Origin of the sequence: Vibrio sp. ArtGut-C1 (assembly GCF_002105475.1) — a bacterium.
Taxonomy (GTDB): domain Bacteria; phylum Pseudomonadota; class Gammaproteobacteria; order Enterobacterales; family Vibrionaceae; genus Vibrio; species Vibrio diabolicus.
The window spans coordinates 288357-346027 of sequence record NZ_NCTH01000001.1 but is presented as its reverse complement, the minus strand read 5'-3'; the positions used below and the strand labels follow the sequence as shown (position 1 = coordinate 346027).

The window sequence follows — 57671 nt, the reverse complement described above, 5'->3', positions numbered from 1 at the left end:
CAAGCACCCAGTGCATTGATTCTATGCCCCAATGTTCTCTGACTGCCATCGCTGCTTGCCCTGCACTGATCTTTTTTGAACTGATGTAATAACGGTAATCTAGATCGACAGATTTGCCCTTCTCAACGCGAAAGTTTTCAACCATAACTATGCTCTTCAAGTCTTTCCAGCGAGAGAAGTCACTTTCAAGTTTCGTACTATCAAAAACATAGCATTGGCGAGATTCTATACTCCCATGTCCTTGCTCAAGAGAAAGGTCATCAGCTATATTAGCTCTCTGAGAAGAGAACGCCTTTTCTATTGCTTGGCGGAGTTTTCCTTGGTTGCTCTTTACGGCAAGCATGTAGTCGCCACCTTGCTCTATAATGGTTTTAGCAATTTTAGTTTGGCAAGCCATAGCATCAATGGTTACTAAGGTTCCCTTAATATCAAGCATCTTTATCAGTTCGGGGATCGCTGTAATCTCATTGCTTTTTGCTTCGGTTTTCAGCTGTCCCAACACGAGCTTGTTTGACGAAGCATAAGCACTGATCATATGAATGGTGCTCGCCCTGTCTTCACGATTGTATGAGCCTCGAAGTTTTTTGCCATCAATCGTAACCACTTGACCTTCGGTAAGGATGTGTATTGATGACATCTAGTTAATGAAGTATTCATGAAACTGCTCGGGGTCAATCGTTGAGATTATTCGAGCAATCGTGTCATCTACAGGAACACTATGTAAAAATAGGCCATTGCGCTTGAACCAATTATGATGACCGAGAATGTATTCACGGAAATCAAACCAGCCTTTCGCGCCAGCAATCACCGCACATAGCGAGCCAAAAAGGACTTCGAAGAGGCAATAAGTGACCTTAGGGCTTTGGCGTAGATCAGTAATCGTTTGAAAATGTTCTTTGAAGTGATCGATGTGCATGATGCTTTCCCTAAAAAGGGAGTATAAGATCACAGCTAAATAGGATCGTCAAATTAGTCGTCATTTTGCTTAAAAAACGTTCACGATCTCACCCTGCATACCTAATCCAGTAAGTTTGTTCAACGCTTTTATCATCGCGCAAGTTTCACCCAACTGGACATTGTAATTTCTTAAGCTCAATCGTCCTCCTAGCAACTGTTTAACTCGATACATCGCTGTTTCTGAGAGTGAACGTTTGTGGTATCCATACCGCTCTTTCCAATACTTATTTGAGCCGTATAATTTCTGGCAACCCACGGCGAGATTTCGAGGGTGACCACGCTCCCAGAAGGCGGCCCCTTCTCGTGGGGGAATTAGCGCAACAGCTCGCTTAATCTTAATAGCAGCGTGACACGCTCTTGTGTCGTAAGCGCCACCACCAGACACCTCAAGGATACTTCGGCATGTTTGTTTCAGTAAGTTCGGGAGTACTTCTCCATCTGTAGCCGTCGATAAATTTAGCTCGGCGGCAATGATCTCATGAGTGTTGGTATCGACGGCAATATGAAGCTTTCGCCAGACTCCACGCTTGCCATTCGTCTCGTGTTTTTTGACTTTCCATTCACCTTCGCCATAAATCTTAAGGCCAGTAGCATCAATGGCTAGGCGCTGTATTGCTCCTCTCGCTTTAGTCTTAAATGAAACCTCAACTTGCTTGGCTCTACTACTGATGCAGGTGTAATGCGGACAACTTAACGGTACATGAGCTAACCTAAATATCGAGTCGATAAATCCTTGAAGCGCTCTCAATGGCATGGAAAAAACTCGTTTGACCATAAGTACTGTCGTGATAGCTAAATCACTGAACCGACGCGCCCTCCCGTGCTTATTCTGTTTGCTTTGCGCCCACCCGCTTATTGCTTCTTCATCAATCCAAAAGGTCAGAGAACCACGGTTAATGAGTGATTGGTTGTATTGCTTCCAGTTGGTTGTTTTATAACGAGGCTTAGGCATAGGACTACTAGAGAGAGTGGAGATAGCTGATCAGATCGTAGGTTCTTGATTTAGTTCCATTGAATTACGCAACAAAGTCGTCACGATAGCACCAGTCCCATGCTTACCTAACACCGTATCGATTTCCCAATCACCGAAGCGTTCACGACTATCAACAAAGGAACGCCTGTCATCTATCGAGACAGCATTCTTAATGGCTTCTGCCTTGGTTCTTTTGCCTTTACGGTATCGCTTATGACCTTGTCTTAAATGCCTATAAAGCTTGCCACCCATTGCTTTGTCATTTGCAATGTGATGGTAAATCCATTCATGATTGAGTGGCATCCCTGAAGCCGTCAATACTTCTGAAACCTGCTCAGGACTCCAATCGTGTTCAATCAACAATCGGATGAACTCAACTCGCTCCGAGGGTATTATGTACTTTGGAGCCTGACGCCTTCTCTCAATGCAGGCTTGATGAGCGGTTTGAGGGCAGTAATTTGCTTTTTCGCTATTACGGCTAAGTTCTCTATAAACAGAGCTTCTATGGCAGTCGATGGCAAGAGCAATATTTTTTATTGATACCTCTCGTTCTAAAAGAACTGAAATCTGGTATCTTTTCCCTTCAGTCAATTGTTGATACTTCATGTTGGAACTGCTTGTTTCTTTGGTCAGAAGAGCATACCAATCTCAACAATTGGCTGTCTTCCTCAGTCCTACCCATGAAGTATCGCACTTATTATCTGAGTTCGGGTTTTAATTGTTTCATACTTCGGGCTTCTTCCATGCTAACTTTTGTCTCATATCGAATGAATTAACTGAACTTATCCTAAGAGCTATTGTCAAAGGTGGTGTATGGAGATCATGAAGTAGCCTGTTGATGAGTCTCCATTTCTTTCACTCCATTGATGAAGCGAACATCTTTCACAACATCCGCTAGGAGTGCAGAACCTCGTAGACGACGCCACTTCGTCTCTGCACTGCGCATTAACTTGCAGGCCATCATCAACGTCGTCTTTCTGTTTCCACAGTTCGTTGTCTTGTTCGTGCGTAAGCGTACTGTGGCGAACATCGATTCTATTGGGTTGGTTGTTCTGATATGAACCTCGTGCTCTGCTGGGTAATCGTAGAACGCCAGCATTTCAGCTTTATCTTTCACCAAGCAGTCGGTTACCTTTGGATACTTGGCTTCAAAGCGCTTCTGGAAGGTTGAGAAAGCGTGATAAGCATCATCTCTAGTTTCTACCATCCAGATATCTTGCAGTGCTTCCTTCATTCGTGGTTGTACGCTTTTGGGCACCTTGTTAAGCACATTCGCCGTCTTATGTACCCAGCAGCGTTGCTGAGTCGTTTCAGGCCAGCACTTCGCAACCGCTTTCCAGAAGCCAAGTGCGCCATCTCCGATGGCGAGCTTCGGTGCTAGCTGTAATCCGTGCGCTCGTAGCTGCTCAATGAGTTCCGTCCAACTTGCTTCTGACTCGCTATGACCATCCAGAACGCCAAGGACTTCTTTGCGTCCAGTGTCACCGACACCAATGATGACGAGTAAGCAGAGCTTATCGTCCATCCTAACGTGACATAAACACCGTCAGCCCACACGTAAACATAGCGACGCCTACCGAGGTCACGCTTACGCCACTGTTCGTACTCAGCATACCAGCGCTCTTTGAGGCGACAGATGCTGTTGGCTGATAGGCCTTGCGCATCCTTACCAAGCAGAGACTCCAGAACAGCCAGCATTTCGCCCGTAGATATCCCCTTGAGATAGAGTAACGGCAGCAGTGTTGCAACGCTCTTTGTTCGCTTGAGATACGGTGGTATCAAATTGCTATTAAATTTGACGCCATTCCCTGAGCGATCTCGTACCTTAGGAATTTGCACTTCGACACCACCGACACCTGTTTGCAAGGTTCGCTCAGGCAAGAAACCGTTGCGAACGACGGCTTGCTTTCCGTCAACCATTACACTCTGATATTGGGCTAGTCGCTGCTGAAGCTCAGCTTCAACAGCTTGTTCAATCAAATCTCTATCCCCCTTGACGTATCAGTTCTGTAAGCAGGTCTTGTGGTATATTCAGTGAAACAACAGTATTATTAGTCATGCGGTGTACCTTTCTGTTAATCGTTCTGGCGAGAACCACATCAACAGATTACACCGCAACTTCCTTTCTCTTCCATACACCAGAAATCAGCATATCTAGCAAGAGCGATGGATTTGATGCTTGTCTTAGCCAATTCCTTTTGGCTTTAACGAGTGGGATTAGTTAACTGGACGCCAAACTCCCCACTGGTCTTTTTGGTAAGTTGCTTGTGGATTGTCACCACCTTGGATCCACCACTGAGCTTTCCATTTTTGGTCAGCGTAAGATACTACTTCACCACCTAGGTAAGTCTTCGCTGCATCCCACGCATCACCACTTAGTTCTGGGTGTTCTGGGTGTTCTGGGTGTTCTGGGTGTTCTGGGTCTACCGTACCGTCGTGTGCAATAACTTCAAACGTAAATGTCTCTGCACGCTCGCTGTTTACTGCATTTGCAACAAACGACAGTGTTTCATTTTGTGTGATTGCCGTTGTATCAACGACGATAGAAGCCGTGCCATTGTTCTGAATGCTAACTGCTGAACCTTGAGTTTGCGTTAGGTTCGCTGCTTCGCTAGTTGCAATAACCACTTTGTCACCAGCATTTACAATCTTGTCACTCTTAACCAGTTCGTAGATGTCACCAGTCAGTGGCTCCACACCACCTTCATCACCATCAATAACTGAAATCATCCCAGATGCACGGCTATCTTTTGAGTTAAAAAAGTTACGTGATGGATCGTTCTGGAAGTACATGTAGTGTGACATCTCTTCATGCCAATCACCGATGAAGACTGAGCCCTTTTGGAACTCTGAGTGCCAACCGTTGATTTCAGAAGCCAGTAGACGTTCCCAATCGTTGATGTTTGATGCATTCACTTCGATATCAAAGCTACGTGCTACGTCACCGTATTTGTTGATGATGTCATATTTCACTGTATCGCCTATATCTGGGCCGACAAAATCAACTGGAATATAAAGATCGCCTTTCTCAAGGTCTGGTTGTGGTTGTGGCGGTGGCTCTGGTGGAGGTGTTTCTTCGCCTACAACAGAGATATCTGAACAGTTGTAGAAGCCTTCACCCGCCGAATCATCACGCTGCCAGCGAACAAAAAGAATCGCATCACCAGAACGATCAGAAGGAATTGTTACGTTCATGCGGTACTTTTTATCACCGCCTACTGGCACGTTACCCTCTGTTTGGATAAGATGTAGGTCATCCCACGCAAGTGGCTTGCTCAGATCTGCACCTGGTTTGGTTAGGTAAAATTCCCAAAATGAAGGGTTGTGAGGTGCGGTCGCGTTAAACACATATTCGAATGTTCCTGTCTTTAGCTCCGTACGTGTCCAACCTGTATGCGGTGCGCCCACGCCCTTTTTCTGAGGGTCATTTGCGTAACACAACGTACCATCTGGAATCGCAGCTTTTACTGCCGCCATATTGTTGAAATCCGTAATGTTCTTAGCGAATTCATTACGCTGAACAAATGGATAAGTACCAGAGATTTCCTTTGCTTGAGCACAAGCTGCGTTTGGTGGGTTACCAGACCAAATTCCGCCTTGATCAAAACATATAGTTTGTCGAGCCTTCGGAAACTCTGACCAACCGTGAGCATTTACTGCAGTTGGTAGGGCAGATAGCATCGCGATACCCACTGCTGCTTGAAGAATATTTTTATTTGTTTTCACTTTTTATACCTTTGTTTTAGCTTTTTCTACCAATATTATATATATGGTAAACCGATAATATGCTCAATTCTATTTTTAAAATTATTAACAAAAAATTACAGATTTAAACAGGCTTTGTTGCTTAATTCGATGAGAAGACATGGTAGCCCCATGTTGTTCAGTTCTTAAACAACATACTGAGTTTCAGGCATACCTAGCCCTGTAAGCTTGTTCAGCGCTTTGATCATAGCGTAAGTCTCACCAACTTGAGCGTTGTAGTCCCTCAGGCTTAATTTCCCACCTAACAACTGTTTTACCCGATACATTGCTGTCTCTGAGAGCGAGCGCTTATGATAACCATACCGCTTTTTCCATTTCTTGTTAGAGCCGTAGAGCTTCTGGCAACCCACTGCTAAGTTGCGAGGATGTCCTCGTTCCCAGAAGGCTGCCCCTTCTCGTGGTGGGATAAGCGCAACCGCTTGCTTAATCCGTATCGCGTCATGACAATTCCTTGTGTCATAAGCACCATCACCTGATATTTTAATGATTTTACGACGCGTCTGCTTGAGTAAGTTGGGAGCACTTCCGCATCGGTTACGTTAGATAAACTCAGCTCTGCTGCGGCTATTTCGTGAGTGTTTATATCTACTGCAATATGCAGTTTACACCAGACTCTGCGCTTCCCATCAGTACCATGCTTCTTGACCTTCCATTTACCCTCGCCATAAACCTTGAGGCCAGTGGCATCAATTGCCAGGTGTTGTATTGCTTCTCTGGTTTTGGTTTTAAATGAAACCTCAACTTCCATAGCTCGGCGGCTTATACAGGTGTAGTGCGGGCAAATAAGCGGGATGTTAGCCAGGTTAAATACAGAGTCTAGAAAACCTTGTAGCGCTCTCAATGGCATAGAGAAAATACGTTTCACCATCAGTGCGGTAGTAATGGCTAAGTCGCTGAATCGGCGAGGTCTACCACGCTTGCCTTGTTTGTTTTGCTTCCACTCAGTTATCGTTTCCTCATCAATCCAAAAGGTCAGAGAGCCACGGTTGATTAAGGCTTTTGTACTGCTTCCAGTTAGTTGTTTTGTAACGAGGTTTAGGCATGGGGCTACGATGATTGATGGATGTAGCCGATCAGATCGTAGCTTCTAGATTTAGTTCCATCGATTTAAGCAACAAAGCCACTGTGTGGAGGATGTTTTTGAGTGCCAGTAAACACCGATGCAATTTCAAGTAGGAATGGTATTCCGCGCTTTTTTGACGCCTTCAGCAATACTCAAACTGGTGATATTTGTAACATAAGGTAACTTGCTAGAAACTTCTCCTCCACCATCATATTGCTCTAAACTTTTGATTTTTTTAGAAAATTACTTACTGGAGCGTCCGTTCTCATTTTATTGTCAAAGAGATACAAAACTATTAATGGACGGTTTTGTTGCGGAAGAAATATACTACGCTTCCTGTTTTTACCTTAGGAATACTGTGTGTATAATGATTTAATTCAACTGTGTAACTCCTTAAAAACCTGTGTTACTAAAGGAGGGGCCAACCATGATTGAACCTCTAATTACCCTTCTATTTGGCATTTTATTTATCTTGGTAATTATTGCTACAAATGGCTATTTCGTTGCCCAAGAGTTTGCCTATATGGCGGTCGATAGAACCAGACTTGCCACTTTCGCCGCCTCTGGCGATGCTGCCGCTAAACGTGCTCTTTCCGTCACAAAGCGTACTAGTTTTATGCTGTCAGGTGCGCAGCTTGGTATTACGGTTACAGGTCTTGTACTGGGTTTTGTCGCTGAGCCTTTGGTCGGTCGCTCCCTCGGTGTGTTACTGCAAAACTTTGGCATGGAACTCGAAACGGGGATTGCCATCGGTACGGTGGCAACTTTAGTCATCGCCATGGTGGTGCAAATGATCCTGGGTGAGCTTTATCCGAAAAACCTCGCCATTGCCAACGCAGAGCCGATGTCTCGCATGCTATCTCGATCAACGCTGATTTATATGTCCGTGTTTGGTTGGATTATCAGTTTTTTCGATAAGTCTGCCAACCTACTATTGCGAGCAATGCGCATCGAGCCTGTGCATGATTTAGATGTCAGTGCCTCAGAAGAAGATCTACACCATATCATCGCCAACTCTCGCAACAGCGGCGATTTGCCGGTCGAGCTTTCGTTGATGATGGACCGCATCCTCGACTTCCCAGCGCACGATGTCGAACACGCAATGGTGCCTCGTTCAAAAGTGGGTTGGGTTGAGCCGGATACGACACTTACCGAGCTTTTATCGCTGATGGCACAAGCTCATACTCGCTACCCGGTTATCAATAACGATGATGCGCCAGTAGGTGTCGTACATCTTGCTGATGTACTGAATAAAATCGAAACTGGGCATGCTGATGCTATCGTTTCATCGGTCATGCGCCCTGCGACCGTCTTGCCGACTTTGATGAGGCTGCCTGATGCACTAGACCAGCTAGTGACATCAACCAACCAATTGGCTTGTGTTATCGATGAATACGGCGGTTTTGCTGGTGTGTTGACTATCGAAGATTTGGCGATGGAAATCGTTGGTGAAATCACTGACGAACACGATATGGACAATAGCAATGCCGTCGTCGCGGAAAGTGACAAAGTCTGGTTAATGACCGGCGATGTCCACCTTGACGAAGTGAAACGTGCGATTGGTTACGATCTATCAAGACGTGATGTAGAAACCATTGCCGGGATGTTGATTGCCGAAAAAGGCGCACTTCCTATTAATGGCGAAATGATTATTGTCGCTCTGCCAATCGATCCTTCCGAGCTTGCTTCAGGCGAACCACTATTGCGTCACTTAGAAGTAAGCGTTCTGCGTATCGAACGCCATGTTCCAACTGAAGTGCGTGTAAAATTGGTAGAGAAATCAATCTTGGAGAAGAAGAGATGAGCGACCCATTAATTGTTTTTGTCATTACTTTTGCGCTGATTGTATTAAGTGGTTTTTTCGTCATCATCGAGTTTGCGTTAATGGGTGCGCGCCGACATCGCCTTCAAGAAATCGCGCTAGAAAGCCGCTCTGCACGCGCAGCATTACGAGGCATGAACGACCTGACGCTAATGCTAGCCGGTGCGCAGCTCGGTATTACTTTCTGTACCTTTGCATTAGGCGCGGTCACTAAACCGGCTGTGGACCGATGGGTAGGTCCAGTCTTTACTGCAGTTGGCATGCCAGAGTGGCTAGCTGATGGCGCAGCCTTTGGCTTTGCTCTATTTTTCGTGACGTTCCTTCATTTAGTTGTTGGCGAAATGGCACCGAAGTCATGGTCGATTGCGCATCCTGAGAAATCAGCGCTGGCTATCGGTATTGTCGCGAGAACCTATGTTTGGCCACTGCGTCCATTACTTAATTGGATTAACAGTATCGCCAACCGTTTAGTGAAATCCTCAGGTGTTGAACCGGTGGAAAGTGCGGCAGTTGGCGGGCAAGACATTAATACTATTCGCCTGTTGGTAGAGCATTCTGGCAACGTTGGTACGCTGCAACCAAAAATCCAAAAGCAGCTTTCTGGTCTTATCGAACTGAGCTCGATTCAAATTGACTCTTTGGTTACTGAAGGTCAGGTGATGGCACATGTCGACAAAAATGCCACCGTTGCGGACATACGTGCAGCCGCGATAGCATCGGGACACTTGCGTATTCTTGTGTTTGGTAACAGTGGACTAAAGCCTTTAGTTGTCCATGTGCGTGATACGTTACTCGAGCCAGCACATAGACCTGCCCGTGAAGTGGCGCGTAATGCTTATGTACTCGACTCTAAAACACCGGTCTACGAAGCACTCGTCCGCATGCGCGAAGCCAGTGTCCAGTTAGCGGTCGTGAGTAAAGACGAAAAAATGATCGGAGTAGTCACACTTGCCGACATTTTAAAGCGCGTTCTGCCTACAACTTCCGCAAGCTGAACTATTGAGTTGATAAGGTTCTGTCGCAAATAGGTACATATCGTAGCCACATTTTGTAATCTTTCTAATAACGCCTTCTCGGCTGATTTGGTTAATCGTTTGAAGCCGAGTAGCTCGTTCATCTTAAAGATCAGTGCCACTCATGTGCTTTTAGCAATGAGTGGATATTTAGGTTTTCTGTTTGGGAAGTGAGTAGCGTAAATGTAATCAACATCTTGTTTCACGTCTCGCAATCTAAATTGCGACACAACAGGCTTGGCTCGGAAATAGCCAATCAAATAAATTTTAGTTTCGATCTTTCCCATGTTTGATAGCGCTTTCTCGATACTCTGATCTATCAAGTAAAACTCTTCACGATCATTCTGATTAAATTCGGGACGGGAGTAAAGTTCATGGACTTCTTATTCCGTTAATATTTTGATTCGACTTGGTTTAACTTTTCTCATTAATATTTATTTTGTGTTAATAAATATTTAACAGCTCGACATAGGAATAAAAGTGCCTGCATTAAATTTGAGTCTAACTAAACGCCATACCGTTCTAACTGTTTGATTTAATGCTTAACGTACGAAACCGTACCGTTGGGTTTCACAACCCGATAAGACCATCTCTGTCACGTCACAGCACCGAACCAGAGTTGATTCGGGTCAGTTACCACGAACTGACGATTTAACTGGTTGGGTATATGAACATGTTCTTGTTGTGTTTTTTTTGTACGTATGTTTCGGTAGTTGGCAACTGACTCGCTCGATAACGACTAAGTGGAATGCCTCTCGCTTTTACTATATCAGCAATGGTTCACCATTGTCCAGATCATAAGCTCGGCGAACTTCGGCACGAACAAGTACACGCTCTGACGATAGATATTTATCTCCAGTTGCCCAGTAAAGATAGCTACTGCGATGAACCCCCGAACACTTCACAAAGCCGTTTTACAGTATAACTCTTCTTGAGTTTCTCGATTACCGAGAACGGTTCAGGGAGTCTGACAGTAGCTTTTTTAGAATTTCCTTTTCTTTTTCAGGTCGCAGATTTCTCTTTGCTCTGGAGTCAATTGAGATGCTCTTGGTGCTTTACCAGCTCTTTCAGCTTTGAGTAGTCTTACTCAGCTTTCTAGTATGGCTTTTCCAATGCCCATTGCTTCGCAGGTTTCTTTGTAAGTACGCCCCTGGTCAAGCACTAACTGAGCGCATTCAAGCTTAAATTCTGGGTTAAAAGTGCGTCTTTCACACCTAGTCATAATGTCACCAGTTTTAGTATCGAGATCATCATACATCACATCTTAATAAGGTGGTCAAATTCACTATTTGACGTCACTCAGCGCTGTGCACGGATAAAGTAGATTACAGAGAGCTCGGATTAGGTATACTAATCAACTGATATCCTTCGAGTTTAGTTAAAAGCTTGCCTTGCATTTGATGGATTATATCTTCAATACCCGCATCGCCAACAGGGCAAGCTATGAGACGTGTCGTATGGTCTAGGTAATCAGAGGTTTCTTCCGTTTCGCCGACTGTTCGACATGGATCGTCGTAACTTCGCCATCCATGCGTTAGTACTAATACGGTATCTCCTTGTACATTTTTTATCATTGTCGGTACTCTTGAGGTTTCGCCCATAGCCTTACCTTGAGTTAATACCTCAACATGAGCATTGTTTATAGCTTCACCACAACCGCCGACAAAAAAAACGAGCGATACACACGCTGCAGATTTTCGAACCACATTCATGATTTATTCCTTCTAATTAAGTGAACTTTGATGAGCAGGAACAAGTTGCCTCTCTATGTCAGTTACTCCTACGCCTTGAGTATACAAATTGTTGAGTCGTTTTCGAATCAATGTTCGCTTACGTCCAAGCTTAATCACTTTCAATTTCGCTTCTATTAGTCCCTCTTTGATTCTTTCTAGTATCAGGTGGCGTTCAGCTTGTGCAATAACAGATAAGGTGGTGAACACTATATTTCCATTTCATCTTTATTACTGATCCCATCTAAGAACAAGCAATGATCGCTTACGCCCGGAATTTTGAAATCGTTACTTATCGCGCCAATGCAATCAAGAGGTAATCGTATTTCAATGTTTGCTCTGGAGAGAAATCAGCGATCACTGCAATCGTTTTATTTGCCCTCTGTAAGCCTGACATGCGAGCTTGAACATATTGGTAACCATGGCAAGCGGCATGAAGACGAAACGCAACCGAATCTAACTCATTATCAAACGTGCCCGCTGCAATCTCATGCAGTCTTGGTTTCCATAAGTGATGAGAAGATGGCTCAACCAAAGTAACGGTATGGTCAGATTTGTCTGCAAAACTGCTCGCTAAACGCGTGACCATTTCTAGACCCGCAGCACCACCACCGACAACAACAAAATTCGACATACTCCCCTCCCGGAAACCATCCATCGAAAGATAAAAATCAAAAACGCAGCAAATGCGCTTGGAATGGCGGGCATTATATTGAGTTACAAATAAATGATAATAAGCTGAAAAAGAAAATAACTATTACGGATTTGTAATAATAAAAACTAAACACCTGAACCTAATGCGAAAAACAAAAAAGCCACCACTTTTTAGTGATGGCTTTGCTTTATCTATGTTGCTTTGTCTTAATTAGCGAGGATCAAGACCTAGCTTTTGTAGTACCAGTTTGAAGTTCTCGCGGCGCTCTTTCACGTTGTGAACATCACCTGTCGAACACGTTAGATCCGGACAGCCACGGTTAACGATGCCTGAAACGTCATCGATAAATTGAGAACCTTGCAGACCACTGTCCACGTACTTCTTCAGTTCGTTGTGGTAGTTCCAATCAGCGTACTGACCGCCTTCATCGTTGTATGCCTGAACTGACGTTACCCAGTAGAACAGACCTGCGATCCACTTGATCTCTTTGTTCTCTTCCGAGCTACAAATCAGACCTGGGTTAGAACAGAAGTCTAGTTCAGCATAAAGTGGGTTCGCCGGTGGCGCTTCTACCGTTACGCCATCAATTGTCTTACCAATGGTTGATGGATCAACGTGCGAACGACCTAGGTAGTGGTTAAGCGTACCGAAGTTCTGACGACCTGTGGTTTGGATAACACCACGACCCCACCAGCCACAGCCTTCAACGCTTTCTTGGCTGCTGCCGTCCCAAATGAACTTACCTGCTTTCTGACCAACGTAAGTCTTACATTCGTCGCGTTCCCATACTTGCTTAGACGTATCTACGCTTTCTGGAACATCGTTACAGTGACCGTTGTTTGTCCAACGACCTGCTGCACCGTTCACCAATAGACCACGCTCTTCAAGTACTGCATCAGGTGCTGCAAAGACTGGGGCTGGGGCGCCATACCATTTCGCATGAGTCAGAGCACTAACTTCCATTTTGTCATCACGAGGACAAGAGTACGCGTGGTCCAAACCAGAAACTGAGTTTACGCCGTAATCTGCGTATTTCTGACCCAATTGACCACAGCTTGCTGTCATTGGGTAATCCGCAGGCGCGCCGTATTTCACTTCAGACCAGTTGTTTTCATCACACGCGTTGTAGCGGATAGTCTCTTGCATACTTTGCGCAAGGAACGCAGCAATCGCGACTTTCGCGTATTTGATGTTGGTTGCGTCATCAACTTCATCGTTCATTAGCCAGAACTTGTTGCCCGCGACACCAATGTTGTGCATTGCGTTCAAGCCATCTAGGAAGTCGTTCCACTTGTAAACCGTTGACGGAACCCACTGAGATTGTGGTGTTTCGTATAGGAAGGCTTCGTTATCCATCACGCTTTCAGCATTTGCTAACTCTTGGTTTAGCGCTTCAATGCGAGTCAATGAACCTTTCTCTAACTCTTCACCTACGTAGTACAGTGGCACTTTCGCCGTTTGGTAAAGCTCAATTTTGCTGGTTAGGGCTTGAGAGTCTTGATCAAACATCAATGCAAATACGTTGCTGTACGCCGCTTTACGGATTTGCTGATCGGTTTGCGTGTTGCCCATGAAGTAGTTTGCAGTTTGCTCTGCCGGCATGTTCGCTAGCATCGCAGGCGCATCAACGTAATCTGTTACCTGTTTTACGTACTCAAGTGCGTGGTGCCACTGCTCGCTGGTTAGTGCAGTTGTTGCATTCGATTTAGTAAACGCCACAAAGTCAGCTTTGTTCGAAGCATCTGCTTTGTAAAGCTCGAAACTATCAAGTAGATCTGCCGTGAAAACGGACGCTTCATCCCATACAGACTGACGACCAGAGTGGGTATCGTAAGCAAACTCACCAATGCTTAGTGACCAACCAAATGTCGCTTGTGGCGCAAGGGTTGTGAAGATCAAGTTGTAAGCATGTGACCAGCCTTTCACGTCATCGCTCAGTGCGTTGATCGCATCGATATCAATACCGCTACCCGTGATATCAATGGCATTCGTCAGTGCTTGTTTAACCGCAACGGCACCAAACGATGCACCTTTGTCTTGCGTAGCGAGATCCAGAACATCAGATCGAATCACAATAGATGCTGTACCCGCGTTCTCTGCTTGTTCGATAGCTGACACAAACGAACGAGTCAGTTGCTCTAGGTCTGTGAGCGCATCACTGCTGCTTGCTGCAATAGTTAGCGTGCTTGGCGCTTGAGTGGATGGACTCGCCACTACGAATGTATTTGGCCAACCTGCCACTTCTAGACGCACTGGATCCATTGGGTTACGCAATGATAGCGCTGGCGCTGTACCCGGCTCAGTACCATCACAGTTTAGATGCAATGACCATGAGCTATCGCTGCCAGGAACAGATTGCGTCCAGTACACAGCTGAGTAAGCAATGTTCTTATGAACCATAATGTCACCGCCTGTCGCGTGATCACCACGAGTCCAGTCTGGGTACACATTAAAGTCAGCACACAGTCCACCTGTTGGCGGAGGTGTCGGTGTTTCTACTTTTTCAACTGTGATGTTTACACGTGTTGTCGCCGTTAGGTTCTCAGCATCCGTCGCAATCGCTTCTAGCTTAACTGCACCAACTTCTGACGCCGTCCAGTTACAAGAGAACTGGTTTGTGGTTGCTGCGTTGAAATCACAGATTTGCTTGTTGTTTGCTTTCACGATAACGCGAGACAAATCGTCATCAGCATCCGTTGCACGAACAGATATCGATACCGCTTCACCTTTTTCAAACTTCGAACCGTTTGAAGGCGAAGAGAAGCTCACTTCTGGCTTAACAAAGCTTGGGGCTGCTTCAATAGCAACAGCGATACTGCGTTGTTCAACCATTTGGTTGTTCTGATCGAGAACCACCACTTTAAGTGTCGCATTGCCCACTTCATTTGGCGTCCAAGATTGAGAATACGTCGTTTGACCTGCAGCGATGTTACGTTGACCTAGCTTGCGGTCATTCGCCCAGAACTCTAGTTTAGAGATCAATTCACCATCAACGCGTGCTTTGATCGTCGTTGCCTGACCCACCATCAATGTTTGACCTTGTGTAGGCGCGACGAACGTCAGCTCATGCACTTCTGGCTCCACAGGTGGCTCAACTGGCTTCTCTTTTACTGAAATGCTGACCGCTTGTTGCTGTGTAAGACCTGAGGTGTCTTCCACTACGGCTTTGATCGTGTGAGCGCCTGCGCCAACAGAAGTCCAACTCGCTTGGAATGGGGCTTGTGTTACACGAGCTACTTGATTGTTGTCGACAAAGAAAGTCACGGCTTTAACGCTGGTATTAGTCGCCGTTACGTTTGCTAGCATGGCAACCGCTTGGCCTTCTTCAAACTCCGCACCGCTTACTGGTGACGTTAACTGAATCGAGATCTCTGGCTCACCCACGTCACCATTATCAGCAATCAAACGGATAGTTTTTTGTAGTAGAGCAAGATCCAATACGCCACTCACACCCAGTGTTAGCTCGATACTTTCACCAGTTGGAAGTTGTGACTTAACCCAACTACCATTATCAAAAGAAAGGGTAAGAGTGTTTTCGAATAGGCTCCCTTTTGCATTACTCGTAAATGCTATGCTTGGGTAGCTAACGCCTGTAGCAGCCCAAGAAGGCGCGGACATGGTTAGATTTGAATCAAACAAAACCTTGGCATCACGCAACTCTATTGATTGAGAACCATCGTTTGTCAGGGTTACTTTGTACGTGTTCCACCATTGGCTTTCAGAGCCGACGATGGTTGCGTCTGTGATCACTCCTGCTTGTGCAGCAGGCAATCCCATACCGATAGCCAGTGCTAAAACACTTGGCATGATCGTTAGCGTATTCTTTCTCATAATTAAGGACTTATACAAACAACAATAAAAGGAATAGGATCATAGAGGAACTTTTTTCTCGCCGCAGCGGAAAGATGTAACTAAATATAACTAAACTTACAAGTGTAAAAGTGCCTTAAGAAGATCCCCTCGGCATGTTCGGGGTACTTACCGTGGCAACGCTAAAGCGTTGATCAAAATTACAAATAGCTTACGCTGTAATTTTGGAATTGGCATTCACCCATGGGTAAATCCGTGGTTTTTTGTAATCACAGAATAAAGCATCGCTTTACGTCAATTTGACAACATTTAGCACGAAATCGATAAGCAAACATAAATCTGGTACTCTATTTCAATTCTGAAAGTTTGCGCGAGATAAAATAAATCAATTTATCCGTTTCTACAAATAGTGGAATTTGGATTTTTCACGCCTTTATGTATCATAAAATCAATAATTTACAGAATAAATACATTTAAAACACTTAGCTAAATTTTAGTAACAACGATAAGTGTAAATTTGCAACAAAACGCCAACATCTGGGTTGGAGCACTGTTTCAGATTGAATATTCACTGATAATGAGATGCATTGGATCGGTTTAAATCCAAGTCAGCCCAAAATAGAATATACCCGTTCAACTTAAAGATGCAGGCTTGAGAATCTGAAAATTATCATTAATTCGAGATATCAAAGAGCCTGCAATCTCTGGAAGAGTCACTGCAAAAAATTGTTTTATTGCCGCCTTGAAGTCCCGCTTTCTTTTGAAGTAAACGTTGTTCCTCGACTTCTCATTCATTACCTTCCATAGCCGCTCTATTGGGTTGAGGTTTGGGCTGTAAGGAGTAAGATAATGCAGTGCAATATTCAGGACAAACGCCGCATCTCTGACTAATTAACTGCGGTGATATCCCGCACCATCTAAGATGATATGAAGCTTATGAGCTAACGGATAACTCTCTCTTAACTTACAGAAAAAGCGAACAATAGTAGACCCGATATCTGACAGGTTCATTGCGCAAATAACGTTCAATCGGCTACTATTACCCGTTGTTTCAATCACTTTATCCTGACCAGTTCGTATCCATCCATGAGATATTTTTGTTGATAGTGTTGGATGAGCTGCGTCGATAAAGACTATTGATTCATCCTTACCACAGCTTGCCTTTAGAGCTTCATAAGCCTCTATGAATGCTATCTGTTTTGTTTCATCAAACTTGTGTGGAACGCCTTTCGGCTGCTTGTAGCTAAAACCATTGTGGTGAAGCTATTTGTTCATACCAGAGACCGTGTAATCAAGTCCAAATGTCTCTTTAACGTAGGAGACAATTTGATGCGTGTGAGAATAAGTTTTCTCAGTCAAATGCTCGATTAGGTGCATGGTTTGAGTTACAGAAAGCTTGCTTTGACTTCCGCCATTTTCAGGCTTAAGTTTTTCAGAAAGAACGTAGTCGCTAAGGTGACGTGCAACGGTGGATTCATGAATCCGAAGAACTTGTGAAATCATGGTCTGACTCCAGCCTTCAGAAGCCAGCAAAACAGCCTTAATACGGTCGCAAACTCGACTATCACGTTCAATATCGTGCATTTGTTCGAGTTGCCTTTTCTGTTGAGGAGTCAGTGTAATTTTCATGGTTCGTAGCATGTTCCTGATTCTAAAGAAAATCAAGCATCTTCAATGAACACGGGTATATCGAGTGTGTTATATACCTGTGTTCACAAGGAAAAATCGTACTTTAAGCAGAAGTGAAGCACAGATCGATACCACATAAAATAAGATATCGAAATGAGTTTTGTAAGACCACTTTAGCCGGATTGAAGACCCAGGAAAATCATTAATCTTAAGTATGACTTTCTTGATATACTGTTTCTGACCGTAGCAGTCGTAGTATCTGTAGCTGAAGGATGGAGTGACATAGTTGACTTTGGAAACAATAAGCTTGATTGGTTACAGCAATATAGAGACTTTGAGCATGGTATCCCAGTTGATGACACGCTTGCACGGATTATCAGTAGAACCAATGCAATTAAATTAAGCCTACATGAGAACTCTCTATGGCTTCTACTAAACGATTAGTTAAGTAGTGCAAGTTGCATCACCAACAAAAAAATGAAGTATTGCAAATTTATAAAGTACTGGCTGTGAAGGTTCTGGACAATTCCGCGTTACGAGTGTAAGCAACACCAATCAATTTCATTAATGATAGGTTAGCCGCAGACAAAAGCCATGATATGCAGTCTTACCTACACATCATGGCCTAATATCTTTAAAGAATAATTATGATGCACTTATGATGGCCGCTACCTTTTCAGGATGACTTAGTGGCAACCAATGTCCTGCGCCTTCAACGCGATGCAATTTAGCTTGGTCACAAGATTGTTCGATCAACCGCTGCTTATCCTCACCACAAGCCTGATCTTCACTGCCGTAAATAAGATCAACAGGTAATGTCGATTTTGCGAGTGTGGATCTTGTGTCTTGACGTGAACAAGCTAGTTCAGTCTGACAAGCATATTGCTCAACACTAAAGCGCTCAGCCATTTCTACAGCGAAGTCTACGCCACGCTCTCCAAGGTTTTGCTGATCACAAGGTGATATTTGCATCAAAGCTAATGCCTTAAAATCACTCTTTTGCTCGGCCAAGGATAGTAATTCTCGGCGACGCGCTTGTGACTCTTCAGGATCCGCTAATGCTGTCGATGCTACTAATATTAGGCGTTTTACTCGTTCAGGATATTGATTGAGTAATGCCAGTGCCGCGATCCCACCAAGTGAAAAGCCGACCAGAATAAACTCTTCTGGCAAATCTGCGACTAAGTTTGCTAGTTCGTCATCCCAGTTGCAATGCGCGCCGAGGGGTTTGGTGATCACCGGTTGAGTGGGGCTCAACTCAGCGATCACTTTATCCCATACTTGCTCATCACATAGTGTGCCTGGTAGCAGTACAATGGGTAATGCCATTAATAACCACCCGCAGAGACAGTCTCTCTCTCAATGTTGCCGATTTTGCCGACAAACTGCTGATAGGCATTTCTTAATGCGCCAGCATCATTGCCCGGAGTCACTAAATCAAAGCCTTGCTCTTTACGCTGTAGAGCATTTTCCAGACCAGAGCAAAAAATGCCGGTAAACAAGCCACGTTGTTTCGCTTGGCGCAATACATGTGCAATAGCGTCTTCCACTTTGTCACTGGTTGTACCTGGCTTTTCGCCAAGGCTATACGCCAGATCATTCGGGCCGATATAGATTCCGGTTAGCCCTGGAGTATCGAGGATCGCTTCAAGGTTATCCAACGCCTGCTGAGATTCAATCATCGCAAGAACCATGATTTCATTGTCAGCATGCTCAGTGTAGTCCTTGCCACCATAGGTGAGACCACGGGTTGGACCAAATGATCGAGTACCTAGAGGAGGGTAGCGACAAGCTGAGATGAGCTCACAGCAGATCTCAGGAGTATCGACACTCGGACAAATGATGCCGTAAGCGCCTGCATCCAATACCTTCATTACCATACTTGGTTCGCTGGATGGTAGCCTCACCAGCGGTACCGCTGGTGAGCCTGACACTGCTTGAAAAATATGAACCAAATCACTAAATCCAATCATGCCATGCTGCATGTCCACAGTGACGCTATCGACACCGGTGTGAGCAATAACTTCAGCACCATAGCTACTTGGGATCGAAATCCAGCTATTAACCATTATCTGTTTTGCGGCAAATTTTTCTAGTAGTCTATTTTTTCTCATGATTAGTCTGCCAGTAGTGTGCTTTCTTCAACAATGAGGCTACGCTTAACAATGTAGCCACTCGCATCCAGCGTGTAACCTAGCTCGTATGCGTCCGCTAGGATTTTATCGCTAAACTGAGGACGTTTTCTCGCATCGCCTGCTGTGATCATAATGAATTCAGCTTCTTGTTCAGAGTTGTTATTAAGCGTGCGCCAAGCGTTCGCTGGTACAGAGTACGTATCGTTAGCTTCAATGGCGATTGTCACATCTTGCTGTTCATTTAAACCAAGCTCTATCTGGCCGTGAGTCTGGATGATGACCATTTTCTCATCAATCTTGAATGGACCTACTTTATTGCCAGCAGGCACTTTTACCACTTCCATCGTGAAGTTGTGTGGATTAGTAATATTGGGTTGAGAATTACGATCTTGGGTAATACCAAAGCCAATCACAGGTGCAATTGAACAACCATGACCCGGTAGTACAGAATCGATTAACGCATTTGAGTAGAATTGGCGGTTTTCGCGGCTACTGATGCGCTGTGACATTCCTTCTAGATCCACTTGACGTAGGTTCGCAAATTCTTCTTCTGGGAAAGCGGACATTAATTCTGATTTGTCTTCTGGAAGTGTACCGCCTGCTTCAAGATCGATTAGAACATTTTTCTTCGTTAAGTACATACCAGATTCATTCGCAGCTTGCATGATGCCTGGGTGCCAAATAACACCACCCGTGTCATCTTCGCCAAGGCATGTGAACAACCAGCTGCCATCAGGCCCAGTATTGGTAAAGCCACGGAATAGCCACGTTGGTACTGAAAGAATATCGCCTTCTTTTGCCGTGTACTCGTACTCACCCTTTGCTCCCCAACGGAAGGTGTACTCACCATAAGTACACATGAATACCTCAGCACTAAAGTGGATGTGCAGGTTATTCGTTACACCATTTGGCATCGATGCCGCGCCAATATTAAAGCCATGTTTCTCTTTTAGGTTAATAACTTGGTTTTCACTTTGCGTTACGCCCGGACCAATGAGTGAGTAGTTACCTTTTGGAATGGAACCTGGTAGACGGCAATCAAGAAAGGCTTCGGTACAAGATACATATTCTTCACTTTTGATTAGGCGTTCTTGTGCTTCACGTTGAGTTACGTTCATAGGGATTTCCTTATTTCTGGGTATTATTGTAATGATTGAGCCATGCCAATCCGGCTTGGGTTGTGCTTGCTGGTCGATATTCACAGCCAATCTGACCTTGATAGCCGTTCTTATCGATTAAGCTGAATAGATAGTTATCATTTAGCTCACCACTATTGGGTTCATTGCGATGAGGGACTGAGGCCGTTTGAATGTGGCCGACATAATTCATGTATCTCTCATAGAGTTTGGTTACATCCCCATGCACGATTTGAGCGTGATAGATATCGAACTGTAATTTCACGTTGTTCCGATTGATTTGCTCAATTAACGCGACCGCTTTATGAAAATCGCACAGATAGTAGTGCGGGTTGTCACGGCGGTTTAGCGGCTCAATCAAAACATCAATCTGGTGCTCGGCAAACAGATCGGCAGCATAGCGAATGTTATCGATAAAGATTTCATCACTGAACGATAACTCGCTTCCCTCAGGAAGACTGCCTGCCATCACATGCACTTTACGGCCTTCTAGGCCAACCGCGTAATCAAGAGCCTTGGCAATACTTTGTTGAAAACGCTCTTGATATTCGGCAATGGCAGCAAAGCCTCGCTCGCCTTGTTCCCATTCGCCAGCGGGAGCATTAAACAGTGAAAACTCAAGTTGGTGCTTTTCAAGTATTTGTTGCAGCGTTTCTATCGGCAGTGAGTAGGGGAATAAGCACTCAACATAGTCAAAGCCTGATGCGCTCGCTTGCTCAAAGCGCTGCTCAAAGGGGAACTCTTGGAACAGCATTGACAAATTTGCAGAAAATGTGGCCATTATTTTTTCATCTCGCGGAGCTCTTGTTGCTCTTGTTCATTTAAGTAACGCACGTCATGCCCTTTGAGCATCAGCGCCAACTTGGCAGTTTCTTCAAGCTCTTCAGCGTTATCGACCGCATCATAGAGATCCGTACCACAGACAACAGGACCATGATTAGCAAGCAAAAAGGCTCTGTTATTGGCGGCTAGACGAGCCAAGTCTTGTGCAATACGGGGATCCCCCGGCTTGTAATAAGGCACAACAGGTAATTGACCGATACGCATGATGTAGTAGGGTGTGCAAGCCTTAAGTGCATTGGTGTAATCCAAGTCTTTCAAACAGGAAACTGCTGTTAATGCCGTACAGTGAAGGTGAACAATAGCACCGCAGTCAGGCTTCTCGCGATAAATCGCCAGGTGAAACTCTGCTTCTTTTGAAGGCTTATCACCACTTAAATGTTCACCGTCCATACTCACAACAGAGAGGCGATCCATATTGAGTCGGCCTAGAGATGAACCTGTTGGAGTGGTTAGGATATTGCCATTAGGCAACCGCAGTGAGATATTACCAGCCCCACCTGTCGCGTAGCCACGATCAAACAAAGACTGACACAAGTTCACAAATTCTTTTCTTAGCTCTGCCTCAGATTTAAACATGAAACATCTCCTGAGCTTGAGAAAAGAACTGCTCACTACCGAAGTTACCTGACTTAAGTGCTAAGGCAAAGTGACCATCGAGTGAAAATACCCAAGGTACGCCTGGGGCAATCTCTTTACCAATATTGAGCGCCGCTAAGTTGAGGTGTTGAGTAACCACTCCAGAGGTTTCGCCGCCCGCAACAATAAAGTTTCGAATACCACGATCAGAGAGTATTTCTGTTAGTTTGGCAAAGAAAGCTTCAACAGCGGCGCTGGCTTTTTCTGCGCCGTATTGCTGCTGGATCTGTTTCAGCTTTTCAACATTGGCGGTTGCATACACCATCGGAGCATAGTCAAGACCTTGCTGCTCCATTACCCATTCAGATACTTGTTGGGCATAACAGTCATCAGTGAGGCAACGCTCAGCTTCAATAGCATAGGTAGGTGCTTTGTCTTGGTATGCTGCAACTTGAAGGTTGGTCATTTGTGAACATGAACCAGACAGAACGACACTAGGTACTTTACTCGGTACTTTCATCTCTGAGTCTTGCTTCTTATGTTGAGAGGCAACGGCCGCGATATGATAAGCCAAACCCGAACCACCAGTAATAAGAGGCATATCGACTAAAGACTGTGCAATTAGAGATAATTGCTGTTCGTTGAATGCGTCCACTACAGCATATTTATGCCCTTCTTGCTGAGCGACGGCGTACGCTTTTAAGATGGCATCGCAACCTTGTTCTACCGTTTGGTAGTTGACGAGTGCTGTTGTCCCATTTGCTTGGGCATCCATCAAGCGTGCAAGGTTTGAGTCGCGCATTGGTGTTATTGGATGATCTCGCATACCAGATTCATTGAGCAACACTCCATTGACATACAAATTGCCATTGAATACGCAACGTCCATTCAAAGGTAATGATGGACAAACAACCGTAAATTTGGTTTTTAATGCTGCCATTAATGCATCTGTTACTGGGCCGATATTGCCCTTCTCGGTACTATCAAACGTAGAACAGTATTTAAAGTAAACATGTGTACAGTCGTTCTGCTGTAAATACGCTAAAGCATTAAGTGATTGCTCTATTGCCTCCGGAGGGGCACATGAGCGAGATTTCAAGCTGATTACAATCGCATCAGCATCGGTTTCGATTGGGCTTTGCGGTACGCCACTTAATTGCACTGTGTTTAGCCCGCCCTTTACTAAGAAACTGGCAATATCAGTGCCCCCAGTAAAGTCATCAGCAATAACCCCTATTCGCATTATTTACTCCATATCATCAGCATTATGTTCGGTACAGGCTCTACAATAACTGCATATAACATTTTTTAACACCCTGCAATTTTGTTAGTTTAAAACAAAAATACGGAAACCCTTAGCAAAAAGCGATAAATAACAATTAGATAATCGCACTTTAGGCAAATACTCCCTGTGTTAATATTTGTGACGACAATCAAGATAACGCGAGCTTGTGTTAATAATTGTCATGATAAACTTGTAAATTGTTAACAATTGATAAATTATGAAAGGCGTAAGCACATGCTCATAAGACATAAATAAAATAAAACTATCTGAAATAGATTGAAAAGGACCCTACCATGAGAAAGATTGCCACACTATCAGCTGCTTTAACCTGTATGGTTTCCCTACCTAGCTTGGCGGAAACTACGATTCGTATTGCACACGATAGCCAACCAGGCTCTCCACTGTTTGTTGCGTTTGAAGCGTTTGAACAAGATCTTGAAACCCGTTCAAATGGCGATATTCAGGTTGAGATTTATGGTGCAGGCCAACTTGGTGGGGTACGTGAAACCACTGAAATGGTTCAAGCAAATAACCTTCAAATGACAACGGCAGCATCAGTACTGCTTTCCCCTATCATTCCACAATTTAACGTGCTTGATACTTTCTATATGTTCGAGGATCGCGCCCATGCTCACCGCGTTCTAGATAGTGATGCTGGTCAAGCCCTGCTTAGCAGCATGGATGAAAAAGGGTTTAAAGGCCTTGGCTATCTAGAGCTTGGCTTTCGTAGCTTTACTAATAATGAAAAGCCATTGAAAAACCTTGAAGATTTCAAAAACCTAAAGATTCGCTCAGCGGCAAATCCAAGTCAGATACAAGCATGGAGATCGGCAGGGCTGTCTCCAATGCCTTTGGCATGGGGTGAGATCTACACCTCTCTTCAACAAGGGTTAATTGGAGGCCAAGAAAGTGCGATTGATTCTATCTATACTCAGCGCTTCTATGAAGTACAAAAATATCTATCTTTGACAGAGCACATGTACAGTAACCACGTTCTGTTTACGAATACAGAGTTTTGGGAGCAACTTTCCGATTCAGACAAAGCCTTGGTTGAACAATCGATCGAAACATTCATAGCGAATCAACGTACGCTAGCAGAGGAACAAAACCAAGCGACACTCGCAACACTAAAAGACGCGGGCGTCAACGTTAATTCTGTTCCAACTGAGGCTCGTGAGCAACTGAAACAAGCTCTCAATTCGGCTGTGATGGAAGAAATCAAAGCGAAGACAGGTGATGAACTGTACACATTCGTTATGCAGAAGACCGAATCTCTACGTTAGAAAATCATGGAGAGGGCACGACAGTGCCCTAATTAAGTTATGTTGAAAAAAACGTTTAACCTATTGGATAAATACTTTGAACCGAGCATTATTGTCACCTTTACTCTTGGTTTGTTTACTTTTATTTTCTTAGAGATTGTTTTACGTCCATTCAATATCTCAATTGCTTGGTCCGGTGAAGCGGCTCGCTTTTTATTTGTGTGGGTGATTTATCTTGGAATTAGTTATGCGATCCGTAACGGACGCCATATTCGTGTCTTAGCACTGGTCAAATTACTACCGGTTAAAACTCAACAGTTTTTGAATTTAGTTAGCAATTTGGTCTTTCTTAGCTATCAAGGCATCGTGCTCTATCATGCGATAAAAATTACCGAAAAGAGCTTTCGTCTGGGACAACTTGCACCCGCAATGGAAATACCACTCGCATTCCTTTACGTCTGCCTTGTGGTCAGTGCTGCTCTTTCAATTATTAGATTATCTATCACCATTAAACGCGATATATCGATCCTTTTCAATATTTCAGAAAACAACGCAGTAACGAAACAAGCCTAACTGGATAATAACTATGACTACGCCAATTCTATTTTTTTCTCTCACTTTGCTGGTCGCAATTGGGGTCCCTATTGGTATTGCACTTGGCTCTGCAAGTATTCTCGCCATTTTGAATCTCCCGTTTCTTAATATAGATTTCTATGTTCAAGGGCTAGTATCTGGGCTAGATTCATTCCCACTCATCGCTATTTTACTCTTTACACTGGCGGCAAGCATTATGAGCCATGGCGGTATTTCGAACCGCCTACTTGCACTTTGTCAGAGCTTTTTCGGCCATTACACTGGTGGTCTTGGTGTAGTAGCAGTCATGTCGTGTATATTTTTTGCTTCTGTGTCAGGTACGGGCTCGGCAACCGTTGCGGCTATTGGCCTCACTATGATCCCGATGATGGTTAAAAGTGGCTATGACAAAGCCTATGCAGGCGCTATGATTGCGACAGCTGGTGGTATTGGTGTCATTATTCCACCGAGTGTAGTCATGATTGTGTATGCCATTGTTTCTGGGCAATCAGTGTCTGCGATGTTCATGGCGGGTATTGTTCCGGGTATTGTTGTTGGTCTGTTTTTGCTTGGGTATAACCTGTATCAATCAAAGAAACATGGTTATGTGGGTACGCCACGAAAAGCGACATGGCCTGAGCGTTGGCAAGCATTCAGTGCGGCAAAGGAAGCAATGTTGCTGCCAATGATCATTTTAGGTGGGATCTACAGTGGTCTATTTACGCCTACTGAGTCAGCAGCGGTCGCAGTGGCTTACGGTATTGTACTTAGTATGTTCTATTACAAAGAGCTAACACTAAAGGGGTTAGCTAAGATGACTCTTGAGTCTGCTCTTCTTGTTTCAACTGTACTCGTGATTGTTGGGGCATCAGTGGCATTTGGGCGTATCTTAACCATTGAGCGTATCCCAAGTATGATCACTGAATTTATTTTGGGCATCACGGAAAACAAGATTCTCATTTTACTGTGTATCAACTTGCTTTTATTGTTAATCGGCACTTTCTTAGAAACTCTCGCCGCCATCGTTATTTTGACGCCTATCCTATTGCCAGTGACTGCATCTATCGGTATGGATCCGGTTCACTTCGGTATTGTTATGGTGGTCAACCTAGCCATTGGTTTTGTGACTCCACCATTGGGTGCAAACTTGTTTATGGCATCGCAAGTTGGCGATATTCGGTTTGAAGATCTCTCACGAGCCGTCATGGGTTGGATCGCTAGCATGATTGCAGCACTCATGTTAATTACTTTCGTGCCTGAAATCTCGCTATGGCTACCTAGCGTGATGGCAAAGTAAATTTATTTCGTGCCCTTGTTCTAAAATTATAAATAAAAACAAGGGCAAACCTAATATTCCTTAGACTATCCTGTGCTGTTAATATGACAGTGCTTACGAATATCGGAAACAACTATGATCCCAGCAGAGCGTCACAGAACTATACTATCTCTACTTTCAGCCCATGAGGTTATAAGCATTAATGAGCTAGCAGATCGGCTGCAAGTCTCACATATGACTATTCGTCGTGATATCGCCAAACTCGAAGAGCTGGAAAAAGTGACTTCAGTTTCTGGCGGTGTGCAACTCACTCAGATACTCGAGAGTGAGCCATCTCATGATATTAAGTCGGTTTTAAAATCGAATGAAAAATCACTCATAGGTTATATTGCAAGTCAATTGATTCCGAAGAAGAGCACAATATATCTTGATGCGGGTACAACTACACTCGAGATTGCTCATCACATTGCTCAGCGAGATGATTTGCTGGTGATCACTAACGATTTTGTGATTTCAGCTTACCTGTCACGCCATGGTGAATGTGAGTTATACCATACTGGTGGGCGTGTGGATAAAGCCAACCAATCCAGTATTGGAGGTAAAGTCGCGGAATTTTTAGCCTCGATGAATATTGATATTGCCTTTATTTCAACATCTTCATGGAATCTCAATGGAATTTCGACACCGAGTGAACCTAAGGTTGTTGTTAAAAAAGCGATAGCTAGCGCCGCACAAAAGAACATTCTTGTCAGTGACTCATCTAAATATGGGCGAGTTGCGACGTTTCATGCAATAGGCATCAAATGCTTTGACACAATTGTTACAGACACTGAGTTTCCAGTCCATGTTCAAAATGAGCTTGAAGATAAAGGTATTAAAGTTATAACTGCCCATCTTGATGAACCTATCTCTTCTCTAAATAACAAGGTAAAGATGCCCGATTGATAGGGTTGTGTTGTTCAAATTGACCTCGAGCTTCAATTTGGATATGAAGAACAATTTTGTTGGACCTTCTAAATCAGCTGTCCTTTTCCCTTTCAATTGTTACGCCGATTTTTTTAATCATTTTGCTAGGCTACACCTTTCGGCGTATCAATTGGATTGATGAAAATTTTATCGACATTGCCTCGAAACTTATTTTTCGAGTTGGTTTACCTGCGATGTTGTTTATTAGTATTGCTACTTCGGAACATGACTTTACTCAAGCTTTTGATTTTATATTTTTTTCCGTTGTTTTGACTGTGGCGTTTTTTATTGTTTGCACTCTATCGACCAAGTTGATCTTTAAACATTCGGCAGATCATGATGTATTGATACAGGGCTGCTTTAGAGCCAATACGTCTATTATCGGTGTTGCTTATGTCGACAATGCCTTTGGTAGTCAAGGGGTTGCACTTGCTGCACTATATATCGCTGTGATTACAGTGGTATATAATATTCAAGCGGTTATCTGTTTATCACCTCGTAAGCAGGGCTCTCAGTCTATAAATATAACAACCCTTGTAACGAGCTTAGGCAAAAATCCACTAATTATTTCAATTGTCTTGGGCTTACTTGTTGCACTCTTTCCTATTAGTTTACCGAACGTGATGGTCGATACAGGTAATTATTTAGCGAAAATGACCTTGCCTCTCGCGCTTGTCTGCACTGGAGGGAGCCTGAATTTAAAGATGTTACGCAATAATCAAGGCCCAACTTGGTTTGCTTCATCCTATAAATTGATAGTTGCTCCGCTGTTGTTCACCTTTTTTGCTTGTTACTTTGGTTTTCGGGGTGTTGAATTGGGGGTATTGTTCTTTATGAACGCAGTTCCAGTCGCGGCCGCAAGCTATGCAATGGTATTGGCGTCGGGCGGTAATACTACCTTATGCGCCAATATAATAGGCCTGACAACCTTGCTTTCTAGTCTCACTGTTTGTTTAGGGACGTTAGCTTTGTCGTTACTGGAAATAATTTAATATACATTCGAAATAAAAACATTGTTTGGGACAGGATTCCTTTGCAAAACTCTCTCAACAACGTTTAGAGGATCTCGCCACTAAGCAGGCATGGGAGTTCGATCCTGAGCGAGTCCTAGCTTTCTGCAACCACCCCATTGCTATTGCATGATGCACAGCCTAATGTTGCGCATCATGCAATAGTCGAACTTGAGAGAAGTTTTGATGTCAGTGTCATTACTCAAAACGTCGATGATTTACACGAAAGAGCTGGAAGCACCAACGTTATTCACTTACATGGTAGACTAAACGTTGCGCAAAGCAGCTTGGATGGAGCTGTAGCTTACCCTTGGCATGGGAAACCAATATTGATAGGTCAGCGATGCGAATTTAATTGCCAACTTTGGCCCAACGTTGTGTTGTTTGGTGAACCAGTATTGCATTTAGATGAAGCGCGAAAGCCCATTGCAGACGCTGACAAAGTACTCGCTATCGGCAGCTCCTTGACGGTTACGGTTCAGCCAGCTGCGGGATTACTTAATGAGCCAGTGTCCACGCAGAGAAAGTCCTTATCTCAAAAGAAGTAAAGACAAAACCATTTGGCTACCAATTTATTCGTGGCAATGCTACCGAGTTAGTGCCTTTTGTGTGCGCCAATTGGTTGCGTGAGAGCTAAACGATAGCCTGTGAATTATTCTCAAAATCAAAGCTCATTATCTTGATTGAAGGATTAGGAAAAGTATCACAAATTTCAAACGATTTGCTTTCAATACCTCCAGGCCCCAAATCATTTAGGGGCAAAAATGAGTTAGCCAGCGTAGTGGTTTCTTCCTAACAACCTTTTTAAAACTCTGTGCCTAGTTCAAAAAAGGCGAACCCATTGGCTCGCCTCTTCTGTTAATAGAGATTTGTTAGCTCGCTTTTGATCCGGCGTGCTGCTCTACCATAAACGTGATGACTTCTTCATTTAAGCAAGATTTGCTGATGTATTGGCGTTGTTTACCAAGATGAAGGATAAAACCTAGATCTGTTTGTTCGAGTTGGTCGATTTCACTCCAAGCGAGGCTGCGATCGATTTTACCGCTTTTATAGCGCACGCCATCTGCATTCACTTCAAACACCACTTTGTTGCCACGGCTTGAACTGATGGTTTGACGCCATAGCCACCAGGTTCTTTTGAAATAAACGCTACAGGCTTCAATCACACTCAATACGATAAAGAACCAACCGACATAACCGTTAGGTAGCAGTTCAAACTCCAATAAAACCACACCAAAAATTAGAAAGAGGATCCCTTTCAAATACGCTTGTGGGAACTTAACTGGCTGGCTAGTTTGATCATAACACTCAGCAAAGAAAGGTTTGTCGAGTATGTATTCTGTAGTGAATTCGAAATCTTTAGACATGTATGGTTACTTCAAGGCTTCTGTAAATGAGTAATCTTGGTTGCACTCTCGCAACGCCTGCATTGTAGCGCTTCTCGGGATTTATCTTTAGTCCTTTTGATTCTGTTTTGTAAATCAATGATACCGCCACGCAAAAAGACCTCGGTGCACTCGCCAAGATCAAACAAGGCGAACCATTTGGCTCGCCTAGTTAATTAATGACCTATATGACTTATAAGGTTTTCTACTTTAGAGGGTCGTTGTCTGGCAATGCACTGTGTATCCATACTGCCAGTCGGTGTTTGATGCTTGCGCCGTCTAGCTTGCTTTCCGGTAGTGGCGTGATCTGTTTGGCATCGACCAAGAATAGGTAAATCGCTTTTACTCTCAGAGGTTGCGGTGACTGTGGAAGGTCAAAACCTTGTAGCTTCGCCATCTTACCACCAATCTCTAGTGCCTTCTTAACCAGTTTGTCTTCATTGTGAAGCTTGGAGCTTTTTGACATTGATAAATCCTCTTCTTCGCTTCGGCTAAGAATACATTAAGTATCGCCAATAACGTGTTATAAAACTCTCATATTGATTACGTAGCGTCGATTTTTTGGAATCTACATCGACAAAGATATACCAATTGGTTCGCCTTTCTTTTTCTGTCACTTTCGATAATACTCTTGCGCAATATTACTCAGCTGGAAAATTTTATGCCTCAAGCAAACTCTGTGGTCGTACTCGACTTTGAAACCACAGGTCTCTCTCCTACTTTAGGTGATCGCGCAATAGAAATTGGTGCGGTAAAGTTAGTCGATGGCGAGGTTGTTGATAGTTTTCAGCAACTCATGAATCCCGGTTTCAGAGTGAGCTCTTTCATTGAGAACTATACCGGCATTACCAACAATATGTTACGTTCGGCACCAAGCTGCGAAGAGGTAATGGCGTCATTTAGTGAGTTCATTGCTGGCGAGAACCTTATCGCTCACAACGCGTCTTTCGATAAACGATTTTTAGATGCAGAGCTTGAACGAATCAACTGTGGTTATTCGGGTGAGTTTGCTTGCTCCTTGCTGGTAGCAAGACGGCTCATTCAAGATGCCCCATCACACAAGCTAGGTGAACTTGTTCGCTATAAAAATATCGACAACGACGGTGTTTTTCACCGCGCACTAGCCGATGCGCAAATGACAGCCAAGCTTTGGACAAAAGTTACTTAGAGTAATCACTTAAATTAGGAAAATGCGGATAACTTTAGATATGGGAAAGTCGCTTAGTGAAGTGTCTAGTTTTGCTGGTGCAGATCACCATTGCGGCTAGTATGAAGCGTCAAGATTTAACGCAGAAAGCGGCACGTAAATTTAAGTGCACTACAGACAGCAAGCATCAAATGCCAGTTGCTCCAAACTTGTTGGCTCAGAACTTTAACGCAGCGGCTCCGAATGAAAAATGGGCGGGAGACATCACCTATGTTGCGACAAGCGAAGGCTGGTTGTACTTGGCGGTAATTATTGACCTTTACTCAAGACAAGTAATCGGATGGTCTATGGATACCAGAATGACGGCTACGCTGGTCTGTGATGCGCTATCAATGGCTTTGTTCCGTCGCGGATTTCCTGAGCAGGTTATCGTTCATAGTGATCGAGGCAGTCAGTACTGCTCAAAAGATTATCGAGACCTCATAACTGTTTATAATCTAAAGCAAAGTATGAGTAGGAAAGGAAACTGCTGGGACAATGCTTGTGTTGAGAGCTTCTTCCATTCGATGAAAGTTGAAGCGATCCAATATGAACCGATTATGACGAGAGACCAGATGCGCCAAACGATCTTCGAGTACATAGAGGTTGATTATAATCGGACGAGAAGGCACAGTGCTCTTGGGTATCTAAGCCCTGTTAACTTTGAACAGCAAAATGTGGCTTAATGAAGTGTCCAGTCTGGCTGGAGCAGATCACTCTCTATGATTGTCAGTAGTTTTGAGATAACTAATTCCATTAACCTTAATTACAAAAACCTTTTGACCCTTGTTGTATTTGCCTTGGTTGTTTTTGTAAATGGTTACAAATGTAGTCCCTTTTTCGATAGCATCAACTATTGCTTGTCTGGTGTACGAAGCCCCTTCTCCAACACTTTCGCCTTTATCCTCATGTGCGTATAAATGCGTTATGTGAGTGTGCTCGGAGTTATATCTTACTGCAGAAATTAAGTAATCAGCCCATTTAGCCATATACAGTCCTTACTTTATGTGTGGATATGAAACTGTAACTGATTTAGCTGATAAAAAATATGAATAAAGACACATAATAGAATGCACGCTGTTTAGCCTAACGAATGACATGGATTCCCCCTCCCGAGGATCTGCCACACTCAAGTGGTCAACACTATTACTGGAGGCACCATGTCTAATCTGTCTTATTGAGGTATCGATCTCGCTAAAAATCACTTCAGTGTTCATGCTATTAACCAGCATGGTAAAGTCATTCTTCACAAGAATGTCACACGCTCTAAGTTGCTTAATACCATAGCAAAACTGCCTCCTATGCGTATAGGGTTAGAAGCTTGCGGTGGTGCTCATTATTGGGCAAGAACATTCAATCAACTCGGTCATGACTGTCGTATTATGGCAGCCAAATATGTTGCACCCTACCGGATGAAAGGGAAAAACGATCTGAATGATGCCGCTGCTATTTGCGAAGCTGTCCAGAGACCATCTACTCGATTTGTCCCCATAAAATCACCTGAACAACAAGCCGTCCTTGCAACTCACCGTATGCGAGAGCACTGGGTTCGAGAAAGAACGGCATTGATGAATCGGATACGCGCCATATTGGCTGAATTTGGGCTTGTCATGCCGACAGGGAGAGCTTCTCTGATGAAACAAGTTCCACTTATTCTAGAAGATGCTGAAAATCAACTTCCACATCAAGCGCGACAAATTATCAATGAAGCGTATTCGCACCTAAAAAACCTCAACCAACAAATTGAAGACACCGAAACTACGTTTATGTCTATGGCCAAACAACATGACAATACGAGAAGACTTCTGAAGGTTCGAGGTGTCGGGCCACAGACCGCAACCGCCATCATTGCTGCTATTGGTGATGGCAGTCAATTTGATAAGAGTCGAGATCTAGCAGCTTGGCTAGGTCTTGTCCCTAAACAGTTCTCTACGGGAGGGAAGAATCGGTTAGGAAGGATAACGAAGCATGGCGACAAGTATATTCGTACCTTACTCGTTCACGGTGCACGAGCTGTCATTACCACAATTGGTGATAAACAAGATAGGTTGAGTCAGTGGTGTCGCCAAATAAAGGAAAGACGAGGACTAAACCGAGCGATTGTGGCACTTGCAGCGAAGAATGCTCGCATCATCTGGTCTTTACTCCACAATCAAACCGAATATGAGAACTACGCTGCTTAACATCTAAAGCACTAAGCAGCGTTATTAAGAGTTAAACCCACCGGGTCATTGCAGACGCTAATGATGGAGATAGGTTAAGACCACTTGCGGAGAGCCTGTTAATGCGGCGGACACACTAGATGTCATCTAACGAATAAGGCACCGCAGTCGCGCAAAGTCATCAGGGTCACGATGTATGCGAATCATCGATAAGTAGACCGAATGTAGAGCGGCAGTCCAAAACCCATCACTTGAAGTTTAGCGGATGTTTGACAACCGGGGGAATCCATGTAGCCCTGTTAAGGTGTGAGCAACGCAATACCGATGCCGCCGCATAACACCTTAAACACAAAACGCAACGCATAGCAAAAATGCCAAGCGTTGCGAATCACTCTTAAACAGTTTGTTATAAGCGTAGTTCTAGTTAACTGCCAGCTCTGTAGCTAACTGGTCTGGATACGCTGTTACCAAAGTAGTCTTTGCACTCAAAGCTTCTAAGTTTTGCTTGATACTACCAATTGTTCGTGGAATAAATTGGCTTGAATCCCCCATAATCCCACGAACCATATCAACACCTAGATTTGATAAACCACCGCTTTCGATCTGGAATTGCGTATAAACATCAACATGATACCCACCTTCGTACTGCCATAAGCAAGTATAGAACTGCGTATTTTCACCATATGATGACATGGAGCTATCGGCAGCCTGTGCATAAACCAAAGCCCCATCACACGTTGGTATTTTCATTCCTCCCGCTAGGGCAGCCATTGCTGATTTTCCGAAAGGGTTTGTCAATTGAAAACGGGGAGCTTTTTTAGGCAGCGGATAAGGTGGTAAATCTTCCACAATTCTTACCGAATCTGTATTGGCTTGTAGAGCCTCTTTGATAGCCTGGCTCATCTGAGTTGGCGAGACGGAGTCATCAACTTGAACATTGTAAACTACATAACTCTTTTTAGTTTCTTTGGTTTTAGCCATAGACGTTGATTTGCAACCAGTTAGTGCTAGCGAAGCAAAAACCACAGCAGCAACGATTTTCTTATTCATTATTTATTCCTTGTAGCTATAAAATGACATTATCTCATAAATTGAACAATGAAATGCAACAAGTGCCACTACAATTGTGACGACCATCATAGCTTATAACGCCCTGTTAAGGTGTGAGCAACGCAATACCAAAGCCGCCGCATACCACCTTAAACACTAAAACCAACGCATAGTAAAAATGCCACGCGTTGCGAATCACTCTTAAACAGTTTGTTGAACGAAGCCGCTACGCGGCAGAGTAAAGTGAGCGCAAGCCATACTCTTGTAACACCATCACCCTGATGGTCATTCACAGGAGTTGCCCCATGAAACCAGCCGACTTAAAACGCTACAACGCCCTTTATGAACAACACCTTAACAATCTAAAGCTGCAAGGTAAACGACCCGCGACCATTGATGCCTATTCTCGTGCTGTTCGTCGGATCACCGCCCATTTTGATCGAGTTCCTGATACGTTAACCACTAATGACCTTAAACAGTTCTTCGCCTCTCTCATCCAAACCCACTCGTGGAGCACCATTAAACTCGATCGTAATGGCTTGCAATTTTTCTACCGATACACGCTGGGTAAACAATGGGAATGGCTCAATATTGTCAAACCGCCACAAGTCAAACGACTGCCTGACATACTCACACCGCAGCAAGTCAGTTCGCTCATCACTCACACGCGACAAGCGCGCTACCAAGTCTTCTTCTTAACACTTTATAGTATGGGGTTGCGCCTTGGTGAAGGGCTGAATCTTATGGTTCACGATATCGACAGCCAAACGATGCGCGTTCATATACGGGAAGGAAAAGGCGGGAAAGACCGAATGGTGCCGCTTCCAATGCGAACACTCAGTGCCCTTCGCGCACATTGGCTCACTCATAAGCACCCTCAATTACTTTTCCCTGGCCTTGGGCAAGGTTGCGATGCGCCCATGGATAGAGGCGGCATTCAAAAGACGATGAAGCTAGTGCTCAAAGAGTCTGGCATCCAAAAACAGGCGAGCCCTCACTCACTGAGACACTGCTTTGCTACACATTTACTTGAGCAAGGGCTCGACCTGCGCTCACTGCAAACGCTGCTGGGTCACGCAAGCCTTAATACCACCGCCCGTTACACCCGAATGACCCAGATCAAGCAACGTGATGCGGCAATTGCCATCAATCAATTGACCAATGCATTGGATTTAAAGTGGAGCATAAAATGAGCACTTTTATTGAACTGCTTCGCCAACACCATCATGCACTTAAACGTCACCATCATGCGCAGATGAATGGCGACATGCACCGTGCCATTGGAGCTATGCTGCGCTGTAAAACAGAGCAACAAGGTCGGTCACAATGGTTTTGTCACCACTGCCATCATGATGACCGATTGCCCCTTTCTTGTGGTCATCGTCATTGCCCTCAATGCCAACAACGCACCACCACTGATTGGCTTCAGCGTCAGCAACAAAAACGGTTACCTGTTCACTACTTCATGGTGACGTTCACGTTACCGTATCAATTAAGAGTGTTAGCGAGACATCAACCGAAAGCGATATATAACGGTATGTTTAAGGTGGCATCGGGGGTTTTAAAGGATTTTGCCAACAGGCAGCAGCAAGGTGAAATGGGGTTCACTGCCGTGCTTCATACTCACAGTCGACAACGAAATTTGCACCCACATCTGCACATTATTGTGGCGGCAGGCCAATACGATGCCTCAAGGCAAGAGTGGCATAAAGGTAACAAGCATTACCTTTTTAACGCGTTTGCTTTAGCCAAAGTATGGCGGGCAAGAATGCTAGAAACCATCAAGCAACATCCGAGGTTATGGCTGCCCAATGGCATACCCAAGCAATGGGTGGTCGATTGCAGACAAGTAGGATACGGCCAGTCTGCCCTAAGCTATTTGTCGCGCTATCTCTATCGCGGTGTACTGCCTGATGAAGATATCATCAAAGTCACCGATGATGCGGTTACCTTCCGTTATAAAGAGAGCAAGACCAACGCATGGCAAATGCGCACCTTACCCACCCTCAAGTTCTTGCTGCTCATTTTGCAGCACGTTCTGCCCAAAGGGTTACAACGAGTACGAGACTACGGTTTTCTACGTGGTCAGGCACACGCCTTACGGGTTCGCATTCAGTTGCTGCTGTTGAACTTACTCTATCTCATGCCGCCGTTAACAGCGCCAATAAGGACTAAAGCGATACGAGTATGCCCTTGCTGTCAGCATGAGATGGCGTGTGTCGGAGTGAGCCGACCCACGTAGCCGAAAGGCATGAATAATAAGGATAATGGCAAAAGTAAAATAAGAGGAGAAGTAACGACAGACACCATAAAAATAGCTAACTGGTTGATAAGATTGCTATCGCAACCTTATCTTGACCTCGCTCGCCTTGAGAAAAGCCTCAAAGCGGTGTGCCCTTCAAATCCAATCGTACAATTTACTTAATAAAGAGACTTCGGGCTTGTTCAACACTCGGGATTTAACGTTGGCTGCGCAACGCTTAATCCTTATTTGTTGCAACGCTTAATCCTTATTTGTTATGTCACTATCAAATATTACGATGGAATTGCCATAAAAATGGCATTGTGTCTCAAATCAACGGAACTGAATCAAGAATTTACCATCTGATCCGCTGTAAGGATTTATAGACTCATTATTTAGACTGGCTAACATACCGCTAGCTTGTCAGCATTATACCTGTATATGCCATTGCTCTAAGGACGATGGGGTTTCATTTAAAGCTAAAATCAGAGGGTCTGATACGACATCTATACATTGATGTCATTGGTCTCTAGGTTTATATAAGAGAGTGAATGTAAAATCAAAAAGCATGGCACTGACGGGAAGCATAGAGTTTGGTGTAAACTGCATATTGCAGTAGCCCGCGTAACATAGTAGCTGTAGAGCTGACTTTATCTAACACAATCAATGCCGAAGAGCTTCTAACCAGCTTAAACAGGTACGTCGAAAAATCATGTACGTTTCAGACGATAACATTTATTACTCTAGGAATTGCCATGATTCCTTACGGTTCAAACGAGCGTTTCCGCCCATCCCACCAAGTGAGGGAGCAGCCTTCTGCGAACAAGGATAACCTCGTAATTTCGCGTTAAATTGCAGAAGCTCTGCGACTCCAACAATAAGTAGAAAAGCGGTATGGATACCATAAGCCGTATCTATCAAAGCAAAAGTACATTGAGTGAAACAATTTCCAGGTGGGAAATTAAGCCTAAGAAATTAGAAAGCTCAGGCTGGCGAGTATTTCTCTATAATAAAAGCTAAGCTTGATGATGGTGAAGTTCCGATTGAGTGCCAAAAGTTCAATCTTCTAGACAGAAGAGTGTTAGATTAGGTTGCCTTAAGCCCTTTCCGTCACTTTAGGAAAGCTATATTGGTACCATAGTCGTATATTAGATGTTTTATAATTTGCGTATTGGCTAATGCTCTTGCTACATTGCAATCACGCGGATATCAATGTCGGATGGCATTACCTACATAGTTCTGACCATCTTTAGAACTAAACTAACTACTATCCAGACTGATTTTTGTAAAGAATAAATGGGTTCGTAACTTAGGTTTTACCCCTTTTTTAATACAAAACCTTATTCGTGACAAAAATGAACTAATTTGTAATACACTTGCGCAGAAAAAAAAGGAAAATAACTTACTTAACAAAAGGATAGGATAAATAAACATTTTTAGATTGATTTCTTACTAGGAATACCGGAAAAACCGTGAAAATCTGACGGCGAGCACCACTCATAAACGTGAGCGCATAGTACAACCAGTAACGTTTACGCAGAATGAGTTTCTTGTTTTGAGGCACTTTTGTTTTAAATTGAGGGAAAGCAAATGCCATCACCAAAATAAGCACAAAACCTAAACCACCTGCCATTAGATAGACCGTTTTAAAATCAAGTTTGAGCTGTTCGAGCGAAACCCAAATGGCGCCGTAGGTAAACAGAGAAGCCAAAGCTCCAACAGAAATAAATTTACCCAACATTTCCGGTGCTTCTTCTTTCGATAGCCATTGTAAAGACAAAGACTGCTTCAGCGTTTCGAAGTAATGAAAGCCGGTAGACATCAATAAGGTTGTAAAAAGTAGACCGTACAAAGTGGGAAAATAACCTGTTAATGCCGTACCAAGCGTAAGCATCGCCAAAGAGACGAGCATAAAGCGTTGTTCACGGATAAAAAGTAAAACGAATACCGCAGTGAAAGCTAGAAAGCCAGGTACTTCCCTAACACTTTGAAGTAAACCGATATCAGCGCCATCAAAGTTCGCTTTCTCGATAACAAAGTTGTTCAACAACGCCATCCAAGTAGAAAAAGCAATGGGCACGATAATGGAAATTAACAGGAGGAAATTTTGCGGCGTTCTCCAGCCTTGCGATGAGGTAGTCATGATGTTTCCTTTAAATATGAAGGCATCATCATAGCTTCAAATGTAACAAATTCGCAATATCATTATTATTTTCAACCCAAACCAAGCAGATATTGCATAGGGATATTGTTATGAAGATAAACATCGCACTCAATTCCTTGGCTAAGCGCGATGTTGAAATATCGAGAGAAATAGGTAAAAACGCCAGTGATGAGGCTCAGTAACTTAATCGATATTCTTTACTGTTAGACGATTCTTAAATTCAAACACATGTTCTGGACACACATCCAAACAGCGGCCACAACTTATGCAGTTTTGATCCATAACTCGACGATCTCCCTCTTTCAATGGTTGTCGAAGCACCTCAGGTTCTGGGCAGACGTAAAAGCAATCCATGCATTTGGTGCAATCTTCGCGGCGAACAGCAGTAACGCGCAACAGGCTTTTTCGGCCTATCACACCATAGGTAGCACCCAGTGGACATAAGTGCCCACACCACCCATGCTCAACTAAGAGTAAATCCAGTACGAACACCAGTGCGATCAACACCCAACCTGCGCCCATACCAAACACCAATCCGCGATGCAGTGCCGCCACTGGATCTAACCATGTCCAAAGAATCGCGCCAGACAGCGCGCTGCCCAACATCAAAACAGGGATCAGCCAATAGCGAATAGCAGGAGACCAACGATAGCTAGCTTTAATGTTGAACTTTCGGCGCAGCCACGCCGCTAAGTCCGTCACGATGTTCAACGGGCATACCCAAGCACAAAATGCGCGCGGTGCTAAAATCGCGTAGAACACCACGACAATCACTACGCCTAACAGCGCATTAAACTCCGGAACATGCCCTGTCGCCAAAGCTTGAAGCAAAATTAACGGGTCACTTAACGGCACTGCATCGAGCAACATACTTGATGACAGATTACCGGTTAGAATTCCCAACGTCGGCCCAGCCATAAACAGCGCAATGATGGTGAGCTGGCATAGTCTGCGTAAAATCAAAAACCGATGCGCGCGCCACCAGCCAAGCTTTTCAACCGCTTCTTTGCCAGCATTTTGAGCTAAGTTCTTTGCCATTACTTACCTCCTTTTAGCGATTCAAGCGCACCTTCCGGTACAGGCGTCTCACTAGGGAGGATATTTTCGAGTGGTTTGTCGATCTCTTTCCAACCAAAATTGTAGTGACTGCCCACTTTGCCTTTCGCCAAATCCGTCGGGACGACTTTAATAGCAGCGACATCCAACACGCACGCTTGTTCGCACTTGCCACATCCGGTACACACTTCGGAATTCACTGTAGGGATAAGTTTGGCGTGATAACCGGTTCGGTCGTTGTGAACCATCTCTAATGTGATGGCTTCATCAATCAGCGGACAAACGCGATAACAAACGTCGCATCGTAGCCCTTGCCAGTTAAGGCAAGTTTCATGGTCAATAAGAACCGCTGTCCCCATGCGAGCGTCATCAATATCGGTTAGCTTCGGATCCAGCGCCCCACTCGGACAAGCGACCACACAAGGGATGTCTTCACACATTTCGCAGGGAATATCGCGCGCAGTAAAGTAAGGTGAACCAGTGGCTACAGGAGAAAGTAATGTCGCGAGTTTCAATGTGTCGTAAGGGCATGCTTGAACACACAAGCCACATCGAATACAGGCTGATTCGAAATCGCCTTCTGGCAAAGCACCGGGTGGGCGAATAGGCACACCTTTCGTTTCTCGAGCTTGGCTTTGTAGCGATTGTAAGCCCAATACACACGCAGCTGCGCCAACACCAGCCGCAGTTCGAGCTGTATCACGCAAAAATCGACGCCGACTTTGCGATGTTTTAGACTGAGAGGATTTCATGCTATTTCCTCAACGAAACTCCTTTATCAAGTTAAGCATAAATAGCGCTAAACGTACCTCTTCCCCATACCTCATAAGAGGTAACTCCATCCTCAATTGATTCAAGTCAACTGATGTACAGTGCCGTCGTCACAGTTTGAATCATTCCATTTATTTCCTCCAACATGAAATTCACCACGATACTCTACCGTGCACGCCATTTTCAGTACAATAATTCAACACCTTTGCAATCTATTCGCTAAATTCAAAGATAAATGACTACTAAAATTTAGAAAAACATCGCTATAACAACCTAATTTAAAAGGTGTTTATCTCTCAAACTTCAAAAAATACTATCCAAAATAAGGAACTGTGGTTAGATTGAAAATTAATACTAAAAAGCGAAGGAGAGAAGCATGGAAATTATCGTACGTCCAACAACCGTTGAAGACGCAGCGGCACTCGTAGAAATCTATTCACAACCAAAAGCACAACGTGAAACCCTGCAACTCCCAAAACCTTCGCTCGCAATGTGGGTAGAACGATTGTCAAATATGCCCGCTGGCGTTTACAGCTACGTCGCTGAAATCGATGGTAAAGTAGTGGGTAACATTGGCTTTCATCACTCACAGCGTCCAAGAACGGCGCACACGGCCGCGTTTGGTATTGGCGTTCACGACCAGTTTCACGGCCTAGGCGTGGGAAGTAAGTTAATTGAAACCATCATCGAGTTGGCGGATAACTGGTTGAATGTAAGACGCATCCAGTTAGAAGTGAATGCCGACAACGAGACCGCCATTGGCCTGTACAAAAAGCATGGATTTCAAATTGAGGGCGAAGCGATTGATGGCTCCTTCCGAGATGGCGAGTTCATCAATACCTATTACATGGCACGTATCAGGCCAAGTAAAAACTAAATCAAAGCCTCCTAATTGGAGGCTTTTCTTTTTAAACTTCTACTCACTTTCGTAAGTGAGCCAGCGCTCTGCGAGTCAATGCTTCTGTGTAAGGATTGATCTTCCAGTGATCGGGGCTCCAACCTTTCACAAATCGTTGAAAGTCAGCCCACGCAACCGCAAACAAAGGACGCCATTCGCGCTCGACTTCATTGGGGTCGAGATTCGGCTGATAAACCATTAACGCCTGTTGCAACTGAGCAAAATACGTGTCCAAAACCCAAACTTCCATCTCTGCACAACGTTCTGGCTTGACGGCGCTGCTCATGAACAGTGCTACATCTTTCATCGCACAGCCCTGTCCGACGTATTGAAAGTCGACCGCAGCAACGCTTGATTCTTCTCGATCAAAACAGAAGTTCGCCAATTTGGCATCACCGTGTACAAGCGTATTGAACTTGGCTTGCGAAAGCGTTTGATCAATTAATTGAGCGGCATTTTTTAGCTCGGTGTCTTGCAGCACCTCAAGCTCATCGGGTCTGGTTGCCAAGTGCCAATACGTGCCGCTATGCCACAGCTTATCCGAGCGAACACCGATGTAGCGCGCATGAAAGTTCGCCAACCAAGCAAGGCAGGCTCGTAGATGTTCTAGCTTTGCATCGGTGATGACTTTTGGAAAGCCTGCCTCGGCGAGATCTTCCATCACGATGAGCCATTCATTCTCCGATTGGAACGTTTTTAGACCTTGTGGTACTCGGCAGCGAGTGCTCACCTCTCTGGAAAAATCCGTATACCAATTCACCTCCACCTGATAAGAGTGCAGCTTTCTTTGGTGAGATCGGTCAGTATTCCAGCCTCTTGGATGCTCTGAAGGTTTAGGGAGTTTTACATGCTTAATGATCAACGAGCAAGTTGAATAAGTAACTCGGACTAACTCACCATAGCCTCCCCATAGCGATTGTATGACTTCTACCGATTGATAATTCCCGAGCTTTAGCTCCTGGCCAATGCTTTGGTAACGTTGGTGGTTGTCGTTCATCATCATGCAAGCAGATGTGACCACGCTTGGTTTTTCTCCATATAATGAATGACATATGGACAGACTGGTTTGATTTGATAACCGAGTGCCTCAATTTCTGGCAATACCGCTTCCATCATCACTTTTCCGTACCCTTTACCTCGTAATGCTTCAGGAACTACGGTTGATGTGATGTGCATGACATTATTCTCAAGCTGATAAACCACCTTGGCTTTATAACCTTGTTCTAAATCAACCCAAAATGTGTTGTTTTCAACTTCATGAGTTACTTTATGCATATCTTGCTCTCTAATTTTTGTTACGGATTGATTGAATCAAACTATATCACTGAATAGAATCAACACCATGCGGAAGTGCTCTGTCACTTCACGCCCTTACCTTCTCAAATCAGGTACGACAATAATAATGAGAAATATGAGCCCTATTGCCAGAGACGGCAAACTACCTCTGCAAAGCAAGAAGGCCCCCGAACGTCAGGCAAGTACACTAAATAGCACCGATGCAATGGCAATGGTCGAACATGGCAGTGAAGTAAGTTTAAACGTCACGACACCTGTTGGTACCAAGTTTATTACAACCAGCACATTTGTCGGCTGTCACTCAAATAATACCGCATTGATAGAGGTTCCGAACATCTCCGATGAGGACTTGAAATTTTATTTTCAAGAAGGCTTTTGGATCAATGTAAAAGCGTACTCTCATCGAGGGGAAGGTGCTGTCATTCCATTTCGGGCGCAATTGCAGCACCGACTCGGCGACCCGTATCCAATTTTGGTGCTAAGTCTACCCAACACCATGCAGGTCTTTCAGCTTCGTAAAGAAGTACGTTACGAAGTGAATTTGAGGGCGCGCGTTTGTTTAGAAGCCTATCGAACTGAGTGCGAGATAAGAGATTTATCTCGCAGTGGGTGCCGCTTTGTGACATCACCAATGAGCCGACCACTTCAGGTTGGTGATCGCGTTTCATTGGACCTAACCATGCCCGGTGAAAGCCACATGCTCGCGCCATTGAGAGGTCGTATTTGTAACTTACAAAAATCGACACACCATGCTCGCTATGGAATGGAGTTTGATGAGGTTGGTAAAACCAACGCTAAAAACCTCCTGAGTCACCTAAAATTTGATGGGACTAAACTCACACTAAAAAGGTAGCTTTGATAACGAGCACCAAGTAGCGGCCAGTTTTGATACCCGGAAAACAAGAAACCCCTTACTTTGCAGTAAGGGGTTTTGTTTACTAAGAATAAGGCAGAATCTTAGATAACAGTTTCGACTTAGAAGTCGTAACGTAGACCTAGCGCTAGCTCATCTTTTTCATCAGCGCCTTCGTTATCCATTAGATCGAAGTTGTATGATGCGTAGCCACGGAAGTTAGGCTTGAAGTAGTAAGTAACATCAACAGCTAGGTTTTCTACAGTATCAGCATCTTCTAGCTCACCTTTGTTGAACGTAGAAGTAAATACAGTTTGACCCATAGTGTATGATGCAGCTAGTTCGTAGCCTTTGTAATCCGCAGACTCACCTGCAACATCCACGTCTGCGCCTGTGTAGTTACCAGCGAAGTAGAAATCACCTACAGAGTATGCAGCAGCAAGCATGAACTCATCACTATCGTTTTGGTCTGCATAACCAGCACCTAGTTCAATACCAGTATTAGCAAATGCGTAGATACCAGATAGAGAGAAGCCATCTTCCTCGTTGTCTGTAAAACCTTTTGCATCTGTTGTGCGATCAGCAAAGCGGTAGCTAGCACGTACAGCTAGTTGCTCGAATTGGCCTTTGTAAGAAAGCATGTTGTCTGTACGGTCAGATACAGGCAGCTTAAGTGCTGCAGTGTTACCGTGGTAAGCCATAATATCGGTAAAGTCAGTAAGAACGAATAATGCACCGTCGTTTTTACCGTAAGTTAATTCACCGTATTTACCGCCTAGGCCTGCGTAAGCGTAACGAGTTTCAAGATCACTGTTGTTATCTACGGCACCTTCTTCTTTTGTTTCGAACTCACCTTCCCAAAAACCAACACCGTATAGATTTTCATTGATTTCCTGTTTGCCTAGGAAGTTAAGACGGATGCGAGTACGGTCTTTTGCCTTACCATCCATCATAGAAAGACGCGCTTCAGCGCGGCCGCCCATCTCAAGAGAAGTGCCATCTTGGTTGTATAGTTCTGAAGCGACAACTTGAGATCCTGATGCCATTAGCGCCACTGCTACAGCTAAAGTTTTTAATTTCATTGTTATTTTCCATATCATTGTTTTATATGTGTTTTCTCACCAGAAAAACAGGACTTTTCTGTACCAACGAGAAAACTGGCGGCATAGTAGCAGCTGTTATTTTTCACGCAACGCGTTGAATAAACAGCACTTATAGAAGAAAACACCAAGTAAAATGACGATATGAATACCTCTCAACCATCAAGTTATCGGTTGAGGTAAAAAAATCGTTCGCGTCAAAAAAATTTTGACGCAAAAAATGTAAAAATAATCTCACTATATGTGATTTTGCTCGCAAAATATTTTCACTAAATGACTGTTTTAGATAGACTTCCTGATTTTAAATCAGTTTCTCACAAACAAAAAAATCCCCAAGCAATAGCTCAGGGATTTATACATTTTGTTAGTCGAATAGCGAATTAAAGCTTAAAGAAGCTCAATTGCTCTTTCTGCTTCTCTGCAAGTAATGAAAGTTCCGTACTCGCGCTTGCGCTTTGACTAATACCCGCCACATTCTGGTTAACCAGTTCAGACATGTTAACCACGTTGCGGTTGATGTCTTGAGTGACTTGAGACTGCTCTTCGGCTGCGGTTGCCACTTGCGTGTTTGAATCGTTAATGTTGGCTACCGACTCGGTAATACCAACCAATGCCTCATTCGCTTGTTGCGTCAGTTCGTTGTTACGACTGAGCATATCAAGGCTGACTTGCATGCTGTCATTCGCAAGCCCAGACTGCGCTTGAAGTTCTTCAATAATCGTTTGGATCTCTTGAGTCGAGTCTTGCGTGCGTGCCGCGAGCATACGTACTTCATCCGCAACAACCGCAAAACCACGACCAGACTCACCAGCACGCGCTGCTTCAATCGCAGCGTTCAATGCGAGTAAGTTGGTCTGCTCAGAGACACCGCGAATCACTTCAATAACGTCGTTGATCTGAACCGACTGCTCTTTTAAACGCAGTACGACTTGCGCTGCATCGTTCAATGCCTGAGACATCTGTGCGCTTGCTTCTGCGCTCTCTTGGAAGATAGCCAGACCTGATTGCGCAAGGCCATCAGCTTCGCGAGCTGTCGAATCCGCAGACGTTGCGTTGTCGCTCACGTTGTTTGCCGTGCTGGCAAGTTCATTAACAGCCGATGCAACTTGTTCGATCTCAGCGAGCTCTAGCTGAGCATTCGCTTCTGCTTGCGTCATTACTGCGGCAAGCTCAGTCGATGCCGAGGCAACCTCTTCACTGATGCGAGTAAGCTGGTCGACCGTGTTATAAAGCTGTTCTGCTGTTTGGTTAACATCTTTGCTCAGCTTCGCAATTTCGTTATCACCGTCTACATCTGCGCGAACTGACAAGTTGCCCATTGCTAACTGACGCATCACTTCTTGAAGTTTTTGAATAGGCGTAACAATCATGCCTGATAAGATCCACGCCCCCACCAATGAGAACGCAAATACCGCAAGAACTGTCAGCATAGCGTTGTTTTGTACACGCTCATTCTGTTGATGGCTTCTTATGGTTGACTGCTCTGCTTGATCATTCACATGCTTCGACAGAGTATTGATTTGTTGAACCATTTCTCGGCCAACATTACGGTACTCTTTAATGAATGCACGGTACTCACTGTCCGATTTCAAGCCTTGATCGTACTGGTTAAAGAAAGCCACTGAGCGCTCTGAATATCGAACATAGGCTTCGATCGCTTGGCGAACTTTAATCGCATCTTCACGAAACAGATTGCGAGCTTCAATCGCACTTAAATCAGCTTCAACCTGCTTTAAGCCTTCTTTCAATTCATTAAGAAAATTTTCACGACGGGAAGCGTCGTAGATAGCGTAAACCGCTGTAATACGAAGTGGATAAATTTCATCGTCAATACGCGCCAAAGTGTCTTTATGGAAAACCAAAGACTCTTGGTTGGAAGCAATAACATCTTGCTCAGCTTGAAGATTGTTTTTAGTAATCCACAAAGCAATAAACAAAACAATCGCGGTAAATAATACCGGAACCAAAATTTGCGTTCGTACTGACAAATTTTTCAGTGATAACTGCATGACTGGACCTCAGTTGTATGCGTGATGCCTATATCCAAACGAACTCAAGCAACTCTTAATACTGAAGCTGCATTTCGGTTATTTGAATATCTATGCTTCCTTGCGACGGGAAAGTTCCCAGACGAATAAACAAGTGGCGAATATTAGAGGTCGATCACACTTTTGTCTAGTACAAAAAGTCCCCATTTTCAATCTGTTATTGACAATATCCCGACAGTAGTGTCGGGATATTGTCGTTATGATAAATTGTGATCACTTATGATGAGATACATTCACATTTAGGACGGTTTTAGGCTATTTTCTCAACGAATTGAGCTTAGCTTGAGCAAGGCCAAAAATCGTATCTATTGGATAAGAACCTTCATCGGTTGGCTCACCGGCGACTTTCCCCGTGAACAGCTCGATGGCTTCAGTGACATGATCAATCGCCCAAATATTAAACTCACCTTTTTCTACTGCTTTCACGATGTCGGAACGGAGCATCAAGTTATGAACATTAGATTGCGGGATAATGACCCCCTGCCCTTCATGACGACCTTTAATCACACACACATCGTAAAAGCCTTCAATTTTTTCGTTCACACCACCAATCGGCTGAGCTTCACCAAACTGATTCATTGAGCCTGTAATCGCAATGTCTTGTCGGTTTGGTTGCTTTGAAAAAGCAGACACCACAGCACATAGCTCTGCCATGCTGGCACTATCACCGTCGACACCACCATAAGATTGCTCAAACGTAATCGTTGTGGTTAATGGTACTCGCGCCGTTTTACCAAACACGGAAGACAAGTAGGCCGATAGAATCATCACGCCTTTAGAGTGAATACTGCCGCCCAAATCCACACTGCGTTCGATATCGATAACATCCCCATCGCCGTAACACGTCGTCGCGGTGATGCGATTCGGCGCGCCAAACATGTAGTCGCTAGTGCTTAATACCGAGAGGGCATTCACTTGACCGATAGCCTTCCCTTCAGTGCGAATCAAGGTTGTACCGTTAACAAACGTTTCCATCACATTGTCACGTAATCGGCTCACTCGCATTTCTTGGTTCTTGAGCGCCTCTTCCACATGACCGATACGGATCATGTTGGAGTTGGCTTGACGAGCAACGTAGTTTGACTCACGTAATAAATTCGCAATATTGGCAGAGTGGAGTGATAGCTTGGTTTGATCACCAGACAAGCGTGAACTGTATTCGATAATCCGTCCCATGGACTTTCTATCACAGTGCAGCATATTGTTGTCGTTCACGACGCTAGAAATAAAGCGCGCATAGTGCAGTTCCGACTCTGGCGTTCGCTTCATCTCATCTTCAAAATCCGCTGTCACTCGGAACAACTCACTGAACTCTGGATCGTAATGCTGCAGTAATTGATAAGTTCGGTAGTCACCAAACAAAATGATTTTAATGTCGAGCGGGATAGGCTCGGGATCGAGTGATACCGCCCCTGTCAATGTCACTTCTTTTTCTAGGGAGGTAAAGCTCAATTGACGAGCACGCAGTGCGCGCTTCAAACCATCCCAAACGTAAGGCTGTTCAAGCACTTTCTGTGCATCCATTAACAGAACGCCGCCATTCGCCTTATGCAAACTCCCCGCACGAATCAGCGAAAAGTCGGTAAACACGGTTCCCTTGAAAGTGGCTGTCTCAATCGAACCGAAGAGCGAATGGTAATTGGGGTTTTCTTCAACAACGATAGGAAAGTCACTGCTGTTGCGACTTACCAAGACGTTCACTTTATAACGACGTGGCAATTTTTTATCCAACGACGCCGTTGCAATTTCGCCTTGCTCACCACTTTGGTCAAGGAAGATATCTGCGTTTTCAACAATATCTTTTTGCAGCTCAGTTAAGTACGTTTTGATTTCAGAATATTCTGCGTAATCCACTTTGAGCTTTTTAATGAAGTGAGTAATCACATCGAGCGTCACTTCATCATTAAGCTTTTTGATTTTGTCGCTGTAAGTTTCTTCCCACTCTGTGAGTTCACGGACCATCGAACGTAATCGTACTTCGAGTTCATCAATAGCATCACTGAACTGCTCTTGCTCTTTCTTACTTAGTGCATCAAAAGACTCTTCCGTATGAAGCTCGTCACCATTCATGGCGACAAACTGGTAATCGCCTTGTGTGGTAAGCGTCAAGCTAATGCCTTTCTCTTTTGCCTCTCGGCTAATGCGGTCCAGCTCGTTTTGTTGCTTCGCCGCCAATTGGTTTTTTAATCGCTCAGCTCGGCTAAAGTACATTTCATTGTCGAACGCTAGGGGTAAAGCATTCAGTAGTTTGCCCATTAAGGCTTCAATATCAACACGTAACTTATTCCCGATACCACAAGGCAGCTTCAACACCTTGGGTGTGCGGGTATCTTCAAAGTTCGCAACGTAACACCAATCAAACAAGGCTGCTGCATCGTGCTGGTGACGATTCAGATAGCGCAGGATCATGGTGCGTTTACCTAGCCCATTCTGACCAATGGCGTAGATGTTATACCCTTTCTCTTTGATGGACATCGCAAACTCGACCGCTTTTTGCGCGCGCTCTTGGCCCACAATCTCATCAATTGGAGGTAACTCCTTGGTCGACTTACATGGCATATTCTCTAGATCTGCTACAGAATATAGCTGCTTAGCTTCCAATCTTAGTATTGCCATATCCACTTCCTTTTTTCTTATTTTCGTCATTTGAGTGTAGAGATTATTTGCTTAATTTTAAGTGATTTACCTTCCACCCTAGTTTGATTGGACATTTTATGAGCACAAAAGTGATATCAATACGCACTTGCAATTGATAATCAATTTCATTTAATATCAAAACAAATCAACTCTTGTGGAGATGGACATGAATATTGAGCAATGCTGGATGCGCTACTTGAAAGCAGAGCAATTGATGGAACAAGGCCACTGGCCCGAGGCACATCGTTTATACGACGATGTACTCAGCAATCTACCCAACCACATTCATTCGGCGCTCGAAAATGCTCACACCAAACCTTGTCAATTTGTCTGTCTCATCACCGGGCTGAGAGATGCGTGCGTTGCACAATCGGAGATTCTCAACAAACTCGGATTACAGCGCGATGCTTTTTCAACACTCAATCAAACGTACGCACTATTCCAATTCTTGCAATTAGAGAATCATGAACTTATTGAGCGTGTGGGTCATTTACTTGGTCAACAAAGTGAAGACTTGTTAGCTCATATGGCGGCATTTTGCTCTGCTCAACGCAATGCTCAATGGATGATTGAGCTAGACCATGTGACGCGCGCACATGAGCAGTTTTTGCATTTGCAAGCGATGAGTTCGGCAAAGTCTTCGCCTTCTCACCTTTATAATTAATCTAAAGCCCAAGCATTGAGGTCTGCCAGACTTAGCGCAGCCCATTGCTTGTGTTTCATTTGCTTTATCAACCACAAGGATCTGTGATGTCTTCTAAAACCATTCTTTCGGTGAATAACCTATCGGTCAGCTTTACGACAAACGATGGGATCGTCGATGCAGTAAAGAAGGTTAGCTTCGATTTAAAAGCAGGCGAGACGCTTTCCATCGTTGGCGAGTCTGGGTCTGGCAAGTCAGTATCAACCAATGCACTGATGAAACTATTGCCAGACAACGCTATTTTGCATACGAACTCATCCATCATGTTTGAGGGTAGCTCCATCTTGGATAAAACGGAGCGTGAAATGCAAAGCATTCGCGGTGATCGTATCGGTATGATTTTTCAAGAGCCGATGACCTCACTGAACCCATACATGCGGGTGGGGATCCAAGTTGCTGAGGCCATCATGTGCCACCGTCCAGTGGATAGACGGAAAGCCAAAGCGAGAGTGTTAGAGCTGTTTGAACTGGTTCACATGCCAGAGCCAGAGAAAGCGTACAGCAAATATCCGCACGAGTTTTCTGGCGGTCAGTTGCAACGCATCATGATTGCAATGGCACTGATTAACGAGCCCGATATTTTGATCGCCGACGAACCAACAACGGCGTTGGATGTCACGGTTCAAGCAGAAGTGTTGCACCTGATTAAAGAAATTCAGGCTCAGATGGGCATGGCAATCCTATTTATTACTCATGATTTAGGCGTCGTGAAACACTTTGCCGACCGTGTCATTGTGATGTGTAAAGGGGAAGTCGTCGAAGAAAGCGAAACGCAAACACTCTTCGAAGACCCAAAGCACGAATACACACGTATGCTGATCAACTCTATTCCAAAAGGCAGTAAGGACCCTATTAGCGAGAGTGCTACACAACTGTTAAAAGCTGACGATATACGAGTCAAATTCTTGATAAAGTCGCATTTTATTGCCAGTAAAAATGAGTACTTCGAAGCCGTAAAAGGCATTTCTCTTGAGCTCAAACAAGGAGAAACACTCGGGATTGTTGGGGAATCCGGTTCAGGCAAGTCTACCCTCGGCCGCGCACTGATAGGCCTCCTGCCATCCACAGGTAAAATCGAATACAAAGGCCAAGATATGGCTTTGCTGACAAACAAAGAACGTTTTGAGCTGAAAAAAGACGTTCAGATGGTGTTCCAAGACCCTTATGGTTCGCTTTCTCCTCGTATGACTATCGGCGAGATCATCACTGAAGGATTAACTGTCCACCAGCCAATGTTGAGTAAAAAAGAACGTATGCAGAAAGCACGCGACGTGCTTCGAGAGGTTCGCTTAGATCCCGCGTCCATCAACCGTTATCCGCACGAGTTTTCGGGAGGCCAGCGTCAGCGTATTGCTATCGCGCGAGCACTGATCCTTGAACCTTCGTTTATTTTGCTTGATGAGCCGACCTCTGCATTGGACCGCTCGGTTCAACTGACTGTGATTGATCTCCTGAAAGATTTGCAGAAAAAGCATAACATTGGCTACTTGTTTATTAGCCACGATCTATCAGTCGTCAAAGCCCTTTCTGATCGTGTTCTTGTCATGCAAAAAGGCGAGGTCATGGAACAAGGTACGGCCGAAAATATTTTCCAAAACCCTAAAAATGACTACACGAAAAAACTGATAGATGCCTCATTTGATCTTGAAAACAGTGAAAATCAGCACAATGCGGCTTAGGTTCATCACAGTTTCATATTCATAAACTAGGATTAAGAAAAGGTGATAAATTCATCTTGTCTTAAGAATGGCGTAGCTGCCTTTCGGTTTGGCCGCCGAGACTGGTTGGTTCAAGAGTCAGACTTAGTCAACCTGGCTCACATACAAGCAAACAGTATGAATTGAGTTCCCCCAACCATGAAAAATGCCGCGACAGTGTCGCGGCATTTTTTATTCTCAGAAGCTTCGAGCAACTAAGGCATTAAATCGACTCAATACCCATATTATGTAACGTAAATGCATACACGTCTGTGGTGAGGTCAATTTGCTTACTCAGCGGCATCCCTGCACCATGACCAGCATTGACATCAATGCGTATCAATACTGGATTAGCACCTTGCTGCTTGTCTTGCAGCTCCGCAATAAACTTGTACGAATGTGCTGGAACCACACGATCGTCGTGATCGGCGGTTGTCACCAATGTCGCAGGATACTGCACGCCTTCTTTTACATTGTGAACAGGAGAGTAGCCAAGCAAGTATTGGAACATCGCTTCGCTTTGTTCAGACGTGCCATAGTCATACTTCCAGCCTTCTCCAGACGTAAACGTGTGGTAACGCAGCATATCAAGCACACCCACGGCTGGCAGCGCCACCTTAAATAACTCAGGGCGTTGCGTCATACACGCACCAACCAACAAGCCGCCATTTGAACCACCACGAATCGCTAGACGCTCGGAGCTAGTGTAGTCGTTTTCAATCAGGTATTCCGCCGCCGCAATAAAGTCATCAAATACGTTTTGCTTTTGCTGCTGAGTGCCTGCGTTGTGCCAAGCTTTACCGTATTCACCGCCGCCTCGCATGTTGGCTACAGCGTAAATACCACCCAATTCCAGCCAGTTGGCCACATTGCCAGAAAACATCGGAGTGAGGCTGATGTTAAAACCGCCGTAACCATACAGCATGGTTGGCGCACTGCCATCAAGCGCGATGCCCTTCTTGTATGAGATGATCATCGGAACTTGCGTGCCATCTTTTGAGGTGTAGAACACCTGTTTTGATTCATACTCACTGCGATCGAATGGCGCTTTTGATTCTTGAAACAGCGTCGATTCACCAGACTCAACATCAAATGAGAAGATCGTCGGTGGCGTCACGTAGTTAGTAAAGGTGTAATACAGCGTGGTTTCTTCTTTTTTACCCGCTAGACCATAAGCCGTACCCTCTCCCGGCAGTTCAACATCTCGAATCCATTCACCTTGGTAGTTAAACTGCCGCACTTTAGAAAGTACATCCACCATATAAGTCGCAAACAGATAACCGCCACCTTTGCTGATTTCTAACGGCTGTTCTTGTTCAGCAATCACATCCATCCATTGCGCTGTTCGGGTGTTGTAGCTGACAACTTTGCCATTCGGCGCATCTAGGTTGGTGTAAAGCAGCAAGGTTTCGTCTTGACTATCAATCAAGTAGGTGTCGCCTTGCGTTGTATCACGAAGCGTCACAATCGCTTGGGACTCAGACTGTAAATCGATATAAAACAGACGATTACCCGATGTGGATTCTGCGCCAGAAATAATGAGGAAGCGATCGTCCGTCGTCGTGGTACCAGACACATAACGGTGAACCTGCGTATCCAACTCACCGAAAATCACTTTATCTTCAGACTGAGGTGTACCAAGTTCATGATAATAAAGCTTGTGATGTTCAGTTCGCGCAGATAACTCACTGCCTTGCGGCTTATCATAGCTTGAGTAATAGAAGCCTTTGCTGCCCCGCCAAGAAATCGACGTAAACTTCGCATCCACAATCTCAGGCTCTAACTGTTCTTTGGTTTCGGCATCAATAACAAAGATCTTGCGCCAGTCACTGCCCCCTTCCGAGATGGAATACGCGACCAAACGATAGTCTTTAGAGAAGCTAACTTCGCCAAGAGAGATCGTGCCCTCTTCGGAGAAAGTATTTGGATCAAGGAAAACCTCGGCTTCTCCCTCCCCTTTATGGCGATACAGCACGCTTTGGTTTTGCAAACCGTCGTTTTTGTAGAAGTAGGTGTAGTCACCACGTACAAATGGCTGGGAATATTTTTCGTAGTTTTGACTGTTCGCCACTAAGTCACGGATTTGTTGGCGGTACGGGATCTGACCAAGGAAATCGAACGTGACCGAATTTTGACCCGAAACCCATTGTGCGGTTTCTTCACTGCGATCATCTTCTAACCAGCGATGAGGGTCGGCAATGTCGTGACCAAAGTAAGTGTCCACGACAGAATCTTTACGTGTTTTTGGGTAATGCATAACGTCCGTGTTACTCCGTTGTTTTTATTAAGTTGTTTATCTTCAATCGTTTTATTGCGGTGATTACCTTAGAGCACCCAATATTGATTTCAACGACATTGTTTTAAATCTATGAAGAACCTAGAAATAATGAGATATCGTTAAGTAACGATCACGAATGTGCTCAATAAGCAGCTTCACTTTATTCGGTGGTTGACGAGTAAACGGGTACACCGCGTAGATACCCAGCTTTTTACCCACTAGTTCAGGAAAAATATCGACCAGTTGACCATTGCGAATATCGTGATACACCAAGCAGCGCGGGACGTAAGCAATACCATGGCCGCCCAGAGCGGCTTTACGTAATGCGGTCGCGTTATCAGTAGAAAAGCAGCCAGATACTTTGACGATGTAATTTCCGTCTTCGCCTTTAAACTCCCAATCCGTTGCACCTGTGGTTTGGTAAGCGTATTGCAGACAATTGTGCGTGGTGAGATCAATCGGCTCGATCGGCTTCCCATTTTTAGCGATATATGAAGGGGACGCGCACACCACCCATTGAGAATCGAGAATATGTCGAGCAATTAAGCTGGAGTCCGCTAGGTAACCGGTTCGAATGACCAAATCATAGCCATCAGCCACTAAATCGACAAAACGATTATCCAATGACATGTCCACGGTCAGGCCCGGATGAAGGTTACAAAATTCCGCAACGGCATCAGCAAGTATCAAATCTCCAGAGATACAAGGCACGGACATTTTTATGTGACCGCTCACATTCTCTCCAAAGCCTGCAACAGCGTCCATAGCCTCCTGAGTGGCCTGCTTCACATTTTTAGCACTGTGGAGTAACACCTTACCTGCTTCGGTTAAGGTCAATTTACGCGTTGTTCGATATAGTAGCTGCGCCCCTATCTCTTCCTCCAACCTTGCCATTCTTTTGCTAACTACCGAATTTGTAAGGTTATTTGCTTCTGCAACCTTACTAAAACTGCCCAGTTCGATTACTTGAGAAAATAGGATTAAGTCGTCTGCTCTCATACGATTATGTCACTTTTGGAATTAATTATTTTCATTATTTCCCTATATCAACAAAAAATAAAGGAGTAAATTCACGCCAAATTAACAAAACCATTACAACAAAAAGTCACCTCTACAGCGGATTGACACCGTTCGAGAAGTCAGCGTACGAAGGATGTACAAATGAGTGAAACCCTACTTGCCCTAGTGGCATTTTCGCCAATTGTTGTTGCCGCCATCTTATTGGTTGGTCTCAACTGGCCTGCTAAAAAAGCCATGCCTGTTGCGTTCGGTTTAACCGTCGCTATTGCCCTAATGTTTTGGGATATGTCAGCCAATCGCGTACTGGCTTCTGTATTCCAAGGGCTAGGCATTACTGTTTCTGTTCTATGGATCGTGTTTGGTGCCATCTTCTTGCTCAACACTTTAAAACACACTGGAGCGATCACCACTATCCGTAATGGATTTACCGATATTTCAGCTGACCGCCGTGTGCAAGCCATCATCATTGCTTGGTGTTTTGGCTCATTCATTGAAGGCGCATCAGGGTTCGGTACCCCGGCAGCAATTGCTGCACCACTACTGGTTGCAATCGGCTTCCCCGCGCTTGCCGCTGTCCTAATGGGTATGATGATCCAGTCAACGCCAGTTTCATTCGGTGCGGTGGGTACGCCAATCATCGTGGGTGTAAACAAAGGTTTAGACACCCATAACATCAGTGAGTCTTTGGCTGCACAAGGCGCAACATGGGAAATGTACCTGCAAGATATCACCGCGCACGTTGCTGTGATTCACGCTGTTGTAGGTACTATGATCCCTGTATTAATGGCGATGATGTTAACACGTTTCTTCGGCAAGAACAGAAGCTGGAGTGAAGGTCTGGATATTCTACCATTTGCTTTATTCGCAGGCGTCTCTTTCACTGTGCCATACGCGTTAACTGGTGTGTTCTTGGGTGCAGAATTCCCTTCACTAATCGGTGGTTTGGTTGGTCTTTCTATTGTTGTTACCGCAGCCAAAAAAGGCTTCTTAGTACCAAAGACTAAGTGGGATTTCGAAAGCGAAGACAAATGGCCTGCGGAATGGCTGGGCTCGCTAAAAGTCGATCTAAACGACAATCCAGGCAAGCCAATGAGCATCGTAAAAGCTTGGGTACCATATGTAATGCTGGCGGTAATTCTCGTCGCAAGCCGCGTAAGTCCGGAACTGAAAGGCTTTGTACAAAGCGTAAGTTTGTCGTTCAGCAATATTCTTGGTGAGACTGGTGTGAGCGCCGCTATTCAGCCGTTGTACCTGCCAGGTGGCATCCTCGTGTTTGTCGCACTGCTTGCCGCAATGTTACAAAGTGGCAGCGCAAAGCCATTGCGTGAAGCGTTTGGCGAGTCAAGCAAAACACTGATTGGTGCGGGCTTTGTCTTGGTATTTACCATCCCGATGGTTCGTATCTTCATCAACTCTGGTATTAACGGCGCTGACCTAGCAAGTATGCCGGTCACAACAGCGAACTTTGCCTCTGACCTTGTCGGTTCTGCGTTCCCAGCTCTGAGTGCCACCGTTGGTGCGCTGGGTGCGTTCATCGCTAGCTCAAATACGGTTTCAAACATGATGTTCAGCCAGTTCCAATTCGAAGTGGCACAAACACTGTCTATTTCGAGTGTGATTGTTGTGTCGCTTCAAGCCGTTGGCGCAGCCGCAGGTAACATGATTGCGATTCACAACGTTGTTGCCGCATCAGCCACCGTAGGCTTACTTGGCCGTGAAGGCGCAACATTACGTAAGACTATTATCCCTACGTTCTACTACATTGTAATGACGGGCATTATTGGTTTGGTGTTGATTTACGGCCTCCAAATGACGGATGTCTTGATGAAGTAACGCGAAACGCAGGGTTTGTAGCCCTGCCTAATTTGGCACAGCTGTCAGCACTACTACCCCGACATGTTGATTTAGCTTGCTACATCAATCCCCCCGGCAGCTGTGTCATCCTTTCCAATTTGTATAACTGATTGAGTGATTTAACAAAATTTTTCAATCAATTATGTAAATGAGTTACCAACATCAGCAGTTCAAAAGTAAGTGAACCATAGGTAACTATACTCATTTTGATGCCTTCACTGCTTTGCGATGAAGGCTCAACGAAAGAGCAAATTGCTCCACAACTTTGCTTAGAATAACCGCTAGGACACCATTATGATTATCTCAGCTTCTACTGACTACCGCGCTGCCGCGAAAGCCAAACTTCCCCCGTTTCTATTCCATTATATTGATGGCGGCTCTTACGACGAACGCACGCTGAAGCGTAATACTGACGATTTAGGTGATGTCGCCCTTCGCCAACGCGTCCTACGCGATATGACAGATTTGAGCCTAGAAACCGAGATCTTCGGTGAGAAACTGGCAATGCCAATCGCGCTAGCTCCTGTTGGTCTAACTGGTATGTACGCGCGCCGAGGCGAAGTGCAAGCAGCAAAAGCGGCCGAGAAGAAAGGCATCCCGTTTACTATGTCGACCGTTTCGGTTTGTCCTATTGAAGAAGTCGCACCTGCAATTGAACGTCCAATGTGGTTCCAGCTTTACGTGCTTAAAGACCGTGGCTTTATGAAGAACGTGCTTGAGCGTGCAAAAGCAGCGGGCGTCACAACGCTGGTGTTTACCGTTGATATGCCAGTTCCTGGCGCGCGTTACCGT

42 protein-coding genes and 10 pseudogenes (2 of these 52 cut by a window edge) are annotated in these 57671 nt (G+C 44.5%); 21 read left to right on the top strand and 31 right to left on the bottom strand.

What is annotated here, in order from left to right; translation table 11 throughout:
• The 6 genes and pseudogenes from B7360_RS01545 to B7360_RS01520 form a co-directional block, all read right to left on the bottom strand.
• Positions 1-916: pseudogene (locus B7360_RS01545) on the bottom strand (ISAs1 family transposase); it reaches 206 nt to the left of the window's first position.
• A 69-nt stretch (positions 917-985) separates the two neighbouring features.
• Positions 986-1909, bottom strand: a complete 924-nt coding sequence (locus B7360_RS01540) for an IS5 family transposase (protein ID WP_085342593.1) — start codon at positions 1907-1909, stop codon at positions 986-988.
• Between the two features lie 60 nt (positions 1910-1969).
• Positions 1970-2536: pseudogene (locus tag B7360_RS01535) on the bottom strand (IS30 family transposase); the annotation flags it as partial.
• 214 nt (positions 2537-2750) lie between these two features.
• A pseudogene (locus B7360_RS01530) lies at positions 2751-3989 on the bottom strand (IS256 family transposase).
• 158 nt (positions 3990-4147) lie between these two features.
• Positions 4148-5611, bottom strand: coding sequence for a lytic polysaccharide monooxygenase (locus B7360_RS01525; protein WP_371343559.1), 1464 nt, complete (start codon positions 5609-5611; stop codon positions 4148-4150).
• 209 nt (positions 5612-5820) lie between these two features.
• Positions 5821-6738: pseudogene (locus B7360_RS01520) on the bottom strand (IS5 family transposase).
• 447 nt (positions 6739-7185) lie between these two features.
• On the opposite strand from B7360_RS01520, the gene B7360_RS01515 reads away from it, so the two are divergent.
• Both B7360_RS01515 and B7360_RS01510 read left to right on the top strand, forming a co-directional pair.
• On the top strand, positions 7186-8562 hold the full coding sequence (locus B7360_RS01515; protein ID WP_085342590.1) for a hemolysin family protein: 1377 nt from the start codon (positions 7186-7188) through the stop codon (positions 8560-8562).
• Positions 8559-9575, top strand: coding sequence for a CNNM domain-containing protein (locus tag B7360_RS01510; protein WP_085342589.1), 1017 nt, complete (start codon positions 8559-8561; stop codon positions 9573-9575). Before B7360_RS01515 ends, B7360_RS01510 begins: the two co-directional genes overlap by 4 nt.
• 1105 nt (positions 9576-10680) lie before the next feature.
• Here the strand turns inward: B7360_RS01510 and B7360_RS24900 are convergent.
• The 5 genes and pseudogenes from B7360_RS24900 to B7360_RS01480 all read right to left on the bottom strand — a co-directional run bounded on the left by B7360_RS24900 (position 10681) and on the right by B7360_RS01480 (position 17417).
• Complete coding sequence (locus B7360_RS24900; protein WP_114149226.1) at positions 10681-10815, bottom strand: transposase; 135 nt, start codon at positions 10813-10815, stop codon at positions 10681-10683.
• A 103-nt stretch (positions 10816-10918) separates the two neighbouring features.
• Positions 10919-11305: a hypothetical protein gene (locus tag B7360_RS01500; protein WP_085342588.1), complete on the bottom strand. Its 387-nt coding sequence runs from the start codon at positions 11303-11305 to the stop codon at positions 10919-10921.
• A 239-nt stretch (positions 11306-11544) separates the two neighbouring features.
• Positions 11545-11957: pseudogene (locus tag B7360_RS01490) on the bottom strand (FAD-dependent oxidoreductase); the annotation flags it as partial.
• 231 nt (positions 11958-12188) lie between these two features.
• On the bottom strand, positions 12189-15809 hold the full coding sequence (locus B7360_RS01485; RefSeq protein WP_085342587.1) for an Ig-like domain-containing protein: 3621 nt from the start codon (positions 15807-15809) through the stop codon (positions 12189-12191).
• Positions 15810-16421: 612 nt separating this feature from the next.
• Positions 16422-17417: pseudogene (locus tag B7360_RS01480) on the bottom strand (IS630 family transposase).
• A gap of 198 nt (positions 17418-17615) precedes the next feature.
• On the opposite strand from B7360_RS01480, the gene B7360_RS01475 reads away from it, so the two are divergent.
• Positions 17616-17861, top strand: coding sequence for a transposase family protein (locus B7360_RS01475; protein WP_085342610.1), 246 nt, complete (start codon positions 17616-17618; stop codon positions 17859-17861).
• 201 nt (positions 17862-18062) lie between these two features.
• Here B7360_RS01475 and B7360_RS01470 read toward each other — a convergent pair whose 3' ends face one another.
• From B7360_RS01470 to otnK, 6 genes are read right to left on the bottom strand one after another with little or no spacing between them, the layout of a single operon-like run.
• Complete coding sequence (locus B7360_RS01470; protein WP_085342586.1) at positions 18063-18746, bottom strand: alpha/beta fold hydrolase; 684 nt, start codon at positions 18744-18746, stop codon at positions 18063-18065.
• Positions 18746-19531 carry an HpcH/HpaI aldolase/citrate lyase family protein gene (locus B7360_RS01465; RefSeq protein WP_085342585.1) on the bottom strand — a complete coding sequence of 262 codons (786 nt, stop codon included), beginning with the start codon at positions 19529-19531 and terminating at the stop codon, positions 18746-18748. The genes B7360_RS01470 and B7360_RS01465 overlap by 1 nt, the downstream gene beginning before the upstream one ends.
• 2 nt (positions 19532-19533) lie before the next feature.
• Positions 19534-20670, bottom strand: coding sequence for a hypothetical protein (locus B7360_RS01460; protein WP_085342584.1), 1137 nt, complete (start codon positions 20668-20670; stop codon positions 19534-19536).
• Between the two features lie 10 nt (positions 20671-20680).
• The gene (otnI, locus tag B7360_RS01455) at positions 20681-21469 is read right to left on the bottom strand and encodes a 2-oxo-tetronate isomerase (protein WP_085342583.1); all 789 of its coding nucleotides are present in this window, start codon (positions 21467-21469) and stop codon (positions 20681-20683) included.
• Complete coding sequence (locus tag B7360_RS01450) at positions 21469-22107, bottom strand: aldolase (RefSeq protein WP_085342582.1); 639 nt, start codon at positions 22105-22107, stop codon at positions 21469-21471. Before B7360_RS01450 ends, otnI begins: the two co-directional genes overlap by 1 nt.
• Entirely contained in the window at positions 22100-23350 is a 1251-nt protein-coding gene (otnK, locus tag B7360_RS01445; RefSeq protein ID WP_085342581.1) for a 3-oxo-tetronate kinase, read from the bottom strand. Before otnK ends, B7360_RS01450 begins: the two co-directional genes overlap by 8 nt.
• Before the next feature lie 335 nt (positions 23351-23685).
• On the opposite strand from otnK, the gene B7360_RS01440 reads away from it, so the two are divergent.
• From B7360_RS01440 to B7360_RS01415, 6 genes are all read left to right on the top strand, one after another.
• On the top strand, positions 23686-24675 hold the full coding sequence (locus tag B7360_RS01440) for a TRAP transporter substrate-binding protein (RefSeq protein ID WP_085342580.1): 990 nt from the start codon (positions 23686-23688) through the stop codon (positions 24673-24675).
• Between the two features lie 63 nt (positions 24676-24738).
• Positions 24739-25227 carry a TRAP transporter small permease gene (locus tag B7360_RS01435; RefSeq protein ID WP_216819526.1) on the top strand — a complete coding sequence of 163 codons (489 nt, stop codon included), beginning with the start codon at positions 24739-24741 and terminating at the stop codon, positions 25225-25227.
• Positions 25228-25240: 13 nt separating this feature from the next.
• On the top strand, positions 25241-26524 hold the full coding sequence (locus B7360_RS01430) for a TRAP transporter large permease (RefSeq protein ID WP_085342578.1): 1284 nt from the start codon (positions 25241-25243) through the stop codon (positions 26522-26524).
• A 114-nt stretch (positions 26525-26638) separates the two neighbouring features.
• The gene (locus tag B7360_RS01425; protein ID WP_085342577.1) at positions 26639-27448 is read left to right on the top strand and encodes a DeoR/GlpR family DNA-binding transcription regulator; all 810 of its coding nucleotides are present in this window, start codon (positions 26639-26641) and stop codon (positions 27446-27448) included.
• Positions 27449-27504: 56 nt separating this feature from the next.
• Positions 27505-28461: an AEC family transporter gene (locus tag B7360_RS01420; RefSeq protein WP_101911764.1), complete on the top strand. Its 957-nt coding sequence runs from the start codon at positions 27505-27507 to the stop codon at positions 28459-28461.
• Positions 28462-28598: 137 nt separating this feature from the next.
• The gene (locus B7360_RS01415; protein ID WP_085342576.1) at positions 28599-29027 is read left to right on the top strand and encodes a Sir2 family NAD-dependent protein deacetylase; all 429 of its coding nucleotides are present in this window, start codon (positions 28599-28601) and stop codon (positions 29025-29027) included.
• Between the two features lie 324 nt (positions 29028-29351).
• On the opposite strand, the gene B7360_RS01410 is transcribed toward B7360_RS01415, so the two are convergent.
• A complete protein-coding gene (locus tag B7360_RS01410; protein WP_085342575.1) occupies positions 29352-29846 on the bottom strand; it encodes a YcxB family protein in 495 nt (164 codons plus the stop codon).
• A gap of 223 nt (positions 29847-30069) precedes the next feature.
• Positions 30070-30330, bottom strand: coding sequence for a DUF5062 family protein (locus B7360_RS01405; RefSeq protein ID WP_005376453.1), 261 nt, complete (start codon positions 30328-30330; stop codon positions 30070-30072).
• 195 nt (positions 30331-30525) lie between these two features.
• Between B7360_RS01405 and B7360_RS01400 the strand changes: the two are divergent.
• A pseudogene (locus B7360_RS01400) lies at positions 30526-31017 on the top strand (PolC-type DNA polymerase III); the annotation flags it as partial.
• 101 nt (positions 31018-31118) lie between these two features.
• A pseudogene (locus B7360_RS01395) lies at positions 31119-31736 on the top strand (IS3 family transposase); the annotation flags it as partial.
• 27 nt (positions 31737-31763) lie between these two features.
• Here B7360_RS01395 and B7360_RS01390 read toward each other — a convergent pair.
• On the bottom strand, positions 31764-32039 hold the full coding sequence (locus B7360_RS01390; RefSeq protein WP_085342574.1) for a DUF3892 domain-containing protein: 276 nt from the start codon (positions 32037-32039) through the stop codon (positions 31764-31766).
• A 195-nt stretch (positions 32040-32234) separates the two neighbouring features.
• Between B7360_RS01390 and B7360_RS01385 the strand changes: the two genes are divergently transcribed.
• On the top strand, positions 32235-33233 hold the full coding sequence (locus B7360_RS01385; protein WP_164673207.1) for an IS110 family transposase: 999 nt from the start codon (positions 32235-32237) through the stop codon (positions 33231-33233).
• Positions 33234-33632: 399 nt separating this feature from the next.
• Here B7360_RS01385 and B7360_RS01375 read toward each other — a convergent pair whose 3' ends face one another.
• Entirely contained in the window at positions 33633-34262 is a 630-nt protein-coding gene (locus B7360_RS01375; protein WP_085342572.1) for a hypothetical protein, read from the bottom strand.
• A 305-nt stretch (positions 34263-34567) separates the two neighbouring features.
• Here B7360_RS01375 and B7360_RS01365 point away from each other — a divergent pair, with 305 nt between their 5' ends.
• The 3 genes and pseudogenes from B7360_RS01365 to B7360_RS25360 form a co-directional block, all read left to right on the top strand.
• Positions 34568-35455, top strand: coding sequence for a site-specific integrase (locus tag B7360_RS01365; protein ID WP_085342571.1), 888 nt, complete (start codon positions 34568-34570; stop codon positions 35453-35455).
• Positions 35452-36504 (top strand): transposase, encoded by a 1053-nt coding sequence (locus B7360_RS01360; protein WP_085342570.1) that lies wholly within the window; start codon positions 35452-35454, stop codon positions 36502-36504. The genes B7360_RS01365 and B7360_RS01360 overlap by 4 nt, the downstream gene beginning before the upstream one ends.
• Positions 36505-36880: 376 nt before the next feature.
• Positions 36881-37480: pseudogene (locus tag B7360_RS25360) on the top strand (transposase); the annotation flags it as partial.
• A 474-nt stretch (positions 37481-37954) separates the two neighbouring features.
• On the opposite strand, the pseudogene B7360_RS01355 reads toward B7360_RS25360, so the two are convergent.
• The 3 genes and pseudogenes from B7360_RS01355 to napG all read right to left on the bottom strand — a co-directional run.
• A pseudogene (locus B7360_RS01355) lies at positions 37955-38647 on the bottom strand (MFS transporter); the annotation flags it as partial.
• A 204-nt stretch (positions 38648-38851) separates the two neighbouring features.
• Positions 38852-39706 (bottom strand): quinol dehydrogenase ferredoxin subunit NapH, encoded by an 855-nt coding sequence (gene napH, locus B7360_RS01350; RefSeq protein ID WP_085342569.1) that lies wholly within the window; start codon positions 39704-39706, stop codon positions 38852-38854.
• Positions 39706-40476, bottom strand: coding sequence for a ferredoxin-type protein NapG (gene napG, locus B7360_RS01345; RefSeq protein WP_085342568.1), 771 nt, complete (start codon positions 40474-40476; stop codon positions 39706-39708). The genes napH and napG overlap by 1 nt, the downstream gene beginning before the upstream one ends.
• A gap of 395 nt (positions 40477-40871) precedes the next feature.
• Between napG and B7360_RS01340 the strand changes: the two genes are divergently transcribed.
• Positions 40872-41372 (top strand): GNAT family N-acetyltransferase, encoded by a 501-nt coding sequence (locus B7360_RS01340; RefSeq protein ID WP_085342567.1) that lies wholly within the window; start codon positions 40872-40874, stop codon positions 41370-41372.
• A 43-nt stretch (positions 41373-41415) separates the two neighbouring features.
• On the opposite strand, the gene B7360_RS01335 is transcribed toward B7360_RS01340, so the two are convergent.
• Both B7360_RS01335 and B7360_RS01330 read right to left on the bottom strand, forming a co-directional pair.
• Complete coding sequence (locus tag B7360_RS01335) at positions 41416-42390, bottom strand: phosphotransferase (RefSeq protein WP_371343557.1); 975 nt, start codon at positions 42388-42390, stop codon at positions 41416-41418.
• A gap of 2 nt (positions 42391-42392) precedes the next feature.
• Complete coding sequence (locus tag B7360_RS01330; protein ID WP_006741945.1) at positions 42393-42668, bottom strand: GNAT family N-acetyltransferase; 276 nt, start codon at positions 42666-42668, stop codon at positions 42393-42395.
• A gap of 127 nt (positions 42669-42795) precedes the next feature.
• On the opposite strand from B7360_RS01330, the gene B7360_RS01325 reads away from it, so the two are divergent.
• Entirely contained in the window at positions 42796-43542 is a 747-nt protein-coding gene (locus B7360_RS01325; protein ID WP_049873550.1) for a flagellar brake protein, read from the top strand.
• Between the two features lie 122 nt (positions 43543-43664).
• Here B7360_RS01325 and B7360_RS01320 read toward each other — a convergent pair whose 3' ends face one another.
• The 3 genes from B7360_RS01320 to B7360_RS01310 all read right to left on the bottom strand — a co-directional run bounded on the left by B7360_RS01320 (position 43665) and on the right by B7360_RS01310 (position 49306).
• Positions 43665-44624, bottom strand: a complete 960-nt coding sequence (locus B7360_RS01320; RefSeq protein WP_085342566.1) for a porin — start codon at positions 44622-44624, stop codon at positions 43665-43667.
• A 398-nt stretch (positions 44625-45022) separates the two neighbouring features.
• The gene (locus tag B7360_RS01315; RefSeq protein ID WP_005394881.1) at positions 45023-46651 is read right to left on the bottom strand and encodes a methyl-accepting chemotaxis protein; all 1629 of its coding nucleotides are present in this window, start codon (positions 46649-46651) and stop codon (positions 45023-45025) included.
• 294 nt (positions 46652-46945) lie between these two features.
• Positions 46946-49306 carry a Lon protease family protein gene (locus B7360_RS01310; protein WP_005394880.1) on the bottom strand — a complete coding sequence of 787 codons (2361 nt, stop codon included), beginning with the start codon at positions 49304-49306 and terminating at the stop codon, positions 46946-46948.
• A gap of 187 nt (positions 49307-49493) precedes the next feature.
• Here B7360_RS01310 and B7360_RS01305 point away from each other — a divergent pair, with 187 nt between their 5' ends.
• Together B7360_RS01305 and B7360_RS01300 are read left to right on the top strand one after the other, a co-directional pair.
• A complete protein-coding gene (locus B7360_RS01305; protein WP_085342565.1) occupies positions 49494-49991 on the top strand; it encodes a hypothetical protein in 498 nt (165 codons plus the stop codon).
• 86 nt (positions 49992-50077) lie between these two features.
• Positions 50078-51709, top strand: a complete 1632-nt coding sequence (locus B7360_RS01300) for an ABC transporter ATP-binding protein (RefSeq protein ID WP_085342564.1) — start codon at positions 50078-50080, stop codon at positions 51707-51709.
• A gap of 241 nt (positions 51710-51950) precedes the next feature.
• On the opposite strand, the gene B7360_RS01295 is transcribed toward B7360_RS01300, so the two are convergent.
• Together B7360_RS01295 and B7360_RS01290 are read right to left on the bottom strand one after the other, a co-directional pair.
• Positions 51951-53984: a prolyl oligopeptidase family protein gene (locus tag B7360_RS01295; protein WP_085342563.1), complete on the bottom strand. Its 2034-nt coding sequence runs from the start codon at positions 53982-53984 to the stop codon at positions 51951-51953.
• Positions 53985-54104: 120 nt separating this feature from the next.
• Entirely contained in the window at positions 54105-55004 is a 900-nt protein-coding gene (locus B7360_RS01290; RefSeq protein WP_005375112.1) for a LysR family transcriptional regulator, read from the bottom strand.
• A 162-nt stretch (positions 55005-55166) separates the two neighbouring features.
• Between B7360_RS01290 and B7360_RS01285 the strand changes: the two genes are divergently transcribed.
• Both B7360_RS01285 and lldD read left to right on the top strand, forming a co-directional pair.
• Entirely contained in the window at positions 55167-56858 is a 1692-nt protein-coding gene (locus B7360_RS01285) for an L-lactate permease (RefSeq protein ID WP_085342562.1), read from the top strand.
• A gap of 315 nt (positions 56859-57173) precedes the next feature.
• Positions 57174-57671: the start of an FMN-dependent L-lactate dehydrogenase LldD gene (lldD, locus tag B7360_RS01280; RefSeq protein WP_005383962.1), read on the top strand. Its footprint extends 642 nt past the window's final position; only the first 498 of its 1140 coding nucleotides appear in the window; its start codon is at positions 57174-57176; its stop codon lies beyond the right edge, outside the window.

Excerpts from the sequence above, each read along its gene's own strand:
- B7360_RS01540 (WP_085342593.1), bottom strand. The coding sequence starts at position 1,909 with ATGCCTAAGCCTCGTTATAAAACAACCAACTGGAAGCAATACAACCAA.
- B7360_RS01525 (WP_371343559.1), bottom strand. The coding sequence starts at position 5,611 with ATGCTATCTGCCCTACCAACTGCAGTAAATGCTCACGGTTGGTCAGAG.
- B7360_RS01515 (WP_085342590.1), top strand. The coding sequence starts at position 7,186 with ATGATTGAACCTCTAATTACCCTTCTATTTGGCATTTTATTTATCTTG.
- B7360_RS01510 (WP_085342589.1), top strand. The coding sequence starts at position 8,559 with ATGAGCGACCCATTAATTGTTTTTGTCATTACTTTTGCGCTGATTGTA.
- B7360_RS24900 (WP_114149226.1), bottom strand. The coding sequence starts at position 10,815 with ATGACTAGGTGTGAAAGACGCACTTTTAACCCAGAATTTAAGCTTGAA.
- B7360_RS01500 (WP_085342588.1), bottom strand. The coding sequence starts at position 11,305 with ATGAATGTGGTTCGAAAATCTGCAGCGTGTGTATCGCTCGTTTTTTTT.
- B7360_RS01485 (WP_085342587.1), bottom strand. The coding sequence starts at position 15,809 with ATGAGAAAGAATACGCTAACGATCATGCCAAGTGTTTTAGCACTGGCT.
- B7360_RS01470 (WP_085342586.1), bottom strand. The coding sequence starts at position 18,746 with ATGGCATTACCCATTGTACTGCTACCAGGCACACTATGTGATGAGCAA.
- B7360_RS01465 (WP_085342585.1), bottom strand. The coding sequence starts at position 19,531 with ATGAGAAAAAATAGACTACTAGAAAAATTTGCCGCAAAACAGATAATG.
- B7360_RS01460 (WP_085342584.1), bottom strand. The coding sequence starts at position 20,670 with ATGAACGTAACTCAACGTGAAGCACAAGAACGCCTAATCAAAAGTGAA.
- otnI (WP_085342583.1), bottom strand. The coding sequence starts at position 21,469 with ATGGCCACATTTTCTGCAAATTTGTCAATGCTGTTCCAAGAGTTCCCC.
- B7360_RS01450 (WP_085342582.1), bottom strand. The coding sequence starts at position 22,107 with ATGTTTAAATCTGAGGCAGAGCTAAGAAAAGAATTTGTGAACTTGTGT.
- otnK (WP_085342581.1), bottom strand. The coding sequence starts at position 23,350 with ATGCGAATAGGGGTTATTGCTGATGACTTTACTGGGGGCACTGATATT.
- B7360_RS01440 (WP_085342580.1), top strand. The coding sequence starts at position 23,686 with ATGAGAAAGATTGCCACACTATCAGCTGCTTTAACCTGTATGGTTTCC.
- B7360_RS01430 (WP_085342578.1), top strand. The coding sequence starts at position 25,241 with ATGACTACGCCAATTCTATTTTTTTCTCTCACTTTGCTGGTCGCAATT.
- B7360_RS01425 (WP_085342577.1), top strand. The coding sequence starts at position 26,639 with ATGATCCCAGCAGAGCGTCACAGAACTATACTATCTCTACTTTCAGCC.
- B7360_RS01410 (WP_085342575.1), bottom strand. The coding sequence starts at position 29,846 with ATGTCTAAAGATTTCGAATTCACTACAGAATACATACTCGACAAACCT.
- B7360_RS01405 (WP_005376453.1), bottom strand. The coding sequence starts at position 30,330 with ATGTCAAAAAGCTCCAAGCTTCACAATGAAGACAAACTGGTTAAGAAG.
- B7360_RS01390 (WP_085342574.1), bottom strand. The coding sequence starts at position 32,039 with ATGGCTAAATGGGCTGATTACTTAATTTCTGCAGTAAGATATAACTCC.
- B7360_RS01375 (WP_085342572.1), bottom strand. The coding sequence starts at position 34,262 with ATGAATAAGAAAATCGTTGCTGCTGTGGTTTTTGCTTCGCTAGCACTA.
- B7360_RS01365 (WP_085342571.1), top strand. The coding sequence starts at position 34,568 with ATGAAACCAGCCGACTTAAAACGCTACAACGCCCTTTATGAACAACAC.
- B7360_RS01360 (WP_085342570.1), top strand. The coding sequence starts at position 35,452 with ATGAGCACTTTTATTGAACTGCTTCGCCAACACCATCATGCACTTAAA.
- napH (WP_085342569.1), bottom strand. The coding sequence starts at position 39,706 with ATGGCAAAGAACTTAGCTCAAAATGCTGGCAAAGAAGCGGTTGAAAAG.
- napG (WP_085342568.1), bottom strand. The coding sequence starts at position 40,476 with ATGAAATCCTCTCAGTCTAAAACATCGCAAAGTCGGCGTCGATTTTTG.
- B7360_RS01340 (WP_085342567.1), top strand. The coding sequence starts at position 40,872 with ATGGAAATTATCGTACGTCCAACAACCGTTGAAGACGCAGCGGCACTC.
- B7360_RS01335 (WP_371343557.1), bottom strand. The coding sequence starts at position 42,390 with ATGAACGACAACCACCAACGTTACCAAAGCATTGGCCAGGAGCTAAAG.
- B7360_RS01330 (WP_006741945.1), bottom strand. The coding sequence starts at position 42,668 with ATGCATAAAGTAACTCATGAAGTTGAAAACAACACATTTTGGGTTGAT.
- B7360_RS01325 (WP_049873550.1), top strand. The coding sequence starts at position 42,796 with ATGAGAAATATGAGCCCTATTGCCAGAGACGGCAAACTACCTCTGCAA.
- B7360_RS01320 (WP_085342566.1), bottom strand. The coding sequence starts at position 44,624 with ATGAAATTAAAAACTTTAGCTGTAGCAGTGGCGCTAATGGCATCAGGA.
- B7360_RS01315 (WP_005394881.1), bottom strand. The coding sequence starts at position 46,651 with ATGCAGTTATCACTGAAAAATTTGTCAGTACGAACGCAAATTTTGGTT.
- B7360_RS01310 (WP_005394880.1), bottom strand. The coding sequence starts at position 49,306 with ATGGCAATACTAAGATTGGAAGCTAAGCAGCTATATTCTGTAGCAGAT.
- B7360_RS01305 (WP_085342565.1), top strand. The coding sequence starts at position 49,494 with ATGAATATTGAGCAATGCTGGATGCGCTACTTGAAAGCAGAGCAATTG.
- B7360_RS01300 (WP_085342564.1), top strand. The coding sequence starts at position 50,078 with ATGTCTTCTAAAACCATTCTTTCGGTGAATAACCTATCGGTCAGCTTT.
- B7360_RS01295 (WP_085342563.1), bottom strand. The coding sequence starts at position 53,984 with ATGCATTACCCAAAAACACGTAAAGATTCTGTCGTGGACACTTACTTT.
- B7360_RS01290 (WP_005375112.1), bottom strand. The coding sequence starts at position 55,004 with ATGAGAGCAGACGACTTAATCCTATTTTCTCAAGTAATCGAACTGGGC.
- B7360_RS01285 (WP_085342562.1), top strand. The coding sequence starts at position 55,167 with ATGAGTGAAACCCTACTTGCCCTAGTGGCATTTTCGCCAATTGTTGTT.